The 54,845-nt window shown below is 56.1% G+C and carries 43 protein-coding genes, 1 tRNA gene, 1 pseudogene and 1 CRISPR repeat array; of the genes and pseudogenes, 19 read left to right on the plus strand and 26 right to left on the minus strand.

The window, feature by feature from the left end:
* Positions 1-361: 361 nt before the first annotated feature.
* On the plus strand, positions 362-1,414 hold the full coding sequence (locus ACVWZF_RS11465; RefSeq protein WP_457411491.1) for a CsgG/HfaB family protein: 1,053 nt from the start codon (positions 362-364) through the stop codon (positions 1,412-1,414).
* A 19-nt stretch (positions 1,415-1,433) separates the two neighbouring features.
* On the opposite strand, the gene pruA is transcribed toward ACVWZF_RS11465, so the two are convergent.
* Positions 1,434-4,388 carry an L-glutamate gamma-semialdehyde dehydrogenase gene (gene pruA / locus ACVWZF_RS11470; protein WP_457411492.1) on the minus strand — a complete coding sequence of 985 codons (2,955 nt, stop codon included), beginning with the start codon at positions 4,386-4,388 and terminating at the stop codon, positions 1,434-1,436.
* 146 nt (positions 4,389-4,534) lie between these two features.
* On the opposite strand from pruA, the gene ACVWZF_RS11475 reads away from it, so the two are divergent.
* Positions 4,535-5,194 (plus strand): SDR family oxidoreductase, encoded by a 660-nt coding sequence (locus ACVWZF_RS11475; RefSeq protein ID WP_457411494.1) that lies wholly within the window; start codon positions 4,535-4,537, stop codon positions 5,192-5,194.
* Between the two features lie 22 nt (positions 5,195-5,216).
* On the opposite strand, the gene ACVWZF_RS11480 is transcribed toward ACVWZF_RS11475, so the two are convergent.
* The 4 genes from ACVWZF_RS11480 to tgt form a co-directional block, all read right to left on the minus strand.
* The gene (locus ACVWZF_RS11480; RefSeq protein ID WP_457388884.1) at positions 5,217-5,513 is read right to left on the minus strand and encodes a hypothetical protein; all 297 of its coding nucleotides are present in this window, start codon (positions 5,511-5,513) and stop codon (positions 5,217-5,219) included.
* Between the two features lie 6 nt (positions 5,514-5,519).
* Complete coding sequence (locus ACVWZF_RS11485; RefSeq protein WP_457411496.1) at positions 5,520-6,785, minus strand: hypothetical protein; 1,266 nt, start codon at positions 6,783-6,785, stop codon at positions 5,520-5,522.
* Between the two features lie 86 nt (positions 6,786-6,871).
* Positions 6,872-7,483: a hypothetical protein gene (locus ACVWZF_RS11490; RefSeq protein WP_457411498.1), complete on the minus strand. Its 612-nt coding sequence runs from the start codon at positions 7,481-7,483 to the stop codon at positions 6,872-6,874.
* Positions 7,484-7,603: 120 nt separating this feature from the next.
* A complete protein-coding gene (tgt, locus tag ACVWZF_RS11495) occupies positions 7,604-8,701 on the minus strand; it encodes a tRNA guanosine(34) transglycosylase Tgt (RefSeq protein WP_457411499.1) in 1,098 nt (365 codons plus the stop codon).
* A 124-nt stretch (positions 8,702-8,825) separates the two neighbouring features.
* Between tgt and ACVWZF_RS11500 the strand changes: the two genes are divergently transcribed.
* A tRNA-Leu gene (locus tag ACVWZF_RS11500) sits at positions 8,826-8,908 on the plus strand.
* 134 nt (positions 8,909-9,042) lie between these two features.
* On the opposite strand, the gene ACVWZF_RS11505 is transcribed toward ACVWZF_RS11500, so the two are convergent.
* Positions 9,043-9,420 (minus strand): hypothetical protein, encoded by a 378-nt coding sequence (locus tag ACVWZF_RS11505; protein WP_457396270.1) that lies wholly within the window; start codon positions 9,418-9,420, stop codon positions 9,043-9,045.
* A 469-nt stretch (positions 9,421-9,889) separates the two neighbouring features.
* On the opposite strand from ACVWZF_RS11505, the gene ACVWZF_RS11510 reads away from it, so the two are divergent.
* On the plus strand, positions 9,890-14,470 hold the full coding sequence (locus ACVWZF_RS11510; protein WP_457411500.1) for a GAF domain-containing protein: 4,581 nt from the start codon (positions 9,890-9,892) through the stop codon (positions 14,468-14,470).
* A gap of 182 nt (positions 14,471-14,652) precedes the next feature.
* Here ACVWZF_RS11510 and ACVWZF_RS11515 read toward each other — a convergent pair whose 3' ends face one another.
* Together ACVWZF_RS11515 and ACVWZF_RS11520 are read right to left on the minus strand one after the other, a co-directional pair.
* Complete coding sequence (locus tag ACVWZF_RS11515; RefSeq protein WP_041436191.1) at positions 14,653-14,796, minus strand: chlorophyll a/b-binding protein; 144 nt, start codon at positions 14,794-14,796, stop codon at positions 14,653-14,655.
* 89 nt (positions 14,797-14,885) lie between these two features.
* On the minus strand, positions 14,886-15,950 hold the full coding sequence (locus ACVWZF_RS11520) for a polyamine ABC transporter substrate-binding protein (RefSeq protein WP_148202683.1): 1,065 nt from the start codon (positions 15,948-15,950) through the stop codon (positions 14,886-14,888).
* Between the two features lie 356 nt (positions 15,951-16,306).
* Positions 16,307-17,231: a CRISPR direct-repeat array (repeat unit 36 nt; unit sequence GTTCCCCCTTCGGGGGGATCCCTAGAAATTGGAAAC).
* 79 nt (positions 17,232-17,310) lie between these two features.
* Between ACVWZF_RS11520 and ACVWZF_RS11525 the strand changes: the two genes are divergently transcribed.
* Together ACVWZF_RS11525 and ACVWZF_RS11530 are read left to right on the plus strand one after the other, a co-directional pair.
* Positions 17,311-17,835 carry a GNAT family N-acetyltransferase gene (locus tag ACVWZF_RS11525; protein ID WP_414343795.1) on the plus strand — a complete coding sequence of 175 codons (525 nt, stop codon included), beginning with the start codon at positions 17,311-17,313 and terminating at the stop codon, positions 17,833-17,835.
* 3 nt (positions 17,836-17,838) lie between these two features.
* The gene (locus tag ACVWZF_RS11530; RefSeq protein ID WP_011432154.1) at positions 17,839-18,543 is read left to right on the plus strand and encodes an esterase/lipase family protein; all 705 of its coding nucleotides are present in this window, start codon (positions 17,839-17,841) and stop codon (positions 18,541-18,543) included.
* A 9-nt stretch (positions 18,544-18,552) separates the two neighbouring features.
* Here ACVWZF_RS11530 and psb29 read toward each other — a convergent pair whose 3' ends face one another.
* The 11 genes and pseudogenes from psb29 to ACVWZF_RS11585 all read right to left on the minus strand — a co-directional run bounded on the left by psb29 (position 18,553) and on the right by ACVWZF_RS11585 (position 27,818).
* Positions 18,553-19,272, minus strand: coding sequence for a photosystem II biogenesis protein Psp29 (gene psb29, locus ACVWZF_RS11535; protein ID WP_041436186.1), 720 nt, complete (start codon positions 19,270-19,272; stop codon positions 18,553-18,555).
* Between the two features lie 120 nt (positions 19,273-19,392).
* Positions 19,393-19,923: pseudogene (locus tag ACVWZF_RS11540) on the minus strand (RNA-guided endonuclease InsQ/TnpB family protein); the annotation flags it as partial.
* A 135-nt stretch (positions 19,924-20,058) separates the two neighbouring features.
* The gene (gene rlmD, locus ACVWZF_RS11545; protein WP_011432153.1) at positions 20,059-21,453 is read right to left on the minus strand and encodes a 23S rRNA (uracil(1939)-C(5))-methyltransferase RlmD; all 1,395 of its coding nucleotides are present in this window, start codon (positions 21,451-21,453) and stop codon (positions 20,059-20,061) included.
* A 151-nt stretch (positions 21,454-21,604) separates the two neighbouring features.
* Entirely contained in the window at positions 21,605-22,792 is a 1,188-nt protein-coding gene (locus ACVWZF_RS11550) for a GNAT family N-acetyltransferase (protein WP_011432151.1), read from the minus strand.
* Positions 22,777-22,965 carry a DDE transposase family protein gene (locus tag ACVWZF_RS11555; protein ID WP_457411501.1) on the minus strand — a complete coding sequence of 63 codons (189 nt, stop codon included), beginning with the start codon at positions 22,963-22,965 and terminating at the stop codon, positions 22,777-22,779. The genes ACVWZF_RS11550 and ACVWZF_RS11555 overlap by 16 nt, the downstream gene beginning before the upstream one ends.
* 68 nt (positions 22,966-23,033) lie before the next feature.
* Positions 23,034-24,092 (minus strand): ATP-grasp domain-containing protein, encoded by a 1,059-nt coding sequence (locus ACVWZF_RS11560; RefSeq protein WP_457411502.1) that lies wholly within the window; start codon positions 24,090-24,092, stop codon positions 23,034-23,036.
* Positions 24,093-24,128: 36 nt separating this feature from the next.
* Positions 24,129-24,947 carry an alpha/beta hydrolase-fold protein gene (locus tag ACVWZF_RS11565; RefSeq protein WP_457411503.1) on the minus strand — a complete coding sequence of 273 codons (819 nt, stop codon included), beginning with the start codon at positions 24,945-24,947 and terminating at the stop codon, positions 24,129-24,131.
* A 66-nt stretch (positions 24,948-25,013) separates the two neighbouring features.
* Entirely contained in the window at positions 25,014-25,667 is a 654-nt protein-coding gene (locus tag ACVWZF_RS11570) for an LON peptidase substrate-binding domain-containing protein (protein WP_011432147.1), read from the minus strand.
* A 95-nt stretch (positions 25,668-25,762) separates the two neighbouring features.
* Positions 25,763-26,311: a crossover junction endodeoxyribonuclease RuvC gene (gene ruvC / locus ACVWZF_RS11575; RefSeq protein ID WP_457394499.1), complete on the minus strand. Its 549-nt coding sequence runs from the start codon at positions 26,309-26,311 to the stop codon at positions 25,763-25,765.
* Complete coding sequence (gene pgsA / locus ACVWZF_RS11580; protein WP_414329287.1) at positions 26,286-26,804, minus strand: CDP-diacylglycerol--glycerol-3-phosphate 3-phosphatidyltransferase; 519 nt, start codon at positions 26,802-26,804, stop codon at positions 26,286-26,288. Before pgsA ends, ruvC begins: the two co-directional genes overlap by 26 nt.
* A 78-nt stretch (positions 26,805-26,882) precedes the next feature.
* Entirely contained in the window at positions 26,883-27,818 is a 936-nt protein-coding gene (locus ACVWZF_RS11585) for a nucleoside hydrolase (protein ID WP_414382892.1), read from the minus strand.
* Between the two features lie 121 nt (positions 27,819-27,939).
* Between ACVWZF_RS11585 and ACVWZF_RS11590 the strand changes: the two genes are divergently transcribed.
* From ACVWZF_RS11590 to ACVWZF_RS11620, 7 genes are all read left to right on the plus strand, one after another.
* Positions 27,940-28,944: a circadian clock protein KaiA gene (locus ACVWZF_RS11590; protein ID WP_457404036.1), complete on the plus strand. Its 1,005-nt coding sequence runs from the start codon at positions 27,940-27,942 to the stop codon at positions 28,942-28,944.
* Positions 28,945-28,946: 2 nt separating this feature from the next.
* The gene (kaiB, locus tag ACVWZF_RS11595) at positions 28,947-29,249 is read left to right on the plus strand and encodes a circadian clock protein KaiB (RefSeq protein WP_457411506.1); all 303 of its coding nucleotides are present in this window, start codon (positions 28,947-28,949) and stop codon (positions 29,247-29,249) included.
* A gap of 28 nt (positions 29,250-29,277) precedes the next feature.
* Entirely contained in the window at positions 29,278-30,903 is a 1,626-nt protein-coding gene (gene kaiC, locus ACVWZF_RS11600) for a circadian clock protein KaiC (protein ID WP_011432142.1), read from the plus strand.
* Between the two features lie 180 nt (positions 30,904-31,083).
* Positions 31,084-32,241: a type IV pilus biogenesis protein PilM gene (pilM, locus tag ACVWZF_RS11605; RefSeq protein WP_457411507.1), complete on the plus strand. Its 1,158-nt coding sequence runs from the start codon at positions 31,084-31,086 to the stop codon at positions 32,239-32,241.
* 60 nt (positions 32,242-32,301) lie between these two features.
* On the plus strand, positions 32,302-33,009 hold the full coding sequence (locus tag ACVWZF_RS11610; RefSeq protein ID WP_457411508.1) for a PilN domain-containing protein: 708 nt from the start codon (positions 32,302-32,304) through the stop codon (positions 33,007-33,009).
* Positions 33,009-33,710, plus strand: a complete 702-nt coding sequence (locus ACVWZF_RS11615; protein WP_457411510.1) for a hypothetical protein — start codon at positions 33,009-33,011, stop codon at positions 33,708-33,710. Before ACVWZF_RS11610 ends, ACVWZF_RS11615 begins: the two co-directional genes overlap by 1 nt.
* Before the next feature lie 262 nt (positions 33,711-33,972).
* The gene (locus tag ACVWZF_RS11620; protein WP_011432138.1) at positions 33,973-36,063 is read left to right on the plus strand and encodes an AMIN domain-containing protein; all 2,091 of its coding nucleotides are present in this window, start codon (positions 33,973-33,975) and stop codon (positions 36,061-36,063) included.
* A 193-nt stretch (positions 36,064-36,256) separates the two neighbouring features.
* Here the strand turns inward: ACVWZF_RS11620 and ACVWZF_RS11625 are convergent, their stop codons facing one another.
* Positions 36,257-36,823 (minus strand): DUF2854 domain-containing protein, encoded by a 567-nt coding sequence (locus ACVWZF_RS11625; protein ID WP_011432137.1) that lies wholly within the window; start codon positions 36,821-36,823, stop codon positions 36,257-36,259.
* A 122-nt stretch (positions 36,824-36,945) separates the two neighbouring features.
* Between ACVWZF_RS11625 and ACVWZF_RS11630 the strand changes: the two genes are divergently transcribed.
* Positions 36,946-38,487, plus strand: a complete 1,542-nt coding sequence (locus ACVWZF_RS11630; protein WP_011432136.1) for an aminotransferase class I/II-fold pyridoxal phosphate-dependent enzyme — start codon at positions 36,946-36,948, stop codon at positions 38,485-38,487.
* 15 nt (positions 38,488-38,502) lie between these two features.
* Here the strand turns inward: ACVWZF_RS11630 and ACVWZF_RS11635 are convergent, their stop codons facing one another.
* Both ACVWZF_RS11635 and ACVWZF_RS11640 read right to left on the minus strand, forming a co-directional pair.
* The gene (locus ACVWZF_RS11635) at positions 38,503-39,945 is read right to left on the minus strand and encodes a hemolysin family protein (protein WP_457411511.1); all 1,443 of its coding nucleotides are present in this window, start codon (positions 39,943-39,945) and stop codon (positions 38,503-38,505) included.
* A gap of 211 nt (positions 39,946-40,156) precedes the next feature.
* Positions 40,157-40,303, minus strand: a complete 147-nt coding sequence (locus tag ACVWZF_RS11640; RefSeq protein WP_457411513.1) for a PepSY domain-containing protein — start codon at positions 40,301-40,303, stop codon at positions 40,157-40,159.
* A gap of 525 nt (positions 40,304-40,828) precedes the next feature.
* Between ACVWZF_RS11640 and ACVWZF_RS11645 the strand changes: the two genes are divergently transcribed.
* Entirely contained in the window at positions 40,829-41,749 is a 921-nt protein-coding gene (locus tag ACVWZF_RS11645) for a branched-chain amino acid transaminase (RefSeq protein WP_414343490.1), read from the plus strand.
* A gap of 65 nt (positions 41,750-41,814) precedes the next feature.
* On the plus strand, positions 41,815-42,333 hold the full coding sequence (locus tag ACVWZF_RS11650; protein ID WP_414329088.1) for a phosphoribosyltransferase: 519 nt from the start codon (positions 41,815-41,817) through the stop codon (positions 42,331-42,333).
* Between the two features lie 214 nt (positions 42,334-42,547).
* On the opposite strand, the gene ACVWZF_RS11655 is transcribed toward ACVWZF_RS11650, so the two are convergent.
* Positions 42,548-46,327 (minus strand): FkbM family methyltransferase, encoded by a 3,780-nt coding sequence (locus ACVWZF_RS11655; RefSeq protein ID WP_457411515.1) that lies wholly within the window; start codon positions 46,325-46,327, stop codon positions 42,548-42,550.
* Positions 46,328-46,530: 203 nt separating this feature from the next.
* Here ACVWZF_RS11655 and ACVWZF_RS11660 point away from each other — a divergent pair, with 203 nt between their 5' ends.
* Complete coding sequence (locus ACVWZF_RS11660; protein WP_457411517.1) at positions 46,531-47,046, plus strand: type IV pilin protein; 516 nt, start codon at positions 46,531-46,533, stop codon at positions 47,044-47,046.
* Positions 47,047-47,141: 95 nt separating this feature from the next.
* Here the strand turns inward: ACVWZF_RS11660 and ACVWZF_RS11665 are convergent, their stop codons facing one another.
* The 3 genes from ACVWZF_RS11665 to ACVWZF_RS11675 form a co-directional block, all read right to left on the minus strand.
* A complete protein-coding gene (locus tag ACVWZF_RS11665) occupies positions 47,142-47,924 on the minus strand; it encodes a glycosyltransferase family 2 protein (protein WP_457411519.1) in 783 nt (260 codons plus the stop codon).
* A gap of 199 nt (positions 47,925-48,123) precedes the next feature.
* Positions 48,124-49,023, minus strand: coding sequence for a 2OG-Fe(II) oxygenase (locus ACVWZF_RS11670; RefSeq protein ID WP_457411521.1), 900 nt, complete (start codon positions 49,021-49,023; stop codon positions 48,124-48,126).
* A 579-nt stretch (positions 49,024-49,602) separates the two neighbouring features.
* Positions 49,603-49,746: a hypothetical protein gene (locus ACVWZF_RS11675; protein WP_011432125.1), complete on the minus strand. Its 144-nt coding sequence runs from the start codon at positions 49,744-49,746 to the stop codon at positions 49,603-49,605.
* A 171-nt stretch (positions 49,747-49,917) separates the two neighbouring features.
* Between ACVWZF_RS11675 and ACVWZF_RS11680 the strand changes: the two genes are divergently transcribed.
* Positions 49,918-51,975 (plus strand): glycosyltransferase family protein, encoded by a 2,058-nt coding sequence (locus ACVWZF_RS11680; protein WP_457411522.1) that lies wholly within the window; start codon positions 49,918-49,920, stop codon positions 51,973-51,975.
* Positions 51,976-52,176: 201 nt separating this feature from the next.
* A complete protein-coding gene (locus ACVWZF_RS11685; RefSeq protein ID WP_457411523.1) occupies positions 52,177-54,144 on the plus strand; it encodes an O-linked N-acetylglucosamine transferase, SPINDLY family protein in 1,968 nt (655 codons plus the stop codon).
* Positions 54,145-54,845: the final 701 nt, after the last annotated feature.

Genomic DNA, 54,845 nt, shown 5'->3' on the forward strand with positions numbered 1-54,845 from the left:
GTGGATCGAACTGCACGGGCGGTCGGAAGCAGGAACCCGCCGAGACGACTGCGCAAGGAGCCATCCATGCGTAGCGTGGTAGGAATCTCCGGCCTAAAGGCCGGGGAGGATGTCAATTGCAGAGAGCGAGTACCTTTGCTCAACAGGGTTGAGATTTGTCAACTCTCCTATACAAACCTTCTCAATCCCTTTTTTCAACAACCTTGTAGTCGGTAGAGTGTAGGGCATCTTCTGGGAACAGGCGACGTCAGGATCCTTAGCCCTTAGCTGCCAGGTGATACCGGTCACCGCCCTGAAGCTCTTTTGGGTGCAAGCTGAGAGTAACTGTGGCCACTTCCCAGATCTAGGAGATCGTTTAACCATGCGCAACCTCTCTTCCATCTTGCTGTTCGGGATCCCTCTGGTGAGCCTCAGTTGGACAGGGATCCCGGTGGTGGCCCAATCCGCCAATCCAGCCCTCTGCCAGCAATTTCCCCAAGACATTCGCTGCACCCTCTCTGCCCCCAGACAGGTGGGACAAGCGCCGCAACCCACATCCCGTCCTCGGATTGCAGTCTTGGACTTTGATTTCAGCAGCCTCAGCAATCCCTACAGCTTCCGCGAGGCTTCTCGGGGGGTGAGCGACCTGTTGGTGGATCGGCTGGTGAGAGATGGCACCTTTTCCGTCATCGAGCGCTCGCGGCTGGACGCGATCTTGGCCGAGCAGAACCTGGGTCTATCCGGTCGACTGGATGCCAACACCGCTGCTCAGGTAGGCCGGATCCTGGGGGTCGATGCGGTGATCCTCGGCAGTGTGACCCAGTTTGATGTGTCTGTGCGCCGTTCTGGGGGTGGGGCACCGGTCTTAACTCCCTTCGGCAGCTTCCCGCTGGCGGTGGGCGCTGAGTCAGTGGATGCCGATGCCAACGTGCAGCTGAATGCCCGCTTGGTGAGCACCAGTACTGCCGAGATCTTGGCCGTGGTCGAGGGCAAAGGCAACGCCAGCCAGTCGGATAGCACGGTCACGGTTGCCGGCTTTGGCGGGGGATCCGCCACCAGCAACGAAGAGAAGCTGTTGGTATTGGCAAGCCAACAAGCGGTGGAGCAAATTGCCCAGCAGTTGGCCGGTTTTGCCGGGCGCTTGGCAGCTCAGCCTCGCTCTCTGCCAACGGTTGACGCCTTGGTGGCGGATGTCTACGGCAACCAGGTGATCCTGAACAAGGGCAGCCGCGATGGCTATCGGGTGGGATTGATTCTTTCTGTGGAGCGCGTCGTCCGCGAGGTGAAGGATCCGGCCACGGGGACAGTCTTGCGCAAATTGACTGAGCCAGCCGGACAGGTCCAACTGACGGAGGTGGATGACAGCTCCAGTGTGGGACGCATTCTCAGCGGGGCAGGCTTCAAGGTTGGGGATGTGGCCAAGCCTGTCCAATGAGCTTTCCCAAGCCCTATCCTCAGGATCCCTCGAGGGGAGCAAAGCCCTGCCGTTGCGTGTTTTCGGTTACGGTGCGCGGCTCTAAAAATTGCAGCAGGTAGTCGGGGCTGCCGGCTTTGGATCCCACGCCGGAGAGCTTGAAGCCGCCGAAGGGCTGCCGCTCCACCAACGCCCCGGTGATCTCGCGGTTGATGTAGAGGTTGCCGACGGCAAAGTCCTGGCGAGCCTGTTGAATGTGGGAAGGGGTGCGGCTGTAGAGACCGCCGGTGAGGGCGTAGGGGGTGGCATTGGCCATCTGCAGAGCAGAAGAAAAGTCCGGCGCTGAGATCACCGCCAAAACCGGGCCAAACAGCTCCCGCTGCGCCAGCTCTGACTGAGGATCCACCTGGCTGAACACAGTGGGGCCGACGAAGTAGCCTTTTTCCGGCACGGGCAGGCTGAGGTCGAGGCGGGCATCAGCCTTAGCCGATTGAATGGCCTGGTGCAGGCGAGCTTGGGCTTCTGCATCGATGATCGGGCCAACTTGGGTGCCGGGGTGGGCCGGATCCCCCACATTTAAAGAGCGCACCGCCTCGATGAGCCGACCCAAGAACAGGTCGTGAATGGACTGCAAAACGATTGCCCGCGAGCAGGCGGAGCATTTCTGGCCACTGTAGCCAAAGGCGGAGTTGACCACTCCTTTGACCGCCTGATCCAGGTCGGCGCTTTCGTCGATGAGGATGGCGTTTTTGCCCCCCATCTCGGCAATGACCCGTTTGATGTGGTGCTGGCCCGGCTGCAGTTGCGCGGCTTGGGCGAGGATTTGGCAGCCCACCGCCTGGGATCCGGTGAAGGCAATCAGGTGCACCCGCCAGTCTTGAACCAACAGGGGGCCAATGGCTTCGCCCACCCCCGGCAGGAATTGAAAAACACCCTCCGGGATCCCAGCTTCGGCAAGGGCCTTGAGGATAAAGCCCGCCAGCTTGGCCGCGATCAGCGAAGATTGCTCCGCCGGTTTGAGGAGCACGCAGTTTCCGGCCACCAAAGCCGCCGCTGTCATGCCACAGGGGATGGAGAGGGGGAAGTTCCAGGGGGCGATCACCACCGCCACACCGCGGGGCTGGTAGTGGTAATGGTTGGTTTCGCCGGGCAGGTTGCACTCCCGTCCCCGCTCCAGAGCCTCCATCTGTTGGGCGTAGTAGCGGCAAAAATCGATGGCCTCGGAAACTTCCCCATCGGCCTGGGCAATGGGCTTGCCCACCTCCAGCACCATCCAGGCAGCCAGCTCCGCCCGCTGGGCTTCGATTTGCTCCGCCACCCGCCGCAGGATCCCCGCCCTCACGGCAACGGGGGTGCGCCTCCAGCTGGGGAAGCTGGCTTGGGCCGCTGCCAAGGCTTGCTCCACCTGTTCCGGCTCGGTCAACCCAATTTCCGCCACCACCTGTTCAGGATCCGCAGGGTTGAGGGAGAGCATCGCTTGTCGAGTGGGGCGATATTCTCCGGCAATCCAGGGCTGAACCCTCTGACCCAGTTGAGGCCGGATCTCGTCCAATGCCTGAAAAAAGGGATCCCGCTGCTGGGGCTGGCTGAAATCGGTGTCGGGAGCGGCGGCAAACGAGAGAGAAGGAGCCTGGAAAACGGATCCCTCGTCCAAGACCGGCGGGGCCAACAGCTGCTCGGGGTTGTAGCCCTGAACGCTTTGCCGCAGGAAAGAGGTGTTGGCGGTGTTTTCCAGCAAACGCCGGATCAGGTAGGCCATACCCGGCAGCAGCTCCCCGTAGGGGCAGTACACCCGCACCCGCTGTCCCTTCTGCACCAAGGCCTTGGCCAGGGGATCGGCCATGCCATAGAGCACCTGCAGTTCAAAAGCAGACTGGGGCACCTCCAGGGCTTGGGCAATGGCGATGGCTTTGGCCTGAGAGCGCACATTGTGGCTGGCGATGGCGGCGTGGAGATGGGTGTGGTGCTCCAACAAAAGCTGGGTCATGCGCTCGAAGTTGGCGTCGGTAGCAGACTTGCTGTTGTAAACCGGCTGTGGCCAGTGCTTTTGCGCCGCCAGGATGGTCTCTTGATCCCAGTAGGCCCCCTTGACCAAGCGCACCGTCACCGGGGATCCCCGCTCTTTGGCCCAGGCGATCAGGTTTTGCAGATCGGTGTAGCTATCCCGCAGGTAGGCCTGCAGCGTCAGGCCAACGTCGGTGCGGCCTCGGAACTCCGGCTCCAGCAGCAGCTCCTGCAAAATGGCCAGGGTGAGGGATTTGTAGCGGTACTGCTCCATGTCGAAATGGATCCCGACTCCCAGAGCTTCTGCCCGGCGCAACAGGACGCGAATCCGTTCCCCCACTTTGGCTTTGGCCCCCAGGGGATCGATGGGATCGAACTGGGAATAGAAGGCTGTCAGCTTCACCGACACTTGCGGCACAGGCTGCGGTTGTGGCCAGGTTTTGACCATCTTTGCCAAATGCTCCATCACCTGCAGATAGCGATCCAGGTAGGATTGGGCTTCCGCTTCGGTGATGACGGCTTCCCCCAGCAAATCCAGGGTGAAAGCCATACCCTGCCGGTGCAAAGCTTCCAGAGTTTTGCTGACTTGTTGCAGGGTTTCTCCGGCAATGTAGCGACGGGCCAAGGCTTCCACGGCAGCGGTTAGGGTGGTGGCAGCCAACTGCCCTGGCAGGGAGTCGGGGTCTGCAAAGTTGAGCAGGCTTTTCAGCATTCCCGGCAATTCCACCGCCGGATCTGAAAGATACTCCTGCAAATGGCGGGCCACCTCAGCCTTGCTTTTCAAGCTGGGCAAGACATCGATCAAGCGGAACAACTGGGTGCGCAGGTGGGGGTTCTCCATCGCCCAGGCCAGCAGCTTGTCCTCCCAGCGCAGTTGATCTCGCCACTGGGCCAGCAGGGATCTCTTCTCTCCCGAAAGAGAGGCGAACAGAGATTGGGCGAGAGCTTGGGTTTGGGCCTCGTAGGCAGTAGGAGCAGCTTGGGCAACCATCTGATGCACCGGGGGGCGGGATCCCTACCATCCTGTCATGGAAAGGATGGAACCTGAGGCCGATTTTGGGAAGATAATGGCAGATGGGGCCACCGCAAATCCTCGAATAGCTACGCCGGGTATAAGCAGCTTTGCAGGAGAAACTTATGCAGGCTTTTGTTGCAGGGGCTACAGGAGAAACCGGACGCCGCATTGTCAAAGAGTTGGTGGGCCGCGGCATCCGAGTGCGGGCGCTGGTGCGCAGCCGCGAGCTGGCCGCTCGAGTTCTGCCCCCCGAAGCGGAAGTGGTGGTGGGGGATGTGCTGGATCCGGCCACGCTGGAGACGGGCATGGAAGGATGCACGGTGGTGTTCTGTGCCACTGGGGCCAGGCCCAGTTGGGATCCCTTTCAGCCCTACCGAGTGGATTATGAAGGCACCAAGAACCTGGTCGATGTGGCCAAAGCCAAAGGGATCCAACACTTTGTTTTGATTTCTTCTCTGTGCGTGTCTCAGTTGTTCCACCCCCTCAATTTGTTTTGGCTGATCCTAGTGTGGAAAAAACGGGCAGAAGAATACTTGCAAAAGAGCGGCCTCACCTACACCATCGTTCGACCGGGGGGCCTAAAAAACCAAGACAACGACGATGGCATTGTCCTATCCAAGGCGGATACCCTCTTTGACGGCAGCATCCCCCGCACGAAAGTAGCCCAAGTGGCCGTCGAAAGTTTATTCCAGCCCGCCGCCCAAAATCGCATCCTTGAGATCATCGCCAAGCCGGGTGTGCCCAACCGCGACTGGAGCGCCCTCTTTGCCATGGCAGGATAGGATGTTCGCGCCAGGCTTGCCCTCAACTCTCCTCTGCCTTGGAATCAGCAGACTTCGCCAACTGCTGCAAGCGATCTAGGATCCGCGCCTCAGCGTTAGCATCGTGGAGTCGCAACGTCAGGCGGGGCACCCGCAGTGAAGCCGTAATCCGGCCTGAGGGCAGATCCAGCCACACCAGTTGCCCTTGAAAACAGCGACAGGCAGCCCCCCATTCCTGGGCCAGAGCTTCTACCTCTGACCAGGCAAGGCAGCGCGGCAGCAGCAGGTCAGTGGCCCACCCAGCCCCACACTCCCGCCGCCTGAGGACACGCACCTGCATGGATCCCTACATCCGCAAGGACTCCGTCCCGCTGACGCGAGCGGCGTAGAACTCGCACCAGGGATCCCCTTGCTCTCTGGCTTTGGTCTCCTGGCCGTGGAAGAGCCCACCCCGCTGGAAGAGGCGGTTGTAGAAGACTTGATCCAAAACCGGCTTCTGCTGGATGTTGCCGTTGTAGACCAGATTCATTATCGCCGGCACCGCCCCTTGAGCAAAATAGCAGGCGGGATCTTCTGCCCGTGGGTAGGAAGCCAAAAAGTAGTTGGCTTCGTAGTTGCCATCAATGGCCACCCGGCAAGACTGGCCGCTCACCACCTCCAAAGCCTGCCAGCGACCCCACCCCAGGCTGCTGGCCACCGCATAGCCGCCGTGGATCCAGTCCGTGTCCTTCTCCAGCATTGGCCCCACCAGGGTTTCCCACTCCACCGATTCCATGATGTTGCCGAAGGTGTAGAAGACACAAACATGCCCCGACTCGCGGATGAGAGCTTCCCCCACCCCCATCAGCTCAGCCTGCACCGCCTTCAGCTCCTGTAAAAAGCGATATTGAATGCGGTTGCAGTAGTTGGCAGGCATGCGCGTTAGCAACACGTTAAACGCGCGAATTTGCCCCCGCTCATCTCCGGCCAAAGGCAAGCCCCACAGAGCTTCGTTGACCGCATCGTAGTCCACTGCTGTTGTGGGCCGGGGGAACTGGAGCGGCTGCTCGATCAACTTGCCCATCCCTGGACTGGGAGTCAACAACTGGGGCCGCGGCAGCCGAGTGGCCTGGATCACGCAGTGATCCTTGCGCGTAACGGCCATACACTCCGTTTCTTCTGCCCCGTAGCTTCCCAGCTCGCCAAACGTGGCATCCAGAGCTGCCGCCACATAGCCCACCGCCAAGTGGTCAATGGGACGTGTGCGGTTGACCTGATCCCCGTACTTGCTCAGCCAACCTTCTGCATAGTGAGAATGGGTAAGCTGCACTTCCCCGCCTGAAGGTGTCACCTCAAACGCCAGCCGCCCAAATCCTAAAAAACTGAAGATCTGAGCTGCTACTGCCAGGCGCTCTTGGGTCTCCTGAATGCCAAGAGCCTTGAAAGCTCCGTACAGAAGACTGTAAAAGATCTCCTGGGCTGCGGTGCGCAGAATTCCCACTCCATCGATCCAGTCGGGATCTTCAATAGTCTGCTGCAGGAAGAGGTTGTAGTGATGGCAGTGGAAGATAACCGGCTCTCCAAACAGGGAGATGAGCTTACGGTCGCGGTCGAGATGTAGATGCTCAAGCATAGGCAAGTGAACTCAGATAAACAATAGGGGATCCCACAAGCGCAGCAACTGCCCTCAGACAAACCTCGCCAGCTATTCTCGACTACTCAGACCGGCATGGCAATAGGCAGGCGCTCTCGGCCCAAGAGATCTGCCACTGCTTTGTAGAGAATGCGCAGCTCCTGACGGCTCAGGGCGCCCTTTTCGAGACGGTTGCGGTCTAGGCCCGTTTTCAAAGACAGGCGCAGAGCCACAAAGTTGGGATCCGGAGCGTAGCGCTTGGCATAGTCCATCAGAGCCTGAGCCAAAGACATGGTGCTGTCCTGCACAGGGGGCAGTAGCGGCTTTCCGTCAATCAGAATGGCTTTGATGCGCTCTGAAATGGCTCTGAGGTCGGTGATGGAACGGGTCAGGAGTAACACAAAGTAGGGGCTTCTGGGAAACGCTTTGATGACAACCCGCAACGCCGAAGTGCCGGCCAAAAGGTAGTCCGCCTCTTGGTCAGAGCTGACAAGCTGGCATAGACGACTGTTGGCCTGGACTAGGTCGCCGGCGTAGGTGCCCAAACGTTCTAGGGCTTGCTCCTCTTGGGAATCGCTGACGTAGGTTACTTTGGCTACTGTAGCACCATCAGTGGCCCGCCCTATCAAAACAGCAATCAAGCCCGGAAGGCCGGCGATGTGCTGTTCAATCACGCTGCTGAGGGTTCGGATAGCCATGATCTGACTCCTTCCTGCGGCTACATGGGATAGCTTAAATGCACGTACATGCACGTACTATCCCATGTACTTATTCTACCAAAATGGATCAGCTGCTTCCAGACAAATCTCCCGGCCGGCTTAGCTCCAGGGATCCCAATTTTCGTGAAACTTACCTTCCAGGATGGCCTGGCGCATTTTCTGCATGTAGCGCACTAGCTCAGTGATGTTGTGGATAGAAAGCAGAGTGTAGCCCAGGATCTCTTGCGCGCGGATGAGGTGACACAAGTAGGCTCGGCTGAAGTGGCGGCAGGTGTAGCAGGGACAGTCGGGATCGATGGGATCCAGGCTGCGGCGGTGCTCGGCATTTTTGATGTTCCAGCGTTTGCCCCGGCTGATCACCGTGCCATGGCGGGCATAGCGGGTGGGGATCACGCAGTCAAACAAATCCACTCCGGCGGCCACAGCAGCGCGCATCTCGGCATAGGTGCCCACCCCCATGAGATAACGGGGGCGATCTGCCGGCAGTAGAGGGGCTGTTTGCCGCACAACGGCGTGCATAAACTCGACCGGCTCCCCCACACTCACCCCGCCAATGGCATAGCCCGGCAGATCCAACCGACAGACCTCTTCCACCGCCCGCCGGCGCAGCTCAGGGTAAACTCCCCCCTGCACAATGCCAAACAAAGCCTGATCCGAGCGGCGATGGGCTTCCACGCAGCGCTTCAGCCATTGGGTGGTTCGCCGCACTGCTGCTTCCACTTCCTCAGGGCTGGCAGGGTAGGGCGGGCACTCGTCGAAGGCCATGATGATGTCGGCCCCCAGGGCGTTTTGAATCTGGATGGATAGCTCTGGGGTGAAGTGGATCGTTCGGCCATCGCGGGGCGAGCGAAACGTCACTCCCTCCTCGTTAATTTGGCGAATGGCGCTAAGGCTAAAGACCTGAAAGCCGCCTGAATCGGTGAGGATGGGGCCCGACCAGCCCATAAAGCGGTGTAGCCCCCCTGCCGCCTGAATGATGCTTTCGCCAGGTTGCAGGTGGAGATGATAGGTGTTGCTGAGGATGATGTGGGCACCTGTCTCCTTGAGCTGAGCCGGGGTGAGGGTTTTCACGTTGGCCAAAGTTCCCACCGGCATAAAGCAAGGGGTTGGGATCCCACCGTGGGGGGTGACGAAGTATCCTGCCCGCGCTTGGGTATGGGGGCAGGTGCCCTCGCAGGTGAAGGTAAAGTCGGCCAAGGTCAGCGTTATCGGCTTTAATCTTGTGCGCAGCAGAGCTTAGCACAGATAGAGCCGCCGGCAAGGGATCCCTTTTGCCAGCCTTGACAGGGATCCCCTGCTTTGGGCACACTTGTAGATCGCCGCGGAACTGGCGGAATGGTAGACGCGCTAGATTCAGGTTCTAGTGGCAGCAATGCCATCGGGGTTCAAGTCCCCGGTTCCGCACTCTCTTTCCTTCAACACTTAGGTTAAGCTATGCCGACATGCCCTGTCGGCCAAGGATAAGTATTGGGGGTGTAGCTCCACGGCCAAATTAGACTCCCTGCTCGCCGTGATGCTTCATCTCTTTCAAGTTGCCCTTAGAGGGTCAATTCGCTCTCAATTTGACTGAGTTTAATGCGGGCAAGAGCTAAGTTCCCTTTTTCTCGGTCTAAGGCTAGGTAGAAAAATAGGCCGTTTATGGTTTTAAGCGTACGCACTAGATGGTACTGAGTTTCCAGGATGATTAAAATCTCTTCAATTCTGTCGGTGAACTTAAGTGACTCCGCGACTCGCATCTTAGCGCGAATCACTTCTGTGTTTCCGGCGATTGCCAGCTCCAAGTTAGCTTCAGGAAAAGCGGGGCTGTTGGTGCCCTTATATCCCAAGCACATCCCTGTTTTCCAGTCCCCCAGCGCCACCCCCAGTGCTCCATCGATGCTCAGAGCTTTTACCAAACTGTCTTGGAGTTTTTGCATGACTGAGAGTATTCCCCCTTTACAAAGCTCGTCTCTCTTTTGAATAGTAAGCCTTCCGTTGAGAAATTTCAACTCGAAGCTTGCTTAAAAATGTTAGGATTTGATTATTTATAGGATGAGTGAAACCAAATGCATCAGAGGAAGCTTATTGAGCTTTCTCATCTTTGACATCAGTATAAATACTGAAACTGGGATCCGGTAAGTCTTTTTCCCTTCTGCCCGCGGCGGCTCTGGACGGGCCACGGCTCAGACCCTTATTTTGGCTCGTTTGCAGGAGCTAGAGTAGCTGACGCAGGCGTGGTGAAAATGTAGCGAACTGAACCAACGGGAAGCTGGTTTGGGGATCGGATCCCTGTAGCTTCCGGTGGAGAGGCTTGGAAGTTATGCTGGGGTTACCTCTTTTACCTTGAGACTATCGACCTCCGAGATCGGTGGATCGGGATCCCTTTCTCTCCGCTTAGTTTGACCTATGCCTAAGGCCCCCCTCCCTCCCAACGAAGAGCAGCGGCTGGCTGCCCTGCGGCAGTATCAGATTTTGGACACCGCTCCTGAGAACAGCTTTGACGAACTCGTCCGCCTTGCCGCCTACATCTGCGGCACGCCCATTGCTCTGGTCAGCCTTATCGACGAACACCGCCAGTGGTTTAAAGCCAAATTCGGCGTCGATGTGCAGGAGACTCCCCGGGATGTGGCCTTCTGCGCCCACGCCATCTTGTCGCCTAAAGAGCCGCTGGTGGTGCCCGATGCCACTCAGGATCCGCGCTTTGCCGATAACCCGTTTGTCGCTCAAGAGCCCCACATTCGCTTTTACGCTGGCATTCCCTTGGTAACTCCAGAAGGGCAAGCCCTGGGCACGCTTTGCGTTGTCGATTATCAGCCTCGGCACCTGACCCCAGAACAACTGGAGCAATTACAAGCCCTGGCCCATCAGGTGGTGGCCCAACTGGAGCTGCGCCGTACTTTGAGGGAACTGGCTCAGACGCCTCTGCTGCCTAAGTCGGGGGATACTAAACCTGCCCGCAAAAACCGCTTTCTCCTCAAAGTTACCGCCGGTTTTGGCCTGGCTGCCTTGCTTTTGGGCGGGATCACCTACTCAGCTCAGCGGAATGCCTCTCAACTGCCGCAGCTTACAGAACGAGTGGCCCACACTCTAAAAGTGATCCAAAACTTGGAAGGATTGCTGGCGGAAACCCGCGCCGCCGAGGCCGGTAAACGTGGCTATCTTCTGACCGATAATCCTCGCTACCTCGGTGAGTACCAAGACAGCCTTGAAGCAATCTCTACCCGTCTGCGCCTGCTGCAGGAACTGACTGTCGACAACCCCCTGCAGCAAGAGCGCCTGAAGCGCCTAGAGCTGCTGCTGGAGCAACGGCTACGAGTCATCCAAGACTTGATCCGGCTGAGGGAGCAAGAGGGGCTACTCGCCACCCAGGAAGCCCTGGAAAGCAGCGAAGGGCCAAGGTTGGTGGAGCAAATTGCCGATTTGATCCTGGTGCTCCAGCAGGAGGAAAATCGCCTTCTGCAGCAACGCAGCCAGGAATTTCAGTTTGCCTGGGTTAGAACCAATCTCATTGCTTTTGGCGGGCTCATTTTTACTTACCTGGTTTTGGCCTCGGTTTACTTCCTCATCCGCCGGGAGACTGCCGAGCGGGAAGAGGCAGAACGATCCCTCAAGCAAGAGCGGGATTTTACCAACGCGGTTATCGATACGGCAGGGGCGCTGGTGGTGGTCATGGATCCAGAAGGGCGTATCCTGCGCTTCAACCGCGCTGCCGAGCAGCTTTCTGGCTACTCGCTGGCAGAAGTTAAGAACCGGCTGCTGTGGGATTTGGGTTTGATCCCGCCGGAAGATGTGCCTGGTGTGAAGCAAGCTTTTGAACAGCTCAAGGGCAATCATTCCCTCTTTTTGAATCGCCATGAGAATTTTTGGCGCACCAAGCAAGGGGCACTGCGGCTTATTTCTTGGTCTAACACCGCCCTAATCAACGCTGCCGGCGAGGTGGAGTTTGTCATGGGCACCGGCATCGACATCACCGACCGCAAGCTGGCGGAGCTGGCCTTGAAAGAAAGCGAAGAGCGCTACCGGGATCTCTTTGAAAATGCCACTGACCTCATCCAGAGCGTGGATGCTGAAGGGCACTTTTTATATGTCAACCGCGCTTGGAAAGAGACCTTGGGCTATGACGAAGCTCAAGTTTATCAAATGACCCTCTTCGACATTCTCCATCCCGACTGCCGGGAGCACTGCCAGGCTCTTTTCCAGAAGCTTCTAGCAGGGGAGAAACTGGAGAGGGTAGAGACAGCTTTCCTCACGGCCACTGGTGAAACTGTTTGGGTGGAGGGCAATGTCAACTGCCGCTTTGAAGATGGAGTGATGGTGGCTACGCGGGGCATCTTCCGCAACATTACCGAGCAGAAGAAAGCGGCAGAAGAATTGGAGCGGCAAAACCGCCGGGCTCAGTTGCTAGCCAATCTCAGCTTGAAGATCCGCGAATCTTTGGATATCGCCGAGATCCTAGAGACGGCGGTAACAGAAATCCAAGCCCTGCTCAAAGCCGACCGAGTCTTGGTCTACCGCTTCCAGCCGGATGGTTCTGGGATCATCTCCAACGAGAAAACTCAGCCAGGGATCCCCTCCTTGATGGGAGAGGTGATCGAGGATCCCTGTTTTCAGGAAAAGTACGCCCAGCTCTACAGCCAGGGCCGCGTTCGCGTTGTTAGCGATGTGGAAAGTGAAGGACTGGAGCCTTGTTACCTAGAGCTGCTGCAAAAAATGCAGGTCAGGGCCAACTTGGTGGTGCCGCTGTTTTTGGAGCAGCAGTTGTGGGGGTTGTTGCTGGCCCACCAGTGCTCTGGCCCGCGTCAGTGGCAGCCGTTTGAGATGGAGCTGCTGTCGCAGTTGGCCAACCAAATTGGCATTGCCCTCACCCAGGCAGCCCTTTTGGAACGGGAGAGAAAGCGCAGCCTGGAGCTGGAGCAGGCCCGCAAAGCAGCTGAGCAGGCTGCACAGGCCAAAAGCAGCTTCTTAGCCACCATGAGCCACGAGATCCGCACCCCCATGAACGCGGTGTTGGGGATGACGGGCCTGCTGCTGGAGACCCCCCTCAATGCAGAACAGCGAGACTTTGTAGAGACCATCCGCATCAGTGGCGATGCCCTGCTCACCCTCATCAACGACATCCTGGACTTCTCCAAATTGGAGGCCGGAGAAATGGAGCTGGAGATCTTGGACTTCGATCTCCGCTCGTGTCTGGAAGAGGTGGCGGATCTTTTCGCCCCCACTGCCCACGCCAAGGGATTGGAGCTGGCGGTGCTCATGCCACCGGAAGTGCCGCGCTATCTGCGGGGAGATGCCTCGCGACTACGGCAAATCCTCAACAATTTGGTAAGCAACGCCATTAAATTTACCCACCAGGGGGAGGTGGTGATCCAAGCAGAGGTGCTGCAAGAAACCGCTACCCATGTCCACCTCAGGCTCTCGGTGAGAGATACCGGAATCGGGATCCCGGCGGCGGCGCAGAGCAAGCTGTTTCAACCGTTTAGCCAGGTGGATGCCTCTACCACCCGCAAATACGGAGGTACGGGACTGGGCTTGGCCATCTGCAAACAACTGACAGAACTGATGGGGGGAACCATCTCGTTGCAAAGCCAGGAGGGACAGGGCAGCACCTTCAGCGTCGAGCTGACTCTGGAGCGGCAGCCCTACGTCCAGCAGCTTGCCCAGCCTTCTGCTCGCATCCCGGTGGATCTGCAGGGCAAGCGACTGTTGGTGGTGGACGACAACGCCACCAATCGCAAGATCCTGCGCTGTCAGGCCGCGGCTTGGGGAATGGTGGTGGAAGAGGCCGAAAATGCCTATCAGGCTATGGACAAACTGCGCCAAGCCGTTCGGGAAGGCAGACCCTTCCCCCTGGCCGTTTTGGATATGCAAATGCCAGAGGTGGATGGGGAGACCTTGGGCCGCTGGATCAAGGCAGATCCGCAACTGGCCGAGACGCAACTGGTGATGATGACCTCCCTGGGACTGGGGGAGCACTCCCGCCGCGCTGCCGAAATCGGCTTTGCCGCCTACTTGGTTAAGCCGGTAAAACAAAGCCGCCTTCAGGAGGCGTTGGCCATGGCCCTGGGGAAATCTTCTGGCCTCTCCACCTCTCTTTTGGGCATTGGCCCCCCTCTCTCTCAGACGACGCCTATGGCCGACCGACCCCAGCAGTCCCTGCGCATTTTGCTGGCAGAGGATAACCCCGTCAACCAAAAGGTGGCTTTGCGCCAGCTCGAGAGTTTGGGCTACAAGGCCGATGTGGTGGCCAATGGTCAGGAGGTGTTGGATCTCCTGCAGAAGGTCAGCTACGACCTCATTCTTATGGATTGTCAGATGCCGGTGATGGATGGCTACGAGGCCACCCGCCGCCTACGCCAACAGGAACGGAGATCCGGCCACCGCACAGTGGTGATTGCCATCACGGCTAACGCCATGCAGGAGGATAGGGAGCGCTGCCTGCAGGCAGGCATGGATGACTATCTCAGCAAGCCGGTGCTGAGGGAAGATTTGGAAAGGGTGCTCAACCACTGGAGCCAGGTGATTGCCCAGTCTGCAGCAGGATCCTCCAATGGATCCGCTTCTAAAGCAGCCTCTCCAGCTTCCCCCGCCGAGAGCCGGGATCCCTCTTCTCCCACCCAGCCCTACCCCATCGACTCTGCCTACCTGGATCAGGTTTCCGGCGGGGATCGCGGGTTTCAGCGGGAGCTGCTGCAGGTGTTCATCCAAGATTGTGAAGACCAGCTGCCGCAATTGCGCCAAGCCATTGCCGGTTACGACGCAGAAAGAATGCGGCGGATCGCCCATCGCCTCAAAGGAGCCAGCTCCAACGTGGGAGCTAATGCTTTTTGCCAAGTGGTCCGCGAGCTGGAGCACTTGGGGGTAGCGCTGGCCCAGCAGGGATCCCAAGGTGGTCATGACCTAGAATGGGCACGCGCTCTCCAGGCCCCAGAAGACCTAGAACGCATCTTGGCTGATATCCGCCAGTACTTGCGAGATCTGGAAGGATAGATTCCAAAGGCTCGGCGCCGCTTCCGCGGCCACCCCCTCTCCCAGAGAGAGGGGAGTTAGGAAGCAATGCAGCAGAAATTTTCATGCCTGTTGCATTCGGAAGCGATGCAAAAGCCTGGCCGCAGCCAGGCCTGTAAAGATCTACAGCAAAGATCTACAGCAGTGTCTTGGGTCTACTGGGATTACATCAGGCCAATTTGAGAGAGGATCCCTTGGCCGGTCAGCAACTCGGTCGCAACGCCAATCACAAAGCCCAGCATTGCCAAACGGCCATTCCACTTTTCGGCGAAGGTAGTGAAGCCGAACTTAGCTTCTTGGTTCTCCATGGTTTTAGCTCCATCAACAGGTGACATCTTTAATGTGGCTCAGATATTAAAAATTGTCAAGTTTTATGTCGAGAGCTAACAAGGGATCCCTAGCTGCTTTTCACGGTTGTCCAGAGGGCGTCGATGAGGCGCAGCTCTTCCCCTGACAGCACTTTAAGGTAGGTGAGTTTGGCCAGGGCCTCTTCGTCAGGGTAGATGGCCGGGTTTTGCCGATCTTCTGGGTTGATCATGGGCAGAGCTGCAGCGTTGGGGGTGGCGAAGCGGTTGTGGTTGCTCAGTTGAGCGCCGACTTCAGCATCCAGGATGAAATTGATGAAGCGATTGGCCAGCTCGGGGTTGGGGGCCTGGGCGGGAATGGCCATTACATCCAGCCAAATGTGGGCACCCTCGCGGGGGACAAAATAGCCGATGTTGGGGTTTTCTTCGGCAGCTTGCAGGGCATCGCCGCTGTAGACGATGGCTACATTGGCCGTTCCAGAAACCAGTTGGTTTTTGCCCCCCACGCCCCCAATTAGGCCGGCACTGCGGCGCTTGGTGTCGATCAAAAGCTGCTGGATCTGCTGCAGTTCGGAGCGAACGGTGGTGTTCATATCGAAGCCCAGGTAAACGGCAGCAGCGCCGATCATGGAGCGCATCTCGTCGATCATCACAAAGGGGCCATACTGCTGCTGCGGGTCGAAAATCAATCCCCAAGAGCGTTCAAAGTTTTCGGGCAGGCGGTCTTTGCGGTAGCCAATGCCGGTGGTGCCCCACTGATAGGCGGCGGTGTAGGTGTTTTCTGGATCAAAGGGCAGGCCGACAAATTTTTCGCCCAGGTTGCTTAGGTTGGGGATCAATTCTTTGTTGAGAGGCTGCAGCAGTCCCAGCTCCAACATGTTGGGCACAATGTAGTCGGTGGGAACAACAATGTCGTACTGGCTGGTGCCTCCCCCCCGCAGTTTGGCCACCATGTCTTCGTTGGATTCGTACACGCTGACCAGCACGCGGCTATTGGTGGCTTTTTCAAAGGCGGTGAGGATGTCGGGATCGATGTATTCTGACCAGATGTAGAGGTTGAGAGTCTGCCTCTGGGCAGAGGTAACATGGGGCCAAAACAAAACCAGGACAAGCACACAGCAGAGTAGGGTTGTAGCCGAGGCAATCCACTTTTTCATGAGATTTCTCCGACTGTGAAAAGTTGAAAACATCGTATCTGCTTTCATCCCCCAGCCGGCTACACCCGCGGCTAGGGGGCACGCCTTGGGCAATCGCCAAGCCCCGCAAACTCCGGTTGAGGCTCGGGTACTCACCCTTGTTTCCAAGACAACACCCAAACGGTATCAACGCCTCCGCGAGCGATCCGCCAAAAGCCGCAAAGGCCGATTCTTTCGTCGGATCCCTCGATGCCTTGCGCCACAAGGCTTTCCAGCCCCAAAACCCCCTCGCCGCAGCTCTTTTTGCCGACTTTTTTCCGGATCCCTCGCAAATGGGTCTTGCATTCCTTGCCCTGCTTGGGTTTAATAGGGGTGGAGTTCCCCCTTCGGGGGGATCCCTAGAAATTGGAAACTACCTTACAGGGTGCAACCCATCACTGCCCAACTTGGAACGTTCCCCCTTCGGGGGGATCCCTAGAAATTGGAAACAGTCGGGTACCTCGCGTAGTGTGCATTCTAAGCGGTATTGTTCCCCCTTCGGGGGGATCCCTAGAAATTGGAAACCCATTCTCTACCGTCCGGCTATCCTGCCGGATGGTTGTCTTGTTCCCCCTTCGGGGGGATCCCTAGAAATTGGAAACAGGTTTCGGGAGAAGAACAGGCAGTGACTTCTCAGTCTGTTCCCCCTTCGGGGGGATCCCTAGAAATTGGAAACCTCTAAACCTCCCCCAACTCGACACCCAGGTGTATCGTTCCCCCTTCGGGGGGATCCCTAGAAATTGGAAACGTATCAATTGGGTGCTCTAGCGTTCTTGCGTTGTGAAGTTCCCCCTTCGGGGGGATCCCTAGAAATTGGAAACTGCAGGATAATCTCCATAGTTAACTCCTCTCCCTTTACGTTCCCCCTTCGGGGGGATCCCTAGAAATTGGAAACATACCACGTGCTGTCATGAAGACACGTAAATTGAGACAGTTCCCCCTTCGGGGGGATCCCTAGAAATTGGAAACGTATAAAGTGTTTTGTAGTAGCAGTATTGAACACTAAAGTTCCCCCTTCGGGGGGATCCCTAGAAATTGGAAACGACAAACGGAGTTCAACCATCGGAGCATCCTCCAATTGTTCCCCCTTCGGGGGGATCCCTAGAAATTGGAAACTGGCGCTCGTTCAACTCCCGCCCAGGCGCTTTCACTTCGAGTTCCCCCTTCGGGGGGATCCCTAGAAATTGGAAACTTGGAAAACTCAGCTATCTCTGCTAGGCGATCAGGGTTCCCCCTTCGGGGGGATCCCTAGAAATTGGAAACAATTCCGCCACCGATCCTGGCTATACTGAGGACACGCTCACCCAAAGTAGGGGTGAGCTTTCACTCGGCAGCGATTCACATGAGTTTTTGGAAGGGCCTGTTCGGGTCAGCAGGAGCTGCTACAACCAAAGAGCCGGCGCAAACAGCTAGGGCCGACCGTCGCCAGGAAACGGTGGTGGTACGAGGGGAGACAATCCTCTTCAGCTTGGATCCCAACTTGGATCTGTACGAGCTAGAGGAGCTCTGCGATGCGGTGGGGTGGTCGCGTCGCCCCATTCACAAGGTGAGAAAAGCCCTGCAGCACAGCTTTTTGGTGGTGTCGATGTGGCAGCAGCGGGGCAGCTACCGTCGCCTCATCGGCTTTGCCCGGGCAACGTCCGACCACGCTTTCAATGCCACCATTTGGGATGTGGTGGTTCATCCCGATTTCCAGGGTAGGGGTCTGGGCAAGCGGCTGATGGAAAAGGTGATCCACGAGCTGCGCGCCCGAGACATCAGCAACATCACCCTTTTTGCCGATCAGGGAGTGGTCAGCTTTTACGAACGGCTGGGCTTCACCGCCGACCCTGAGGGGATCAAAGGCATGTTCTGGTATCCCCGCTAGCGTATGGCCCCTGTGGTGATTTTGCCCGGTTATCTGGCGGGTGCGTCGGAGTATGAGCCCCTGCGCCAAGAGCTGGAAGCCCGCGGCTATGCGGCACGGGTGGTGCCGTTGCAGGTGCGCAGTTGGTTTCCCACGCTGGGGGGAAGGCCTGTCACTCCCATCCTGTGGGCCCTTCGAGAGACCATCCAAAAGACCTGCGCTGAGTTTGGGGTTGACCGAGTTAACCTGGTGGCCCACTCCGCCGGCGGCTGGATTGCCCGCATCTACCTGGGATCCGTGCCCTATGGGGGACAGGTGTGGCAGGGGCGGGAGCAGGTCGCTGCGCTGATTAGCTTGGGATCCCCCCACACCAGCCGGGAGCGCTGGACGAAGCGCAATTTGGACTTTGTCAACACCCACTATCCGGGGGCCTTTTGGCCCGAGGTCAAATATGTGTGCGTGGCGGGCAGGGTCATCCAGGGGCAGAGGTTGAGTCTGGGATCCCTGTGGCGACAGGAGCATTATCTGGCTTGGCTGGCCTACAACAGCTATTGGCTCACGGCTGGACAGGGGGAATTGTGGGGCGATGGCATTACCCCCATCGAGGCTGCCCACCTGCAGGGGGCTGTTAACCTCACTCTGCCCAACTGCTACCATTCCGGTCGGGGTGGACGGCGCTGGTATGGATCCCCCGAGGTGGTGGAAACTTGGGCTCAGTATCTGGCTTAGGGCCGGGGTTTAGCTGCCAGGCTTGCTTGGGTCGCCGAGGGAAGTCTCGGGCAAAGAGGCGGCCGATTGGCGGCGTTCCTGCTGACGCCGGGCGGCTTTTACCATCTCCTCGACCACAGCCCGCGCCTGCTTCATGCGATCCAAACTGCTGCGATAGAGCTCCAGATCTTTTCTCACCCGCTCTGTTGAAAAGGGCAGCTTGCTCACCACATTCTCCAAAAAGCGGCGGGTGCGTTCTTCTGGTTCTTCGTAAAGGGACTTGGCCACAACTTCATAGGCTGTGTAAAGGCCAACAGCTAAGACCCGGCTGTAGGCGTAGGGCGGCTGAGTCATGCGCTCCAAAATGGCTTTCAACCCACCCACATCTTCCGCCTCTGGCTTGAGACAGAGGAGATCAAGTCTTTGACGGGGATCCCCGCTTCCCATCAACTCCAGCAGATCGCGGGCATTCTTGCGCAACACCTCCGGCTTGAGGTGCAGAGCCTTACAGAGGGCGTTGAAAATGGCTTCTCGCTGCTCAGGGGGGTGATAGGCTTCCATCAGCCCGTCGTAGAGGGTGACCAGCCCCAAGGCAAAAAACGGATCGTAGACGAAGGTGCTGTTGACGGTGGTCAGGTGCAGCTCCACCAACAACTCCTCCACCACCCGGCGATAGACGGCGTTGATCGGGCGAGGGTAGGCGCTGAAAAAGGCCGCTTTGGTGGCGGAGAGGGTGCGAACAGGATTCACAGGCAGACAAAAATGAGCTTGAGGATGGCTTCTCTGTTTTTTTATTCTCACCTGTGCTGACCCTGAGGGCAAGCTGTGTTGACATCCTCCCCGGCCTGAAGGCCGGAGATTCCTACCACGCTACGCATGGATGGCTCCTTGCGCAGTCGTCTCGGCGGGTTCCTGCTTCCGACCGCCCGTGCAGTTCGATCCACAGGCCATCCGGGCTGACACGGGTGGTTCACCCACCCGCATCCCGACCGCAGCGTCGGCCGTGTCCTGCCCTTCGTCTCGCAACAGCTGTATCCCGCGAGCAAGGATGTTGATGGCACCGACCAGAAAGGCCTCCGGCCCGCTGCCGCGAAAGGCCTCCGGCCCGCTGCCGCGATCGGCGTTATTCTCATAGCCGCACGCCACGCACTCGAACCGGGCTTGGGTCTGGCGGTTGTCTGATGAAACATGGCCGCAACATGGACAGGTGCGGCTCGGGTTCTGCGGCGGCACGACAATGAGCCTGCCACCTTTCCAGGCCAGCTTGTACTCCAGCATGCAGCGGAACTCATACCACCCCTGGTCGAGAATGGCTTTGTTTAACGCTGACTTGGCGCGGACGTTCTTCCCAGGAGCATCTGCCGTTCCTGCTGGCTGTTGGGCAGCAATTCGTACTTGAAGGCTTGAAGTCGTTGCACCGCTCAATCGTATTCTTGGCCTATGCGTGATGACAACGATATAGGCTACGGTCGGCGCTATCCTTCCCCGCCCTGAAGGACGGGGCTTGCCGCGCCTTTTGGTCAGGGTGCGTACTCTTCAAACTCGCTCCAAAAAGGCCACCCCCTCCACATGCCCGGTTTGGGGAAAGAAGTCAGCCGCCCGCCATTGGGTAAGGCGATAGGATCCCTCTGCCAGTAGGATCTGCAAGTCTCGCGCCAAAGTGGCAGGGTGACAGCTAATGTAGACGATGCGTGGTGGTCGTCGCAGCTTTAGGGTCTCGAGCACTTGGCGGTCGCAGCCGCGCCGCGGCGGATCCAGCACCACAATGTCGGCAGGGGGCAGGGTCGGCAAAACCTGTTCCACCGTGCCCTGGAAAAATTGGGCTGAGGCGATACCGTTGAACTGGGCATTGTAGCGGGCTTGGGCCACCGCTTCCGGCAAAGCTTCCACCCCCATCGCCCGTTTCGCCCGTTGCGCCAGCAGCAAGGTTAAGGTGCCGATGCCACAGTAGGCATCCAGGATGGTTTCCTCTCCCCGCAGGTTCAGTTGGTCGGCTATCCAGGTAAAAAAGGCTTCTGCTTGCTCTGTGTTGACCTGGAAGAAAGAGGTGCTGTCGATCCAGAGGGAAAAACCGGCAAATTCCTCCCGCAAAGACCCCCGACCGGCAATCACCTCAGTCTCCGGGCCGAAGATGGCATTGGTGCGGGCCGAGTTGAGATTGAGACAGACCCCCACCAGGTCAGGGTAGCGCTGCATCCAGCGTTCGGCCCAGCTTTCCAGATGGGGCAGGCGACGACTGCAACTGACCAAGGTCAGGAGCACCTCGCGGGTACGGCGACCGATGCGCAAACCCAAGTGGCGGAGATGACCTTGGTGACGACTTTCGTCGTAGACACTCCAGCCCGTTTCTTGGAGATCCCGCTTGATTTCCCTCAGGAACACATCCAGCCGCTCGTCTTGCACGGGGCATTGGTTGAGGTTCACCAGGCGGTGGCTGCCCCGTTGGTAGTAGCCCATGCGCAAGGGCTGGCCCTCCGGTTTGGCCATGGGGTAGGTGACCTTGTTGCGATAGCGCAGCGGCTGCTGGGATCCCAAAATAGGGACAGGCTGCGGCAGAGTCAGACCGCCAATCCGCTCCAGTGCATCCCTGAGGATTTGCTGCTTGGTGGCCAATTGCTGGGCATAGCTGACATGTTGCCATTGGCAGCCACCACATTTGTCCGCCACAATGCAGGCTGGTCGCACCCGTTGGGGAGAGGGAGAAATCAGCGACCGAATTCGCCCGACCAAGTAGTTGCGCTTGATCTCGGTTATTTGGGCCACCACCTGATCCCCGGGCACTGCCTGGGACACAAACACCACTCGCCCTTGTCCAAGTCCTACCGTGTGGGCAATGCCATCTCCCTGGGGGGTCAGGGCCGTGACCTCCAACGCCAAGAGATCCCCAGGTTTAACGGGATCAGGAAGGCCGGAAGGGATCGGATGTTCCATTAGGCTGTTTCGCCGAAATTCGAAATAACTATAACCATAGGTCAGGTCGTGTTGGCTGGAGTCAGCATTGCCGGAAAAAGCTGTAGCAAGGCAAAAAGCATGTCAGCCGCCAACTGCTTACGGGATTGAAAACCCCATCCAATGAAGTGGTTCACTCCTTGGTCAAAGCAGATAGAGAAGGCAAAACATCTTCTCGAAAAGGAACCTCGTTTTGATTCACGTTCTCCAGCTCGGCCAACATGAGAGGGTTAACCCGGTTTAGGTAGGGCACCAAAACCTGTTGTAGCCTTCGGCTGTAGAAGCGGTGGTAGCTGTACACAGGCGTGGCCGGAAATCCCCGTCGAATCTTATGGGATCCCCCTGCGCCGGGATCAAAGTTGCGGATCCCTTCTCGGATGGCGAGGGCAATGGGCTCGTAGTAGCAAACGTTAAAGTGCAAAAACTTCACCTCCTCCCGACAACCCCAGTAGCGCCCGAACAGGCGATCTCCCTTACGAATACAAAAAGACATCCCCACAATTTCTGCATTCCGTTCCCCGGCCACCAGCACAACTCGCTCCCGATAGTTGGGATAGAGAGACTCGAAAAAGCGGCGATTGAGATATTTGCTCCAGTTCCAAAATTGGGCGCAGGTGTTGCTGTAAAAGTCGTACATGAGAGACAACAGGCGCGGCGTGATCTCCTCTCCTGTGTAAATCTTGAGTTCTAGGCCGCTTTTTTCCATTGCAGCCCGCTCTCGCTTGATGTTGCGCCGCTGGTTGGCATTGAACTGGCTCAAAAAGTCTTCGTAAGAGCGGTAGCCGGGGTTGTGCCACTGGTAGTTGTGGGTGATCCGGGGCGTAAATCCATCCGACTCCAATTGAGTCCGCCAGTCCAGATCTACATAAAGCAAGCTAAACACCGAAATATCCTTCTCTTGGCAAAACCGGTCAATGGCTGCCAGCATCAACGACCACACCTCTGCTTCCGAATACTCGGGATGGACGAGGATGCGATAGCCCGTGGCCGGGGTGAAGGGGGCCATGCCGATTAACTTCGGGTAGTAGCGTTCCCCCAATTGGCCGGCAACTGCAGCCCATTCTTGGTCAAAGACAAACTCCCCCTGGCTGTGGCTTTTCAAATACAAGGGGGCAGCAGCAACCAACTGGCCGTCCGCCTCCACCAACAGGTGACAGGGCAGCCACCCTGTCCTGCGGCTGGCACAACCTGAGCTCTCTAGGCTGTGCAACCATTCGTATTCCAAAAAAGGAGAGGTGCGCTCCGTTTGCAAGGCGTGCCAGGCCCCTGCTGGGATCTCGCGAATATCGTGGCACCAGCGCCATTTCAACCCGGTTGACATTTGCCTGCTCGGATCAGACCAACCCGCCGCCCAATCGCCTCAGCTTGGCTGGGAAAAGGCCCCCAATGCTCTTGCCGACTCAAGAGGGGATCCCCCGCCGCCAAATGCAGCACCTGGCAGGATCCCTGCGCCTGCTTGATTATGGACCACCCTGAAGCGGGGTCGGAAACCACACTGCTGCTCCTTTGCCCGTCCACAACTTCTGCGGCGGAAAACCACACTTGTGGGTTCTGGTTTGATTTTAATCGGGATCCCTGGGCTCGTAGTAACGGTTGGCCAATTCCAAAGCCATCTGAAACTTCTGCTCGCGGGTGAGATCGGCCCGTCGGGCAATGTGAGCAAAGCGGTTGATATCTGGGGGCAGGAAGTCGAAAGGACGCTGTTCCCGCACGATGTCCAAGACCAAATCGCAAAGGGCCTGCTGGTAATCGTTGTAGAAGATCTCTCCCAAAGCCTTGAGCCGCCCATCGGGCACCGGATTGTTAAAGTCGATGGCCTGCAGCTCTCCCTGCTCGTCGATGAATAGCTCCACCGAGTTCATTTCATAGCCCAAAACTCGATTGATAATCCGACAGGTATTGATGACTTTCTGGCCTATTTCCGGGGTAAGAAATTCTGGATCAAACAGATATTCGCTGGCATCGAACTTGCGAAAGATATACTTGATCGGAATGATCTTTCGGCCAATGCAGAGGGCGCGAATCTGCCAAGGGTAAGGGGTTTTGACCTTCTCTTGGATCATCATCACCTGAGATCCAGAGCGGTCGTAAAAATAGAGGAGCTGCTCCATGTTGTGGGCTATTTCTACTCCAATGGCCTCTCGCCCCTCCGCCGGCTTAATCACAATTGGCCAGCCCAGGTCTTCCGCCATCCCCTGCCAATCGAAAAACTTATGATACTTAAAGTCCTCTGCTTTCAATGCAGGGGCTTCTTTAGGGGGCAGAATGTAAGTTTTGGGGATGGAGATCCCCAGCTCTTTGACCACCATGTAGGCAGCATCTTTGTTGCGCAGGTAGTAATAAAAGCTAAACGGGTTGTTGATGAGGTAAACCCCCCGAAAGGCAAAGCCCATGAACAGGCCGATGGCTTGGGGGTAAAGGTAGCTGAAACGATCCAGGATCAAGCGATACTTGGTGCGGTAATCCAGGTTCACCTCATGAATGGTGACATGTTCGGCCCGGATCTTGTAAGTTTGGCCGTTGCGAGCTTGAACAGGGGGAAGTGCGTTGAGGCGGGCCAGAGTATCGTCCCCAAAAGGCTCGCTGAAGTGCAGGCTGCCAACCCAATAGTCTTCAATCATCAAAGCTCTCTCAAAAGCTATTCCCTGCAAGGGATCCTACGCGAAGGCGCGGATTTGCGCTTGCCAAGTGGGCCAGTCGTGATCCCCCTCCCATACCTCCAGTTGATGGGGGATGTCGTTGCGGCTGAGCACTTCTGCCAGGCGCAGGTTGTCGCTGAGGCAGTGGTCGCGGCGAGCGGTGAGCAACTTCAGCTCGGTGTTGCGCCCGCCCAACTGATCCCAGAGTTGCCGGCTCATGTTGGACATATAGGCCAGCGGGTTGATGAAATACAGCTCTTGCTCTGCCTGTTGGGGATCCCAGCCGGTGACAGAGCCGAGAGCGGCCACATCGTAGGGCCCCCCCAGAGCCAAACAACGGCGCACTAGGCCGGGATGCCGACAGGTGAGGTTGACAGCATGGGTAGCTCCCAGGGAAAACCCAGCTACCACCAGAAACTCATTTTGCGCCTCGGCCTTGGCGTAGGGGATCAGCTCTTCTACCCAGTGCCGCTCCAACAACAGCCAACGCTCCCGCCGTTGGGGCAAGTCCAGCTGGCGGTTGAACAAAGTCTCCCAATCTAGGGTTTCCACGCAAAAAGCCTGCAAATAGCCCTGCTCCAGATGATGGCTGAGGCTGGCAATAATGCCGCGATCTTCCACGTCAAAAAAACGCCCGTTGCTGGTGGGCAGACAGATCAGCGGGTAGCCGTGATGCCCAAAGTGGAGCATCTCCATTTCCCGGCCCAAGATCTGAGAGGGAAAGCGCAAGTAGCGGCGAGCGTAGGCCATGAAAAACGGGGAAGGGATCCTCAAGAAATACCCAACCTTTCCGGGGGAAGCATTCTGCTCTGCCTGGTCGAGCAAGGCAAAGGGCACTCTCTGGAAAGGTCCACAAGAGCCACCAGAACAGATGGGAGCAGACCTGACCAACTGACAGGAACCTCAGGAAATTTCCGTGAACAGATCCTTGAGGGCCGTGCGGGCGGCCAAGTGCTTGCGGGTGGACTCGAGAATTTCGGCTTCCCGGCGCAGCCGCCTTTCGGTACTGACCATTTCCAGCAGAGCTTGCTGCTCTTGGGGGGCCCCATGGAAGTGGCTAGCCACCCAGTAGGACAGTTCTATGGGGGTGGTGGGGAGCTGCTCCGGCAACTGTGCATCCCGCTCCATTAGCTTGCCCGAGAGACGCACCACATCTTGAAGGAGAGTGGTAACCTGGCGCACCCAGCTCTGCAGGTCATCGGAAGGGGTGGTCGGCTCATCCTCAATCCATTCCACCAGCCCCACCCGGAAGGGTTTTTCCCGCACGTAATCCAAGACGCGGAAGCGCTGCTGCCCCAAGGTCAAAATGTCCATGCGGTCATCCGGCAATCGCTGCACCTGCAACACCTCAGCACAACAGCCCACCCGCACTGGGGATCCCGTCTGGGGATTGAACATCAGCACCCCAAAGCGGCGATCCGTCTCCAGAATGGTGTTGATCATCATGCGGTAGCGGTACTCGAAAATGTGCAGCGGCAGAGGTCGGCCCGGAAACAGCACCACCTCCGGCAAGGGAAACAGCGGTAGCTCGCGAACATCCACGGAAGAAGAAGGCATAGGGCTTGTGCTTCTCGCTGTACTGAGTCTAGCCCATCTTTGTTGGCCAATCTTTATCTCTGCTAAAGGTAGGGGATTGACAGGGAGGGGATCCCTCAAGAGAAGCGGTGGTGCCAGACTGTGATGGCAATCGCCAAGGCATCGGCGGCATCATCCGGGCGGGGCAAGCTGGGCAGGTTGAGTTCCCGGGCCACGGCAGCTTGTACAGCCTGCTTGTCGGCGCGTCCGTAGCCTGTCAAACTTTGCTTGACTTGGGCGGGCGTAAACTCCACCGGCAACAGATGATGCTGGGCCAAGGTGAGCAGGATCACGCCACGGGCTTGGGCGATGGCAATGGTATTGCCCATTTTGTAGAAAAAAAGTTTTTCCAGCCCCACCTGATGCGGGCGCAGTTGGCGCAGCAACTGGCTCAAATCCTCGTGCAGCGTTTGCAGCCGCTCCGGCATCGAGTGTTGGCTGGGGGTGCTGATCACCCCATAATCCACAGGTTTCAACCCCGCAGATCCCGCCAGAATGCAACCAAAACCCATGGTTCCCAGACCTGGATCTAGGCCGAGGATGCGCTGCTCAGGTGGGGTGTCTCCTCTGTCGGCGAGGGGCGGGGGGATCTGACAAGGGCTATGGCCTGCCGGGTGACTGCGCATGATGGGGATGATCGGTGTGCAGGTAGGTCAGGCCCGAGATCAGGGTGAGAACCACCGCCACCCAAAAACAAGGGATCCCTCCCGGCCACCCCAAAATCAGCAAAGCAATGGCCAGGATTTGGGTTACCGTCTTGGCTTTGCCCCAGAAATTGGCACCGCGGATTTGGCTTTGGTTGACCCGCCAGCCGGCGATGGCCAGCTCCCGCCCCACCAGCAAAAACACGCCCCAAGCGGGGATCCGCCCCAGTTCCAGCAGGCCCAGCAGCGGCGCCAACACCAGCAGCTTATCCACCAGAGGATCCAAAAACTTGCCCATATCGGTTACCAAGCCATAACGGCGGGCCAAATGGCCATCCAGCCAATCGGTTGCCGCCGCCAACAGGAACGCCCAGAGGGCCAACCTCTCCCCCAGTGGGGATCGCAGGCTCAGGCCCAGCAAAACAAAAGGGATCCCTGCCAGCCGCAGCAGGGTGACGGCGGTGGGCAGGTTCACCCACTCCAGCTTGGCACGTTGGACGGCGCTGGGATTCTCCACCTTCGGATCTGGCCTCAAGGATCAGAACTATCAGAATTATCGGTAACGGCCCAGGCGCTCGGTGAGCAGGTGGTAAAACCCCTGGGCATCCACCCCAAAAGCCACCTGAACATTGGCGAGGCGACCACTGGATCCCCAGCGATCCACCACCGTCCGGCCCAGGTTCAAGGGGCTAGCCGTTTCCACCTCGACGTAGCAGGGCTTGAGCTCGAACAACTGCGGCTGTAACAGATAGGCAATCACACAAGGGTCGTGCAATGGCCCTCCCGGTAGCCCGTAGCGTTCTACGTCGACCTTACCGTAAAAGGTGAGCATATTGGCCACCGTCTGCCCAACGCGGGTGCCCAGGGCGCGGATGCGCTCAATCCGCTCCGGCGTGCTGAGGACCTGTTGGGTGACGTGCAAGCCCAGCATCACCACCTCCGGGATCCCGGCGCTGAGCACGATCTGGGCGGCGTGGGGATCGGTGAGGATGTTGAACTCGGCTGCCGGGGTAACATTCCCCTCAAAGGCGGATCCCCCCATAAACACCAGCCGCTGGATGCGCTCCACAATCCGGGGCTGCTGCACCAGGGCCACTGCCAAGTTGGTCATCGGGCCCAGCAAAGCCAAGGTAACCGGCTCAGGGGCAGCCATCAGCGTCTCGATGAGATAGGGCACTGCATGCTGGGATCCCAAAGGCATCTGGGGCTCCGGCAGATCCGCTCCGTCGATCCCGGTTTTGCCATGCACCTGCTCGGCGGTTTCCAGAGGGCGCAAGAGAGGTCGGGGGCAGCCAGCATACACCCCCATCTGCGGCTGACCGGCCAATTCACAGATCTGTCGAGCATTGCGGCTGGTTTTGTCCAAGGAGACATTGCCAGCCACCGTGGTAATGCCCAGCAATTGCAGCTCTTCTGGCGACGCCATAGCCAGCAGCAGAGCCACCGCATCGTCTTGGCCAGGGTCACAGTCGATGATCAGGGGCACCATAGGGATCTCGGCAGCAGCTCACTCACCCCTAGTTTAGGTTTTTCTCCCGCTCTTTTCCTCTGGCCGGTGAGCGCGGATCCCGGTCAGATTTAAGATAGGAAATATATCTTCATCCTTTGTCTTGTTGCCTGACACCCATCCACTGCGCATCAACCTGTTGCTGGATTGGGAGCCGCCAGCAGGAGAGCCCCTAGCTTGCGAGGACTGGCTACCCCCTGAACGCTTTGTTGTCGAGTGTTTTCAGGATCAAGCTACCTTCCTAGAGGCTCTTAGGAGACAAGACGGCCATGTCGATTGCTTGGTGCTCCTGGTGGATCCCACTCGGCTGCAAGAGCTGCACGATCTGGGCAATCAGCTCTGCGCGTGGGGACTGCTGCTGCCGACGGTGTTGGCGATTGTGCTGGAAGAATCCCACCTGCAAAAGGAAACACCGGAGACGGAAGGAGAGATCCCTGCCACCTCATCTTTGGTGAAAGCATTGCTCAAGCGAGAGCAGTTTTTCTACCACAACGCCACCCTCGTCCGTCCCATTTCGCCACAGGAGCTGAAGGGGCAGGTGCGGGCCGACTGTACCGCTTCGGGATCCCCTTCCGTCTTGGAGCTGCTGGTGGATCGGGCCATCGCCTTGTTTCTGCAGATGTCTCCCACCTGCGGCCTCCCGCAGGGCCCAGCGCATCCCAGCGATCAGCCCTACCTGGCTTACAGCAACCAACAACAACGGCGGCTGGCGGAGAAATTGCGGGAACGGCTGGGCTACGCCGGAGTGTACTATCATCGTGACCCAGAGCTGTTTTACCGTCGCCTCCCGCCCCACGAGCAGCAAGCCCTCATGCGACGGCTGCGTAACCTTTACCAGGCAATCGTCTTGGACTATTTTCAATCTCCCGAGACCGTCAATGCCCGCATCGACGAGCTGGTGGCCTTGGCCTTTTTTGCCGATATCGGCGCTGCTCAACTGCTGGAGCTGCACATGAACTTGATGGAAGACTTTGCCAAACAATTGAAGCTGGAAGGCCGCAGCGAAGAGATCCTGCTGGATTACCGCCTTACCCTGATCGATGTGATGGCCCACCTGAGCGAAATGTACCGCCGCTCCATTCCCAAACCTGCCCCAAGGGATCCTTAGATATGTCCACTCGCAAAGCCTATGTTCTCAAGCTCTACGTGGCGGGCAACACCCCCAATTCTCTGCGTGCCCTCAGCACCTTGCAAGACATCTTGGAAAAGGAGTTCCGCGGCGTGTACAGCCTGAAGGTGATCGATGTCTTGAAAAATCCGCAACTGGCAGAGGAAGATAAGATCTCGGCAACGCCGACCTTGGCCAAAATCCTGCCGCCACCGGTGCGGAAGATTATTGGCGATCTGTCCAACCGCGAGAAAGTGCTCATCGGCCTGGATCTGCTCTACGAAGAATTGGACGAAGAGGCTTGAGACAGGCTGCAGGAGCAAGGAGAGTGGGATGAACCAGTCATTGGGGCCTTCTGAGCCAGAAAAGCCACAAGATAACACCGCAGAGGACTCCACCGAACCAACCCCAGACAACCACCGGGCGGATCTCTCAGAGCTGCGAGGGATCCCCAAAAAACAGACGGGCATCGAGGGCTTTGAAGACATCAGTCACGGTGGGCTACCCCTGGGACGCACCACCTTGGTCAGCGGCACCTCCGGCACCGGCAAAACCCTGTTTGCCATGCAGTTCCTCTACAACGGCATCGTGAAGTATCAAGAGCCGGGGATCTTCGTCACCTTCGAGGAAACCCCCGCCGATATCATTCGCAATGCCTCCAGCTTTGGCTGGGATCTGCAGGCCCTCATCGACAGGGGCCAACTGTTTATCCTGGATGCCTCCCCCGATCCCGAAGGCTATGAGGTGAGCGGCAACTTTGATTTGTCGGCCCTCATCGAGCGCATCCAGTACGCCATTCGCAAATACAAAGCCAAGCGGGTCTCCATCGACTCAGTGACAGCCATCTTTCAGCAATACGACCCTGCCGGTGTGGTGCGGCGGGAGCTGTTCCGCCTGACGGCCCGCCTCAAGCAGGCCAATGTCACCACCGTCATGACCACAGAGCGCACCGACGAGTACGGCCCCATCGCCCGCTACGGCGTAGAGGAATTCGTCTCCGATAACGTGGTGATCCTACGCAACATCCTGGAGGGAGAGAAACGGCGGCGCACCATTGAGATCTTGAAGCTGCGGGGCACCACCCACATGAAGGGGGAATATCCCTTCACCATCACCAACGACGGGATCAACATCTTCCCCTTGGGAGCCATGCAGCTGACGCAGCGCTCCTCCAACGTGCGGGTCTCCTCCGGCATCGAGAAGCTGGACGAAATGTGCGGCGGCGGTTTCTTCAAGGACTCGATTATTTTGGCCACCGGCGCCACCGGCACGGGCAAAACCTCGCTGGTGAGCAAATTCCTGGAGCGGGGCTGCCTGGATGGGGAACGCTGCATTCTCTTTGCCTACGAAGAGTCGCGGGCGCAGCTGTCCCGCAACGCCTCCTCCTGGGGCATTGACCTGGAAGAGTTCGAGCGGCAGGGCCTCCTCAAGATCATCTGCGCCTACCCAGAATCTGCCGGCCTGGAAGACCACCTGCAGAAGATCAAAACCGAGATGATGGCCTTCAAGCCCTCCCGCATGGCCATCGACTCCCTGTCAGCCCTGGCGCGGGGAGTGAGCCAAAATGCCTTCCGCCAGTTTGTAATCGGGGTAACTGGCCTGGCCAAGCAGGAGGAGATCACCGGCTTTTTCACCAACACCACCGACCAATTCATGGGATCCCATTCCATCACCGAATCCCATATTTCCACCATCACCGACACGATTATCCTGCTGCAATACGTGGAGATCCGCGGAGAAATGGCCCGCGCCCTCAACGTCTTCAAAATGCGGGGATCCTGGCACGACAAAGGGATCCGCGAGTACCTGATCTCCAACGCAGGCATCCAAATCCGCGATTCCTTCCGGGGCTACGAGCGCATCATCAGCGGATCCCCGACCCGCATCAATGTGGATGAGAAAAACGAGCTCTCCCGGATTGTGCAAAACGTCCAGGCCCTCGAGGAAGAAGGGTTGTGAGCGGTTACAACAGTTCCGTGAGCGGGCGCGGCAACAGACCCGTTGAGTCAAGCGAATTTCCAACACCGCTCAACACCGCGCAAGCCCTGCACTTGCGGCTGGCAGGGAGGGATCGGCCCAGACAAGGATTTCCCCGCGGCCAATGGCGAACAGTGGTAACCCACCTACAAATTGGGTAGTATGCCTCTAGCAGTAGCGCAAAGGGCGGGGTTTCCCGGTGTGTTTAGCTTTTTCGGTGGCTCCAAAACCCGAACCATGCTTGGGGTGGACATCAACCCCGAGCGCATCGCCGTTGCCCAACTGAAAAAGCAGGGCAATGGTCGCTATCGTCTGGCCCACTACCACAGCGTGGACATGCCAGAAGGGGCGATGGTCGAAGGACGCATCCTCGATCCGAGCACAGTTGGCTTGATCCTGATGAATTTGCTCAATGAAAACAAGGTACCCACCAACCTGCCGGCAGCCACAGCAGTGCCCGTAAGGGAGGCCATCGTTCGTCTCATTCGCCTGCCTGCCGACCTACCCGCCGATGAGCTGCGCCGGGTGGTTTTGGAGCAGGAGGCCGAACTTTACATTCCCTATCCGCGGGATCAGGCGGATGTCGACTACCAGCCCTTGGGTCTCGATCTTTCCCAGGATGGCATTGAGCGCATCGAAGTCTTGCTGGTGGCCATCCCCAAAGAGGTGGTGGACAACTACCTGGAGGTGCTGCAGGCAGCCAATTTGCAGGTGCGCTGTGTGGAGCTGGCCAGCTTCTCCCTCATTCGCACCATCCGCGATCAGCTAATCCAGTACGGCCCCCAAGAGGCCGTGTTGCTCAGCTCCATCGGCTACGACAGCAGCGAGATCAGCATTTTGGTGAACGGGATCCCGCAATTTACCCGCACCGTCAACATCGGCACCATCCACATGCGGCAGGTGCTGGCCCAGTCCCTGAATTTGCCGGTTAGCCGCACCGGCGACCTGTTGCGAACTCTGAGGTTACCCTTGATCAACCCCACCGATATTTTGGCCACGGGAGAACAGCCAGCGCCCAGCAATCCCGGTGTAGCAGCAGTAACGCGCGTTGTCTCCGATTTGGCGGATGAACTGAAGCGCTCCATCGACTTCTTTACGAGCACAGAAAGCAGCTCGCCTGTGGTGAAAGTACTGCTGGCCGGAACTGGGGCAAGCATCGGCCAAATCGACGGCTTCTTATCTCAGTCGTTGAGCGTGGCGGTGGAGTTGGCGGATCCCTTTGGCAACATTGTCGTGCCGGATTCCGTGGAACTGCCCCTGGAGGAACGCCCAGCAATGGGAGTGGCCCTGGGGTTGGCGCTGCGGGAAGACACCAAGTAGCGGCAGCAGGCAGCGCAAGCTCGCCCAACCGATGGAATAGCGCACAAGGCGGTTAAAGAGATGTACACACCGGAGATCAATTTCCTCAAAGAAAGGCCGGATGTCCTCACCACAGCTCGAACAGGTGGGGGAGCAGTAGTCGCAGCTGAGGCTGCAGAGGGATCCCAGAATTGGATCCCGGCCATTGGCCTGGGGGTTGCTGTTGCTGCTGTAGCGATGGGAGCTTTTTGGTATTTCCAAGACAGCTTTTCCCGCCAGAGAGAAACCTTGAGGGCGGAGCGGGCTCGCCTTGACAGTGAGCTCAGCACAGCCAATGCTGAGTTGTCCCAGCTGCAGAATGCCAATCAAGAGCTGCAAACCATTCGCGCCCAAACGGAAGGGTTCCGCTCCTTTCTGAGATCCGTCCAGCCTTGGTCGGCCATCTTGGAAGAGCTGCGGCGCAAGATCCCCGGCCAGGGGGTATGGATAACCAACATCAGCGCTTCCGGGGATACTGTCAATATCCAAGGAGGGGCGCTGGACTTTCCCCTGGTGAACGACTTTTTGCTCACCCTGCTGGATTCCAACTTTGTTACCAGCGCCGTCCTGAACAGCAGCTCCCGGGTGGACGGCACAAACCTAACCGAGCCCAGCGTCACCTACGGCATAACCGTAACCATCCGTACCCTGGGGGATCCCGACCCAGAATTTACCCGCGAGCTGGAGCAGCGGGGAGCGATAGGCTTGGTTGAAAAGATCCGCATTTTGCGTCGAGTGGAGGCGAACTGATGACTGGATCGGTTGAAGGTTTTCCCGACGAACAACTGGTGGTTCCCCCGGCAGGGCCGCCGGTACTGCTGGGCGTGGAGCTGACCCCCATTCGAATTGGTCTTTTAATCGGGATCACAGGGCTAGGCGCGGCGGGGTTTCTGGCCTTCACCCAACTTCGCCCCTTGATCGAGGAGGTACAGGCTTTGGAAAGGGAGGTAGCCAACAAAACTACCCAGTTGCAGGACATAAAGAGCCAGATTGCCGGTTTGCAGGATGTGCCCAACCAGATCGAGAGAGCCCGCGTGGAGCGGGAACAGATCAGTGCTCTGCTCTCCACCCCCGAGAATGCCGACACGCAACTGCTGGATCTCAACCGGCTGGTGCAGGGGCAGCCCAACAGCGAGCTGCGCAGCTTTAGCCCTTCTCCACTGACTCCAGCGTCTTCGGCCAATCCGGAAGTGCCTGGGATCATCGCTCCCGCCATCCAAGTGCAGACCACCCGTGTCGCTCTGCGTGGCCCCTATACGGAGCTGATCAATCTGATGGGAGATATAGAACGTCTGCGCACGCTGTTCCGGGTGAGCAACATCAGCTTAAATCCTGTTCAAGACACAGGGGAACTGGACGCTGCTTTTGATTTGATTGCCTACATCTACAACAAAGACGTTCCGTTGGGCACTGCTCCTCCACCTGAAGGGCAAACGGCACCTGGTCAGTAGCCCAGCCATGCCTTGACTCAGGGGGGGATCCTGCCAGTGCGGGATCCCCTTTGGTTTTCAGAAGACGGGAACAACCGCCGGTTCAGCACGGATAGTGTTGCCGAATCGAAGATCTGGGAAAAATTTCTTCCGAAACGGCTACAGGTAGTGGCAAAGTCCGAGATTTCGGCTTTGATCAGGGAAGCACGGGGTGAACGAGGCCAAAGGCACCCGTGGCGAGGTGAAGCAAGAATACGACTGGGTGAAGGAGTGAGGTGTGAGGATGATGAACCGTCGAGTTGCTTATGGGTGTGCGTTGGGCTTGATCCTGTCCCTGCCCCCATTGGCCTTAGAAAGCCGGGTCAATGAGGCAGCCGCTCAACAGTTGACCTCCGCAAACCCGCAACGCCTCAGCCGCATCACAGATATCCGCCTGGTGCCCAACGGCAACCGCATGCAGTTGGAGATCAACACCGAAGGGGGCGCTCGCCCACAGGTGTTCTTTACCCAGCAGGGACAATCTTGGATCGGGGACATCACCAATGCTCAATTGAGCGGAAGCCAGGGCCGCTATCGCCAAGAGTCTCCCCTGCCAGGGGTGCGCTTCATTGAGGCCTGGCAGTTGAGCAACGACAGCGTGCGGATAGAAATAGCCGGTGTGGCCGCAGCTCCCCAAGGCTTGCTGGCTCGGCGCAGCCCGACGCAGTTGGTCTTCGACTTTGAGGGCCTACCCTCTGCTCCACCGGCCCCCCTAGCGGCGGTTCCCCCTCAACCCTCGTCCAACCCAGTAGCGCCCGGCCAACCGGCGTCACTAAACCGACCTCAGCCCGTGGCTCCTGCTCCTCAGCCCGCAGCTCCTGCCCCTGCCTCCCAACCGGTCGCTCAAAACCCTGCCCCTCCGCAGACAACTCAAGCGGCTCCTCCTGCACCTGCTGTTCCTGCTGCACCCGTGATTTCTCAGGTCCCCCCTGTGGGCCAGCTCAACCAACCTCAATTGCCGCCGGGAAGTTTGCCCACCGAATCTCCTTTTCAGGGGAGAGCTGTGGCTCCTCCTGCTGGCGATATTGCCGTTGGCACAATCCTGCCTGATCCACCTACAGTGGATCTCGGATCCAATGCCAGGATTAGCTTGACCTTGAAAGATGCTCCTGTGGGCGATGTGCTGAGCTTGTTGGTGCGGCGAGCAGGGTTGAATGTGGTGCTCAACGACGTCCCACCCGATCTAACCATCTCTCTGGATGTGCAAGACTCGCCCTTACAGGAGACATTCAACTTTATCTTGCGGCTAAAACAGTTGCAAGCCCAGCGAAGGGGCCAAACCGTATTTGTTGGACAAAACCTGCCAGGGGTGACTGGGATCCTGGTGCGCAATTACCGCGTGAATCAGGCAGTCGCCACCGATTTGGCCAGTCGGCTGGAAGAAGTTTTGAACGCCGTTGCTCCCGGTGCCCAATTCGTTGTGGACGAGCGCACCAACTCCATTACGGTGATCGGCAACTCGCGGCAGCAGGACATCGCGGCTGCTCAGATTGCCCAATTGGATGTGCGTCGGCGACAGGTTTTGATTTCCCTGAGAGCAGTTGATATTCGCTTGGACAAAAACGAAAGCTTATCAGTTAACTTGGGAGGGGCATCTGGCAACTTTGCCCTTGGAACCTTGGGAGACGCCAACTTTGGTGGACGACCGCTCAATCAACCTGCGGGATCCTCGGTAAGCTCTATCGGCCCTGCAGGCCCATCAGGATCCATCACGGGAATATTTAACACTCTCAACCGGCTGCAGCAGTCTTTGGCTCTAAGAGTGCAGTCTGCAATACAAAATGGAACTGGAAAAATTCTAACTGACCCCAAAGTTGTGGTGGCAGATGGCGGATCCAGTCGAATTAGCATTGCAACCAGCGTGCCCGTTAACGTTGAAACCATCACCATACCCCAGGGCGAAAACCAGCCTCCAGTTGTTACTCAGCGTTTGCAGCGAGAGGATGCTGGGGTTATCCTTGACGTCTCAGAAGTTAGAATAGATGACAATGGGTTTGTTACCCTGACCATTCAGCCGGAAATTTCTATTCCTGTACCCAGTCAAATATTGGGAGGCGGAGACTTTGCAGGCATTCTACTTTTCAATATTGACAGGAGGCAGCTACAAGCATCTCAGCTCAGGTTAAGAGATGGGCAAACCTTTATTATTGCTGGCCTCATTCAAGACAGGGACATCGTTGACGTTCAAAAAGTGCCTTTCCTAGGCGACTTGCCTCTTTTGGGTGCTTTGTTCCGCTCTCAGAGTGTGAATAACGAGCGCAATGAGGTGGTCTTCATGCTAACGCCCTACATTATGGATGATAATGTTGCTTTTGGTCTTCCTCCCAATCCGTAAAATTCCCAATCCGTAAAATAGGGTTATGCCGAACTGCCAAGTTTCGTGACATCCTCCTAACACTGATACTATAGGCACAGCGCAGGACCCATAGCTCCCCACACCCCTCATGAGTTAACTCTCGACAGTCCTGAGTTACTGGCTGCATTAGCTTCGGGATCCGTTGAGTTGCACTCAGCAGCTAATGGCTTCTTCAAGTGGCCTGGGATCCACCTCGGGCAACAAGCGCCAATTCCACCTGATTTTCTTGGGGCTGCCCCAGTTGCACCTCCACATCTCGGCCAAAGAAGCCTTGCATTTTTTTCTGGTAGCTTTCCTGCCATTGTTGGAAGGGAACCTTGGGGGAATCGAACAGAAGCACCAAGGTATACCGGCCATCTCGCAGCTCTTCTCTGTACCCTCTCACCTTGGGCAGATCTGCTTCCAGAGGGCCGCGCAGACCCAGAAACTCCAGGGCATCTTCCAGGTGGGCATTAGCCCCGTAGCTATATTTGGTGATATCGGCGCGGACTTGCTTTTGAATTTCCGTGGCCTGCTGGGCGCGGGCTTGGATCACCTCGAGAGAAGGGGCGGCCAGGGCAGGTACCGGCTTGAGTTCCACTACCTTCATGGTCACCCCTCCCAACAGCAAGGGGATCCCGGCAAACAGGCCAATGAGATTGAGGGTGGGATCGTTGTAGTGGGCAAAGCCCCAAGCCGTGGCGGCAACGCCGGCCAGCAACACGAGAGTGCTCAGGGGGAAGGGCAGTTTTTCAAACATACAGGAGAGGAAGAAAGGCCACCTGAAAACCCAGGCTAGCAGGAAAAGCGCCAGCGGTGGACTTAGCCTCCATTGGGATGGATAATCACAAAATGCCCACCTGGTGTGTTGAGGAGTGGTCTGTGGTTCTGTCCAATCTGTCCAAAACCTCTCGTTGCTTGCGCTCGCTGGATCGCAAAGCCCAGGAGCGAGCACCTCTATTTGAGGCCATCCGCCACTATTGCAGCTTGGATAAGGCTCCTTTTCACACGCCAGGCCACAAACAGGGACGTGGGATCCCTGCCGACTTGCGGACCTTTTTGGGAGAGAACGTCTTCCGGGCGGATCTGACCGAGTTGCCAGAGGTGGACAACCTCCACGATCCCGATGGCGTGATCCGAGAGGCCCAGGAGCTGGCGGCAGCAGCTTATGGAGCGGATCGCAGTTGGTTTTTGGTCAACGGTTCCACCTGTGGCGTGGAAACACTGGTGATGGCGGTGTGCGATCCGGGAGACAAGATCCTCTTGCCGCGCAACTGCCACAAATCCGCCATTGCCGGGGTGATCCTCTCTGGGGCGGTGCCGGCCTATATCGAGCCGGATTTTGACCCGGAGCTGGGCATTGCCCACGGGATTACCCCAGCCGGTTTGGAGGGGGCCTTGGCGGAGCATCCCGATGCCAAAGGCGTTTTGGTAGTCAGCCCCACCTACTACGGGGTTTGCTGCGACCTGGAATCTCTGGCAGCCATCGCCCATGCCCACGGCCTGCCGCTATTGGTGGACGAGGCCCACGGGCCCCATTTTGGGTTTCATTCGGAATTGCCCATCTCGGCCCTGGAAGCCGGAGCCGATCTGGTGGTGCAGTCCACCCACAAGGTGATCTCCGGCATGACGCAAGCCTCGCTGCTCCACCTGCAGGGATCCCGTATCGACCCCAACCGGGTGCGCAACGTTCTGCAACTGCTGCAATCGACCAGTCCCAGCTATGTGCTGATGATGTCGCTGGATGTGGCGCGGCGGCAGATGGCACTGGAGGGAGAAGCCCTGCTGGGCCAAGCCTTGGCTTTGGCAGATCAAGCCCGCGCCCGTCTCAACCGCATCCCCGGCTTGCGCTGTTTTGGCCCAGAGCGTATCGGCTCCACCCCTGGTTTTTTCGATTTCGACCGCACCCGTCTCACGGTAACGGTGACAGAGCTGGGGTTGTTCGGCTTCGACGCTCACGACTGGGTTAACGATCACTTCCACGTGCAGCCGGAGATGTCCACCCTGCACAACGTGGTCTTTATCGTTAGCATCGGCAACACCCAGCGAGACATTGACCGCCTGGTGGAAAGTTTCGCCGCCCTGTCGCAACATTTTCAGGGATCCCGCCCATCCAGAGCGGCAATGGAAAAAATGCAGCGGCTGGCACAACTGCCCCGTCCTTGCTTGCCACCACAACGGCTATCACCCCGGGAGGCTTTTTTTGCTCCCATTCAGCGGGTGCCTTTCCAAGAAGCAGTGGGCCATATCTGCGCCGAGATCATCTCCCCCTATCCACCTGGGATCCCGATTTTGGTGCCGGGAGAAGAGGTGACTCAAGAGGCGGTGAACTATCTGCTGTTGGTGCATGAGGCAGGCGGCTTTATCAACGGCCCAGAGGATGTGCGCCTACAAACCCTGAAGGTGGTCAAAGCAACGGCCTAGTCCTCTCCAGCAGGTTTATGGACGGGTTTTTGCCGTTTGCGCCGGGGGGAGCAGCGGTAGGGAGTTTGCCGGAGTGCCGGGGCGGCGGGCTACCTTCACCCGATCCACCCGTGGCCCCTCCATGCGCACCACCTGAAACTCCATCTCTTGGTAGGTGAACTTTTCCCCAGCACGTGGGATCTTCTGCATGTGGTAGATCAAAAAGCCCCCTAGCGTTTGGTAATCCTCGTGCAGAGGCAGGTTGAGGCCACAGCGCTCGTTGATCTCTTCAATATCTAGCTGAGCCTGGATGAGCAAGGTATTTTCGTCAAGTTCTTGGATGTCCGGCTCCTTGGTGTTGGGATCCGGGCCATCGGAGAGCTTGCCGACAATCTCCTCCACCAAGTCTTGAATGGTGATCAGGCCCGCCGTGCCGCCAAACTCATCCACCACCACCACCATCGGCCAGTGGTGCTGCCTCATTTCGGGCAACAGTTCGGCAATCGGCTTGTTCTCCGGCTCAAAGTGGGCCTCGCGGATAAAAGGCGTGATGGGGCTGTGGAGGTCGATGGATCCCTTGGCCAGCTCCCCAATGACTTCCTTGACGTGGATCAGCCCGCGGATGTCATCCAAAGACTCGCCAAAGACCGGATAGCGGGAGTGCCCCGATTCCGCCACCTCCGCCAGCACTTCTTGCACCGTTGCAGTTTCCGGCACCGCGTCGATGCTGGTACGCGGGATCATCACCTCGCTGGCCACCGTCTCGCCAAACTCGAAGATGTTGCTCAAAAGCTCTCGCTCTTCCGCCTCGATGTTGCCCGACTCCACCGAGGAAGCGATCAACAGTTGCAGCTCCTCCACCGTCATGGTGCTGTAAAAGGAAGTGGCCTCGGGGATGCGGACGCCCAAGATGCGCAGCACACAGCGGGAGGAGAAGCGGAGCAGCTCGACAAAAGGATGCAAGAAGCGGCTTACCAAGCGGTTGAGCCAGGCCAGTTTGAGCGCAATCGGCTCCGAATAGAGGATGGCCAGAGTCTTCGGGATCAGCTCCCCTACCACGATCTGAAAATAGGTGAGCAGCGAAAACACCAGCACCACTGCCACCCCTCGAATAAGGGCCGGATCCAGGTTCTGAAGCCAAGCCAACTGCCTCAAGGCCAGAAACAGCGTCGGCGCCACTTGCGTAGCCCCGATCCAGCCCAACAACACACTGGCCAGGGTAATGCCCAACTGGGTGGTGGAGAGGGCATATTCCAGTTGCTCTTGGGCTTTTTGCACAAGAGCTGCCTGCCGGTTCCCTTCGCTGGCCAACTGCACCATCCGGGAGCGCCGCGCCGATACCAAGGAAAACTCGACCGCGACAAAGAAAGCGTTGATGACCAGAAGACCGATGACCCAAAGGAGACTAAGCGACGCATCTCCCCACGAAAGCTCAGTGTTGGGGAAAGTAGCCGCCGAGGCTAAAGGGGGGTCGTCCATCAGGGGGAGCAGCAAGACGGATAGACAGCATTCTAGCTCAGCCTGACCCCACCACCTGTCCCTAGCCAGCTGTCGAACCGGCTTCAGCCATCAGGCAGCTACCGTGTAGACGCTTTCCCCATGCCCAAAAGGAAAGGGATCCCCGGCTTTCGCAGTTCTCATTCATCAAGCAGTAACAGCTACAACCTTTTCCGGCAACGCTCACCCCCGCCTAGGCAAGGGCACCTCCTGAGTGCTGGTTGTCGATATCGACAATGTCACCGGTAGTGGCGTCGATCTTGACTTTAATGTCGTTGGTAAATTTCACTTCCCAAACTAGGCGCCCATGTTTAAGCTCCAACTCATCTTTTTTGATCATTTTTTGATCACGGCATTGGGCACGGCAGATCGAGCGATCTGAATGGCTTCCTCAATGGGGATACCCAGAGCAAAAGATTGGGCAAAAGCAGCCCTCCGGCTCCCACCCGTCGACAGCATCGGGCTAGCGGGGGACAAAATGCCAAGCAAAAGTAAGGCAGCAATCGAAAGTTTTGCAGGCTTTATTTACAGCTGCTTGAGCAACCACCTCCTTACCCTACCACCCTGAGACTCAAGAAGCCTTGCCACAAGGAGCATTGCTGCCTTCACAAGGAGTTCACCCCCTTTGCGTCATAGGGTGTAGCTGCTCGGCCCCTCTTCAGCTACGAACTGTTTGCTTCTCCAATCCAACCCTCTCAGAAATGGACTGGCTAAACAACGCTGCTGCGGGGGAGGAATACCTCTACGCCTATCCCGCGTGCTGCTACTACAGGCAGGGAAGTCATGCTGACGTTGGAGCTCCCGGCACTGCACGAATCGGTGATAATATTCCTACCTCTCATTCCTACCCCGGTGGGTGCCGACCATGCCAGATTTTCTGCCCTACGCCTACTTTCAGGGCCAGATTGTCCCCTTTGCTGAGGCGAAGATCTCCATTGCCACCCATGCTCTGCACTACGGGACAGCGGCGTTCGGCGGCCTACGCGGGATCCCTGATCCGCAAAACCCGGATCAAGTTCTGGTGTTCCGTCTGGATCGCCATTGCCGACGACTGAGTCAAAGCGCCCGCCTGCTCTGTTTTGATCTCCCTGCTGAACGGATTGAGCAGGTGATCGTCGAGCTGATCCGAAAAAACCGTCCCTCCACGTCTTTCTACATCCGCCCCTTGGTGTACACCTCCGACCTAGGCATCTCGCCGCGGCTGCACAACATTGAGAAAGACTTTTTCGTGTACGGCTTGGAACTGGGGGACTACCTCTCGCCAGAGGGAGTCAGTTGCCGCATCAGCTCTTGGGCCCGGCAAGAGGATCGCAGCCTACCATTGCGGGGCAAGATCACCGGCGCCTACATCACTTCCTCTTTGGCCAAAACCGAGGCGGCGCAGGCTGGCTATGACGAGGCCATTTTGATGAACTCCCAGGGCAAAGTGAGCGAAGCCTCGGGCATGAACATCTTCATCGTGCGCAATGGCGTGTTGATTACCCCCAGCTTCGACCAAGATATCTTGGAAGGGATCACCCGCGACAGTGTCCTCACCCTGGCCCGTGATCTGGGGATCCCTACCCAAGAACGGCCCGTTGACAAATCGGAGCTATTGATTGCTGACGAGGCCTTTTTAACCGGCACTGCTGCCAAGATCACCCCCATTCGCCAGATCGAGCAGTACGTCCTGCCCCCCTCCCGCCCCATCACCGAGCAGTTGCGGCAGAAGCTGACGGCAATTACTGAAAATCGGGATCCGGCCTATGCCCATTGGGTGAAGGTGATCCCTCTGAAAGAAAGCTAGTCCCTAGTCGAGGGGAGAAGCGTCATTATTAAACTGAGCACTCTAGATGGGTAGAGGGGGATCCCTTGCACGAAATTTCCATTACCTGGGCCGACTACCACCGCAAAATCGAGGAGTTGGCCGTCAAAGTCTACGAAAGCGGGTGGGAATTTAACCAAATCGTCTGTATTGCCAAGGGGGGGCTGCGCATCGGCGATACCTTGGCCCGTCTTTTCGACCTGCCCCTGGCTATTCTCTCAGCCTCTTCCTACTCTGGGCCCGGTAACCGCCAGCGGGGGCAACTGACCTTCTCGCGGGATCTAGCCATGACCACCGCCAACCTGGGCAGCCACGTGCTATTGGTGGACGATCTGGCAGACTCTGGCATGACCCTAAAGCGCTCTGTCCACTGGCTCAAGCACCACTACGGCTTCTACATCGAGGAGATCCGCACCGGCGTACTGTGGTACAAGGCCGCCTCCGTCTATCAACCCGACTACTATGTGGACTATTTGCCGGATAACCCTTGGATCCACCAGCCCTTTGAGCCCTACGAGCAGATGACGCCCCAGCAGCTGATGCAGTTGCTACGCTCTTCCGGTTAGTTGAATTTGCTCAAATTGGCTTGCTCGCGGCGCCTGCAGTGTCTAACGTCAGTTGGACTTCTTGGCATGAGCTGTCTACTTACGATTGCCCACCCCCACTGCAAGCTCTGTTCCCCAGAAAAGTTGAATGACTTGCTCGTACAACAGAAACCACCCAGCCCTGGAAAGCTCCTTGCTCAACACAAGCAAAAGAGCAAAATTCGGATCCAACTTTCTAAACCGATATCATGTCTGCAACTTTTTCCAGATCTGAAGGATGAATCGCAATAATGTTTAGAGTAGAAATCGAGTATTGCTGAGTCTTGATCTTGGCTAGCTTATTCAGGAAATGGTTGTAGGTGTAAAACTCATATCCCAAAGGCTCCAGTATTTTAGCTGTAGAAGTTCCAGTAACTTTAGGGCCGTGCTTGTTTTCAAGAATAAGAACAGGGTGACTGGCGGCAAGCAACTCTAGACTGCCGGAAACGACCTGCTCTTCCGCGCCTTCTACATCAATCTTGATAAGATCAATCCGGGGTTCACCTTTCGAACGCCACACAGAGTCCAGGGTAACAAGATTCACAATTTTTCCTTCACCATTATTTGACGCCTGCCCTGATGCCTGCTTCGGATTTCCGATAGAGTTAAATGCCCCAGATCTTTCTTCTCCTAACTGAACAGTGCCTTCATGCTCACCGGCAGCAGCTTCGATAAGGAAGACAACATCCTCTAGGGAGCTGGCACTTATTGTCTTCCGCATACACTGAAGACAAGAAGCCGTGGGCTCAATTGCGATTACACTACCCGTAGGGCCTACTCGATGCGCAGCAAGGAAAGTATATACTCCAACATTTGCCCCTACATCGATTACGTTCATCCCTGGTCTTAAAAAGTGCTTGCAGAAGCTAATCTCGCTCTCAAGCCATTCTCCTTGAGTAAGTAGAACGCGCGTGACAACACTCGAGAACGAAGGCTCGAGGGAGAGTCTGCAATTTTCATAGTCAAAATAGAGATCGGGCTGCGCAGGGAAAGAGGCTGTTTGCACTTGAGACACAACCTCCCACAGTGCAATTTCCTTGACCAGGCATGCTTGGCGATGAGTTGGATCAAGGCTAAGTATATGGTTAATTGGTATTAGCCCTTCTATCTTTTTCTGCGAGAGAAGCTCAATCGCTACCGCCAGAGCTGCTTGTTCATCATCTGGATCTATCGAATAAGTTAGGTTCCAAAATCGCATGGCTTCTGGGCTGTATACGACCCCAATATGAGTAGCTATCCATCTGGCTAAATAATAGAGGTAACTGTGTTTCGTGTAAGCATTTGGGCGGGCAGAAACTTCGCTTTCAACCCAGATGGGGAGATCTATCGCTTTGGAAGGACGTAAACCTGCCGCTTCTGTGCACAGAAATTCTAGTAGAGCGTAGGCATCTTCAAAGGCGCGAGGACGATCGCCCAGTACCAGTAGAGCATGTATTCGATTTAGCCAGCAGGGAACATGGCGGGGATCCTTAGCCAAACTTCTTCGCCACAGGGATAGTGCCTCTTCCCAAGCAGATTGACGTGTTGAGACTGAAGCATCAGCACTTAGGGATCGAATGAGCTCGATCCCAGCTTGGTTCCATTCATCTGGAGTTGAGTACAAGTCGTTGGGGTGAAACGTATAAGTTTCGTGGGATTTACCTTCTAGAATATGGAAGAAGGCAGCTTCCATGCTGCGAGCATGTTCTCTTGGATCCCAAATTACTGACCAACGACGGGAATCCCTGATATTCCTCTTGATCTGGTTAATCCACTTTGGATCATTGCCCAGTTGGATCCCACGTTGGATAAACTCTTCTACTGACCAAGTGATGCAATCTTCAAGGCCTACATTTTTCAGCAAGCTATAGCTCATTCGGCCATAGTAATGGCGACCTACCAAGGTGAGAACTGGCACGCCCATGTAGAGGGCTTCCATAGTGTGGGTTGCGCCTGTGTAGGGAAAGGTATCTAAGACCAGATCCACCAAAGCCAGTTGGCCGCGATGCTCTTCTACAGTGCTGGTTTTGGCTAGAAATCGGACGCGATCCAAAACATCTAATTCTTTGGCTCTTTCCTGATAGCGCCTGATAACTGTGGCAATTTCCCCCGAGCCTTTGACAATTAGGATACCGTTAGGTACGGCTTCTAGAATCTGCAGGTGAGCATCAATGCATTCAGGGGTGCGCTTGTAGGCACTGGCCGCAGTTAGAAGAACAATATCTTGCGGATCGATTCTCAGCTTAGCTCTGAAATCTATCTTATCAGCGGGCAGGACGTCCAGATAGTCCACAGCACAGTAGCTAGGCAAGCGGATAATTTTTTCATGGTAATCGGCCTGTGCATCTTCAGGAAGGACATAGGGATCGGCGAAAAAGTAATCAAATTCCGGCAAACCAACAGCATCTCCACCCAGCCAACCAATTTGGATAGGAGCGGCCCGCAAAGCTGCTACGATGCTGGCATCGTGACTGGTAAGGGAGTCCATAAAAACCATGATATCGATGCGATCCTCACGCGCTTGAGCAGCTACTTGAGGCGGCTTGGTTTCTCCTGGAAAAAAGCGAAAATGGAGATTTTCGTGAGAGCGAAACTTTTGATACATATTGTCATGACTGGCCATATCTTCATTTTTCCACCCCTGGTAGTAGTAGTAGACAACGTCCAGAAGATCGCGAGATAGGTTCCTGAGAGTAGCCTCACTGAGAAAGCCAACCGAATGTCGCTGAAAGCAGTTACCCAGAAAGCCTACTCGCAACTTGCGCTCAGCTCTACCGGATCTGCAGTAATCTTGCTGGTTTCTCTGCCAATACTCTGACCAGAGGAAGTCTCGCTGAGAAGCCATTAAGCTTAGGCAATCGTTAAAGATTCTACCACCAATCTGCTGGTAACGACGAATCAGAGAACGATCATCAGTTAGATAGCTCCAGCAAAAGCAAACTCGAAACAGAATGACTTTAGCAATCGTTAGACTCTCGAGTAGATTTTCATCGTTAATTCTTAGTGATCCTAAGTCGGCTTCCCTCGATAAAATTAAGTCTATAATTTTCTGGATAACAAGGTTTATCCGTTCTGGCTGGGCAGCATGGATCAACTTTTCCAGCGATTCTGATAGAAGGGATAGACGAAGAGTAAAGTTCTCTTGCACCTGTGAGCTCTCGGCCGCCGTGATGAGAGCTTCTCCTAAAATGGAATAGCCATCACTGGTAGAGTTCTGGAAGAAGGCGCGGGCTGCCCTCTGAAAAAAGTCACCGATTAAGTCCTCTATCGTCCACAAACCTTCATAGCGCTTCGCCTGCTCGGGATCCACCGCATTGGCTAGCTGGGCCAGCAAAGCAGCAAATCCAGATCTTTGTTCCTCCGGAAGAAAGACTTGTAAAGTTGTGGCCACCTCAAAAAACAAGCTCAGGTAGCCATCGTCCCATAGCCGCGCGAGCAATTCAGTAAGGAGTGGCTCCTGAGTAATATCGAGGCTCTTCTCGCCGCCTAGGCTCTCCAGTAGGGCTTGCCCATAAAAGCCAACTGCCAGCTCATCCTGAGCTTGCAGGGCCCGCATCAGCAAAACTTGGGTGTTGACCCGCCGGCTTGGATCCAGCTCAAAGGCCATCTCCCGCAGCTTCAGACAAACCTGGAGACGCTGCTGCGGCTCCTGCGTGGGGCTATTTTCTAGACGGCCTGCGAGGGATAGTAACAAATCCAAGACTTTCTCCTGGGACAGGATCCCTGCCCTCACCAGAGGCGTGTAAAGCTGGTAAGCAAGGCTCAGCTGGCCAGCAGCCAAGGCCTGCTCCAGCGCTGACAAGGTAATTGCCTCTGGCTCAGAGGGGGAAGCCAAATCATTGGCTGAGGAGAGGTCAAAGAAACCCCACAGGAACTCCCGCCAATCCTTTGCGCCTTGCTCTCGGTAAAAAGCCACCAACCACTCCACAAAAGCATCGGGAGACTGCTGAAGCAGTTGCTTGGCTTCTAGGATCCGAGCTTGCAGCGTAGGGTTCATAGGTTGAAGGAAGAGTGCTAGTCTTAATCTGCCATGCTGAGGCCGGCTCAGCTAAACCACTGACCTGTGTCAGGCTCATCTGGCAAAAATCCGCAATTGCGCCAGGGAGCAGGCTGTTATGAGTCGCCCTTGAGCGGGGTAAGTTAGCACTAGCAGGTGAGCTGCACAGTTAACTCTCTAGTTTGCTAAAGGATCTGGTACTCATGAGCGCAAAGTCTCGTCAGTCTCTGTTGCGGGCCAAACTGGCTCAGCAAATTCTCTCCAAAGCCAAGGGCTTCACCCTGATTGAGCTGTTGGTGGTGATTGTAATTGTGGGTGTGCTGTCTGCAGTGGCAATCCCGCAGTTCTTAAACCAAGTGCGCCGCTCCCGTACAGCCGAAGCTCAAGCGGCTCTCACTGAAGTAGGCCGTGCCTCTGAAGTCTACCGACTCGACTTCGGCGTCTATCCTCACGAGTATGATAGGATCAAGTTCGGTGGAGACAATAATGACAAGTACATGAACGATCCGTGGAGGGCTCCCAACTACACGCTACCAGTGCCTACTGAACGTTCGACCAGTGCTCCTCACGCACTAAGGTGGGACACAACATCCACCGGTGCTCCATACATCACCAGGTCTGGTTCAAACATTCAATGCACCATTGGGCTGGGAGCGCAGGAGACAGTTGTGCCTACTCTGAATACCTTTGTTGGTAAGAGCTGTAACGTCTTTCAATAATTTCTCTTTTCACTTCAAGTACTCCATGGCTCCCTATAGGGAGCCTTTTTCTTACCCTGACTAGTCTCGCACTGGAGAGCGGATAAGAGCTCAGACTAAACCGGTGAGGTAGAGAGAGATGACAGTAGCTGGGAAGGGTAGCAAATGCGTGTGAGAATGCCGTTTTCCATGAGGCTTTGACTGGCTTCAGGATTGTTGTAAAGTATAAACTCCTGATAGAGAGCTTCCATGCGAGTTCTATCTCCCGAGCAGTAAGCATCCCGTGAGGTTAAGTGAAAAGGCACCCGAATAGGATTAGACTTGGAGCGCCACCAGTAGTCGGGAAAGTTTCCCAGTTGGGCGTATTTTTTATAGTAGTTCTGGAATCCGCAGTTCAAGTAGTGCAAAATAGAGAGAGACGACGTTACTAGAGTATGATCCCCTGGAATATCAAAGCTATGTACGCTGTTAGGCAGAAGAGAGGGATAGATCCGAGCTGCTGACTTTCCATTCTGGTAAGCCAAAAAGTATTGACTCTTACTAGAGATCCTCTGAAACTGGGTATAGAATCCGGGATCCAAAATAGCAGGGTTTCTCTTAAATAAAGTGACCTCGCGGAAGTAGTCTTCGATCTCAAACGCTTCGGGAGCTGCTTCGTGGTTTAGGAACGTAACCTGGAATATATCGTCGCTTACTTGATCAAACCAATCCAAAGCCATCATCTGGCCAGGATAAAAAAGCTCATCTCCATCAATATGAAGAATCCAGTCCATGCCCTGATCCAGGGCAAGTTGTATAGCCGTTTCTACGTTAAGGATCTGACGAGCCATGACCTCATAGCCAACATGAGGGCCATATTTTGGGTAGAGAACATTCCCCAATGCTTGTTGGACTTGCAAAGCTTCATCATTGGGAATAGCCGTTACATTGGAAAACTGAAGTGCTACCTGAAAGTGGGATCCTCTGGATCGTCAAAGAAGATATAAATACGGGCAATTCCAAGGGCAAGGTGATAGCGAATGAACGACTCCAAGCACACGCCTGGATCCCGAACAGTGGTAATTATGCAAACTCTGGCCATGGTGGAGCTGCAAGCCTTTAGGTGAATTGCTTGGCTCCTAGCCAAGTATTGATAGTGAAGCGGCTATCGGCAAAGGCTTGGCTAGGGCTAAATACCGGCAGGATTTCATGTAGGCAACTGCTGGAGAAGAAGACGATGCTGTTATTTGTAGGAGTTACCTCATCGTATGCCCCGTGCAGGATTGGTGGATGAGGTTTTTGCCTTTGGGTATCGTAGATGCGCAGCTCACCTCCTCGATAAGGCTTTGGCTCTTTGTGGAAGTAATATACGCAGCTCACCTGGCGGAAGGCAGTTTGTGGGTAGGAGTTATCGGTGTGGGCGGTAAAGAAGCAGCCATCATGGCTGGCAATCATCTCCATCTCAAAGATTTGAATGTCAAAGTTCTCAATGCCTAGCTCAGCAAAAATCTGGGGAGCAACAGCCGCAATTTTTTCTCGCAGCAGGGATCCATGCTCCTGAAAGTAAGCGAAGTCCAGCCTCAGGGAGCGGCGAAATTTTAGTGACTCTGCCTCGGTGTTGCTCTTGCTGTAGCTCTTGGAAGGGATAAACTTGTCTTGGTGGGTAATGGCATGTTGGAGAATGGCTTGGTTGAGCTCTTGAGGCAGGAAGTTATCCAGCTTGATGTATTTACAGGGGTAAAACCGGTTGGGTTCTGAGGGATCCGGCTGGGTAAAAGTCAGGAATACCGGGTTAGCTACCAGCAGTGATCCAGGGCTAATTGCTTGGATGTAAGCGAGATCCTGCTCGGTTAACCCTTTGTGCTGGGGATCCCAAGTGAGGAGATGGATCCCTTGGCCTAGATTGGGCAAAACCTTCTGCAGATGAAAACTGGGATCTATCCCCATCAAATCTAGGTTGGCTTGGGCTATGGCTCCGTAGCGGCAATGGTTGACCAAGTATAGGGCTGAGTCGGCCAAGTAATCCCGCAGTAGCAAAGACTGAAGCAGACAGGTACGGTAGTCCGTGAGTTCAGTCCAGAAACAAACGCCAATCTGGGTCTCTGGGAAACATTGACCGAGATCTGCCAAAAGGGCAGGAATGGGGCCTTCTAGGAGTAGAACCCGTTCTTCTAATCCCAACTGAGAAATTTGGGTTTGGATATCTTCTGTGCTGATTGACTTTTCGGATGAGCTCTGTAGGGGATTCCGTAGAATCACTGCTAACTTTTCAGGATAGCGAAGCATTGCCTGCAAAACAGCTGCGGACTCTTCCCAGCCAATCTGGCAGAAGATTTGCTGGCTAGGAAGGCAGGCTAAAGCCCAATCTAAGAGCTGGGTGAGACTCTGAGCTTGCTCCAGTTCTAGGAGAAGATCCTGAGCAAGGTCTTGGCAATCCATGGGGAGGGATCCCTGACGTCTGCTCTAGCTTAATGTACCCGGATCCACCCCCAGTTCTCACAACTTTTAGGCCAGGCGCTCAGCCCTTTGCTGCTCCAGTTCAGCCTTGGCAGGCATCAGTTCCCCAGCGGCAGTGGCCCACAGAATCCAGGTGGCCTCCTACCCTCCCACTTCGCTGGGTACAGCCTCAAAACCTCGCTCGGCATGGGTGGTGGAGATGAGCAAGTCCATCTGGCACGTGTGCCGCCAGCTTTCCATGGGTATGCCATTGTCGTAGGAGAGCTCGTCTTGGGTAGGGGCCATCCAGGCAGGTAAACTGGATTCGGCTCTTGCAGACAGGGATCCATGGGGTTGCTTATAACCTATGCTCGGCTTATCGTTTTCCAGGGCAACAGAGATCCCTTGTTGTTGTGTCCAATCCTAGTAGCCTGTAGGAGCTAGAAGAACCTGCCGCTCAACTTGGGGAGTCGAGAAATGCAAGACATCAAGGCCAATGCTCCGCGAATTCTCCTCAATTGGCCAACTCCGCCAGACTATATCCCGCCCCCGCAGCTTTCAGATCGGCAGGTCAGTCTTTGCCCCAAGAGGAGAGCCAAGGGCTTTGGACTAAACTTTGTCAATCTCTCTAAGGAATTGGTGGAGTGCCCAGAGGGAGACTATGACCTCTATGACTTTGTGCAGCAGTCTGAGCAAATTACAAATAAGGAGTTTGACCTAGTTATTGTTTGGACTTCCAGCTTTGACCAGAGTAATCCCCTAAATACAAGGAAGTTTAAATGCCCCACACTCTTGCTAGCTGGAGACACCCACCACTGGAAGTTTCCCATCAACCATCTCTTGGCCTACTGGGCTGCTGAAGGGTTTGATTACGTCGCTACTGCCTATAACTTCCAGCATTTGCACTGGTTTGCCGCAGCAGGCGCTGAGAATCTTGCCTGGTTGCCTCTTATCTCCATGCGCACTGTTACCCACGATTGGGTGGAAGATAGAGAAAATCAAGTGGTCTTTATCGGCCAACAGGGATCCCGCCATCCCAGGCGTTGCCGGCTGGTTCAAGCCATAAAGAATGCAGATTTGCCCATCCTCATCAAAACAGCCAACCGCCAAGAGGCAGCCAAATGGTTTGCCCATTCTCTGATTTCCTTTAACTGCAGCCAAAATGGGGATCTGAACTTAAGGAACTTGGAAGTGATTTCCGCGGGGGGCTTTCTGCTTACTGACCAGCTCTCCTTCGCCTCAGGATTGGACGAACTTTTGGCGCCCGGCACCTACTGCGACACCTACAACTCCGAAGCCCAACTCCTGGAGAAAATCCGCTACTACCTAGACCATCCCCAGGAGGCCATTCAAATTGCCCGCCGCGCTTATCACACTTTCGACCAACACTGGCATCCCCGCCACCGCATTCAGAACCTGCTGGACTGGGTGTTTGGGGGAGAGCTGCCGGAGCCCTTTCGTTACTCGCCCCGCTCTGATGTGCGCTACTTTGTCAGCACGGCCAGCTCTGCCTGGATAGACACACGACTAGGAATCTACGAGCCCATTCAAGAGCTGCATCGCGTGCAGGAGCGACTGAGGGTATTTGTTGGCCGAGGCTGTCCTGGGGTGATAGCCGCAGACTTGCTGGACCTGCCGCGGCTGGAGCTGTACGTGGAAGAGGGGTTTGGGGATCCCTGTGGTCTGCTGCAGCAGAAGGGAGTGCCCGAGCGAGTTCATGAGGTGAGAGGGGAGCCAGCCAGTTGGCCTAGTTTTGATGCTGTGGTGTGCACGGTGGGAGACTTGCAGCGGCTGGGGCGGCCTTTGAGAACCAGCTTTGCTTTCATCCTGGGAGAAGACACCCAGCTCCTCTTTGCCAATGCGGGAAACATAACAGAAACTTTTCTCATTGACTTAATCCAAAAGGGCAGCTCTGCTCCGTCAGCTTGGTTGCGGGGGTACGAAGGCCTTGAGTATGAAGGGACAGTAGCCAGCCTGAGCCGCATCTATCAGCCTGCGGCTTCCATTCTTCCTGATGTCAAGGTTGTCGTGGATGTGAGGGCCGGGGTAGGTGTGGCCAGCGCTTGTTTCAGGACTTTTCACCCTGAGGCGGCCATTCATTGTTTCGAGACGAACCCTTTGGCCTTGCACCTACTGCAGCAGAATGCTTTGACTTTGGAGAACTGCTTTGTGCATCCGGTGGGACTGGCGGGGCAGGATAGCTGCAGAACCCGTCGCCTCTGGCCGGAGGATCCTCAGGCCGAGTGGGGAGTGGAGCAGCTGCTCCCTTTCCGGGAAGCCAGGGCAGCCCTCAAGGAGTTGGGTTTGGAGCCCATCGATGTGCTCAGGGTGGCTACAGGTGGAGATGAGGTGGAGGTGTTGACCAGCTTGCAAGAGCAGCTCAAAGACATCAAGGTGATTTACGTGGAGTTTACTTCTGAGCAAGACCGCAAGCAGATTGACCAGATGTTGGATCCCTCTCATCTCCTCTGGCAGGGGGAGATTTCTCAAGGTAACTACGGCTGTCTCTGTTACCTGAGCAGAGCTTACGTTTAGGTAAAGTAGCTGAACAAAGTAAAAAAATGAGCCACGGAGCGGAACAAATACGACTCTCTCTCAGATCTAAGCTTCCTCTTTAGGTCTACCTGCATGTTATCTTGCCTGTAAAGTCATCTTATCCCCAACTGAACTGACTATAACTGGAAAAAACTATACTGGGCAGACAAGTCAGGAGAATTTCTAGCCATCTTGTAGTAGATGTCAGACTGGATACTTACAAACAAACTTCTAGCCGGGATCCAAGCCCAGCAAGCAGGAGATTTGCGACAAGCAGAAGCCATTTACTCCGAGATCTTGGCGGAGTTTCCTGAGCAAGCCGACGCTTTGCACCTGCTGGGAACGGTGGCCCAGACCAAGGGGGATTTGGAATGGGCAGCTGCGCTAATTGCCGAGGCTATTGAGTTAAATCCTTGCGTAGCTCTTTATCATCACAACTTAGGCGTGGTCTACGAGTCTTCGGGCCAATGGGAGAAAGCCTTATCCTGCTACCGGCAGAGCTTAAACCTCAATCCCGATGCCACTCTTTCCGCCTTTCAAGCTGGCAAGATCCTCGTTAACTTACGTCGCTGCGAAGAGGCGATCCCCCTGCTCAATTCCCTGTTGGTAAACTCGGATCGAGCAGCAGGGATCCCTTTGGAAGAGGTGCATCTGAATCTGGCCATCGCCTACCGAGATCAAGGAGAACACGCTGTTGCCTTGGATCACCTAGAGAAAGCATTGGCTTTGGATCCCCAGTTAGAACAGGCTCGTTGGTTTTATCATCTCTACTTGCCGGCAGTCTATCAGAGTGAGGAAGAGCTCAACTCCTTTCGTGCTTGCTTTGTTGAGCACCTGGATCGTCTTATTGAGGAAACTCCCCTAGAAACGGAGGAGCAACGTCGCACAGCGCTGTGGGCATCAGGACTGGGAACCAATCACTACCTACAGTACCAAGGCTACAACGACCTGGATTTACAGAAAAAATATGCCCAGTTTGTTCAACGTATAGTCAACGCTTGCTATTCCCAGTGGAGATATCTTCCTCACCAATCCCAGCCAGGGGATCCCCTCCGAGTTGGGTTTGCCTCAGCTTCCATGCGAGCTTGCTCTTACAGCCGCTTATCTCTGGGTTGGGTTAAGTACCTGAACGCCAATTGGATTGATGGACAGGCTAACTTTGAGCGGAAGTTTCAAGTTTTCGCTTATCACTTGGATCCCAGAACCGATTTCATGACAGACCGGTATCGTCAATATGCCGATGTGTTTCGACACATTCCCACCGGACTTGAGGATGCAGCCCGACAAATCCTGCAGGATCAGCTAGATATTTTGGTGTATTTGGAGATTGGTCTTTCACCTCTTATTCTGCAACTGGCTTCCCTGCGACTGGCACCGATACAGTGCTCCACTTGGGCTCATCCTGTAACTTCTGGACTTTCTACGATTGACTATTTCCTTTCCAGCGATTTAATGGAGCCGGAGAATGCTCAGGAACACTACAGTGAAACCTTGATCCGGCTACCTCATTTGGGCACTTGCTTCGAAAAGCCGATTTTGCCTCAGCAAAAGCGCTATCGTGAGGATTTCGGCCTGCGCAGAAATGCAGTGGTTTACCTAGCTTGTCAATACTTGGGTAAATATCTGCCCCAATATGACTATCTTTTTGCCGCTATTGCTCAGCGAGTGCCCAACGCTCAGTTTGTCTTCTTAGCTCTACCCAATGCTGCTATTGCCCGACAATTTCGGGAACGGCTCACCCGGGCTTTTTCTTTGTATGGCCTCAATGTAGAAGACCACTGCCTGATCCTGCCCGGATTGGATTATCAAGACTACTTGGATCTCAACCGCTGTGCCGATCTTATGTTAGATTCCTATGGCTGGTCAGGTGGGATCACCACCTTAGAGGCCGTTGCGGTCGGATTGCCTGTGATCACTTGCCCTGGAAAGCTGATGCGGGGCCGGCATACCTATGCCATTCTCAAAAGAATGGGGCTGGACAGTTTAATTGCCTCGGATCTGAAAAGCTACGAGGATTTGGCCGTAAAACTGGGATCCGATCCTGAGTTTCGCTACCACATGGCTGAGGAGGTTCGGCAGCGATGCCACCTACTCTTCGAAGATCGAGAATGTGTGGCAGCCCTGGCCCATTTCTTCCTCACCAGGAAGCCCGACGCCAGTAGTGGTTAGCCCACTGCGAAAAAGGGTTTTGCTCTGGATCCCTTCCTGAGGACAAAATTGGCTCAACGGCCCCACTACGCCCTTGAAGCTCCCTTCTCGAGGTCAACAGCGGAACAGCCCCCCCAGGCCGGTGCAAGCCTAAACGTGGGAAAATCCTGTCAGTGATCTGCATTTTGCTGAGAATTGCTCAGAGCATCGTAATCTAGAGGAACATTGACATCCGGTGTCCGGAGGAGTGCTTATGCCAGGGCTAGCATCGAATGCTTCTAGAGCTCCGCAGGGATCCCTGCAGAGGCTGTTCTTGGGCCTTTTGGCCTCAGCTGCGGTTTTGGCAGGCTGTGGAGGAAGTGGAGGGAGTACAATACCGCCTCTGGTGAACGTCTGCGAACAAGCCTACAGTCCAGGCCTTTTTGCATCGATTGGTCTGCGCCGACAGGGGGATAGACGCAGTGGAACCTTGGGGCCAAATAGCGACTTGGAGATCTACTTCGATGAGAGGGACAATGTCATAAATGCCCGGGAAGTTCCACCTCCCCCTGGCACGTTTACCTTTTATGTCGATGGATTCCTTTACTTTCCTTCTGCAGCCAATGTTACAGGAGTTACTATCCGCCTAACTAGGTTGTGTTGATCTTTCATTTGAGCCAAAAGAGAGCACTGACGAGATAGAGAAAACTCAAGAAGTTCCTGGCCAATTTGTCAAAACGAGA

The organism is Thermostichus sp. OS-CIW-30 (assembly GCF_054060215.1).

Bases quoted from the DNA above. Each gene is read 5' to 3' on its own strand.
- ACVWZF_RS11680 (WP_457411522.1), top strand. From the start codon at position 49,918: ATGCAAGACATCAAGGCCAATGCTCCGCGAATTCTCCTCAATTGGCCA.
- ACVWZF_RS11585 (WP_414382892.1), bottom strand. From the start codon at position 27,818: ATGGTGCCCCTGATCATCGACTGTGACCCTGGCCAAGACGATGCGGTG.
- ACVWZF_RS11480 (WP_457388884.1), bottom strand. From the start codon at position 5,513: ATGCAGGTGCGTGTCCTCAGGCGGCGGGAGTGTGGGGCTGGGTGGGCC.
- ACVWZF_RS11675 (WP_011432125.1), bottom strand. From the start codon at position 49,746: ATGGCCCCTACCCAAGACGAGCTCTCCTACGACAATGGCATACCCATG.
- rlmD (WP_011432153.1), bottom strand. From the start codon at position 21,453: ATGGAACATCCGATCCCTTCCGGCCTTCCTGATCCCGTTAAACCTGGG.
- ACVWZF_RS11625 (WP_011432137.1), bottom strand. From the start codon at position 36,823: ATGTTTGAAAAACTGCCCTTCCCCCTGAGCACTCTCGTGTTGCTGGCC.
- ACVWZF_RS11505 (WP_457396270.1), bottom strand. From the start codon at position 9,420: ATGCAAAAACTCCAAGACAGTTTGGTAAAAGCTCTGAGCATCGATGGA.
- ACVWZF_RS11530 (WP_011432154.1), top strand. From the start codon at position 17,839: ATGGCCCCTGTGGTGATTTTGCCCGGTTATCTGGCGGGTGCGTCGGAG.
- ACVWZF_RS11525 (WP_414343795.1), top strand. From the start codon at position 17,311: ATGAGTTTTTGGAAGGGCCTGTTCGGGTCAGCAGGAGCTGCTACAACC.
- ACVWZF_RS11465 (WP_457411491.1), top strand. From the start codon at position 362: ATGCGCAACCTCTCTTCCATCTTGCTGTTCGGGATCCCTCTGGTGAGC.
- ACVWZF_RS11515 (WP_041436191.1), bottom strand. From the start codon at position 14,796: ATGGAGAACCAAGAAGCTAAGTTCGGCTTCACTACCTTCGCCGAAAAG.
- ACVWZF_RS11635 (WP_457411511.1), bottom strand. From the start codon at position 39,945: ATGGACGACCCCCCTTTAGCCTCGGCGGCTACTTTCCCCAACACTGAG.
- ACVWZF_RS11615 (WP_457411510.1), top strand. From the start codon at position 33,009: ATGACTGGATCGGTTGAAGGTTTTCCCGACGAACAACTGGTGGTTCCC.
- ACVWZF_RS11475 (WP_457411494.1), top strand. From the start codon at position 4,535: ATGCAGGCTTTTGTTGCAGGGGCTACAGGAGAAACCGGACGCCGCATT.
- ACVWZF_RS11610 (WP_457411508.1), top strand. From the start codon at position 32,302: ATGTACACACCGGAGATCAATTTCCTCAAAGAAAGGCCGGATGTCCTC.
- kaiB (WP_457411506.1), top strand. From the start codon at position 28,947: ATGTCCACTCGCAAAGCCTATGTTCTCAAGCTCTACGTGGCGGGCAAC.
- pruA (WP_457411492.1), bottom strand. From the start codon at position 4,388: ATGGTTGCCCAAGCTGCTCCTACTGCCTACGAGGCCCAAACCCAAGCT.
- ACVWZF_RS11660 (WP_457411517.1), top strand. From the start codon at position 46,531: ATGAGCGCAAAGTCTCGTCAGTCTCTGTTGCGGGCCAAACTGGCTCAG.
- pilM (WP_457411507.1), top strand. From the start codon at position 31,084: ATGCCTCTAGCAGTAGCGCAAAGGGCGGGGTTTCCCGGTGTGTTTAGC.
- ACVWZF_RS11485 (WP_457411496.1), bottom strand. From the start codon at position 6,785: ATGCTTGAGCATCTACATCTCGACCGCGACCGTAAGCTCATCTCCCTG.
- ACVWZF_RS11510 (WP_457411500.1), top strand. From the start codon at position 9,890: ATGCCTAAGGCCCCCCTCCCTCCCAACGAAGAGCAGCGGCTGGCTGCC.
- ACVWZF_RS11620 (WP_011432138.1), top strand. From the start codon at position 33,973: ATGATGAACCGTCGAGTTGCTTATGGGTGTGCGTTGGGCTTGATCCTG.
- ACVWZF_RS11645 (WP_414343490.1), top strand. From the start codon at position 40,829: ATGCCAGATTTTCTGCCCTACGCCTACTTTCAGGGCCAGATTGTCCCC.
- ACVWZF_RS11550 (WP_011432151.1), bottom strand. From the start codon at position 22,792: ATGTCAACCGGGTTGAAATGGCGCTGGTGCCACGATATTCGCGAGATC.
- ACVWZF_RS11655 (WP_457411515.1), bottom strand. From the start codon at position 46,327: ATGAACCCTACGCTGCAAGCTCGGATCCTAGAAGCCAAGCAACTGCTT.
- ACVWZF_RS11640 (WP_457411513.1), bottom strand. From the start codon at position 40,303: ATGATCAAAAAAGATGAGTTGGAGCTTAAACATGGGCGCCTAGTTTGG.
- ACVWZF_RS11520 (WP_148202683.1), bottom strand. From the start codon at position 15,950: ATGAAAAAGTGGATTGCCTCGGCTACAACCCTACTCTGCTGTGTGCTT.
- kaiC (WP_011432142.1), top strand. From the start codon at position 29,278: ATGAACCAGTCATTGGGGCCTTCTGAGCCAGAAAAGCCACAAGATAAC.
- ACVWZF_RS11570 (WP_011432147.1), bottom strand. From the start codon at position 25,667: ATGCCTTCTTCTTCCGTGGATGTTCGCGAGCTACCGCTGTTTCCCTTG.
- ruvC (WP_457394499.1), bottom strand. From the start codon at position 26,311: ATGCGCAGTCACCCGGCAGGCCATAGCCCTTGTCAGATCCCCCCGCCC.
- ACVWZF_RS11685 (WP_457411523.1), top strand. From the start codon at position 52,177: ATGTCAGACTGGATACTTACAAACAAACTTCTAGCCGGGATCCAAGCC.
- ACVWZF_RS11490 (WP_457411498.1), bottom strand. From the start codon at position 7,483: ATGGCTATCCGAACCCTCAGCAGCGTGATTGAACAGCACATCGCCGGC.
- ACVWZF_RS11560 (WP_457411502.1), bottom strand. From the start codon at position 24,092: ATGATTGAAGACTATTGGGTTGGCAGCCTGCACTTCAGCGAGCCTTTT.